The 55,064-nt window shown below is 65.6% G+C and carries 58 protein-coding genes (1 of these 58 running past the window's edge); 28 read left to right on the plus strand and 30 right to left on the minus strand.

The features are described 5' to 3' along the window. The 8 genes from ASD68_RS17440 to ASD68_RS00040 form a co-directional block, all read left to right on the plus strand. A partial coding sequence (locus ASD68_RS17440; protein WP_343123430.1) for a methyl-accepting chemotaxis protein occupies window positions 1-2,375 on the plus strand: 2,375 nt, incomplete at its 5' end. A 103-nt stretch (window positions 2,376-2,478) separates the two neighbouring features. Further along, a complete protein-coding gene (locus tag ASD68_RS00010) occupies window positions 2,479-2,985 on the plus strand; it encodes a chemotaxis protein CheW (RefSeq protein WP_056077249.1) in 507 nt (168 codons plus the stop codon). A gap of 15 nt (window positions 2,986-3,000) precedes the next feature. Beyond that, complete coding sequence (locus tag ASD68_RS00015) at window positions 3,001-4,737, plus strand: methyl-accepting chemotaxis protein (RefSeq protein WP_056077252.1); 1,737 nt, start codon at window positions 3,001-3,003, stop codon at window positions 4,735-4,737. Further along, window positions 4,738-5,619 (plus strand): protein-glutamate O-methyltransferase, encoded by an 882-nt coding sequence (locus tag ASD68_RS00020; protein WP_235577458.1) that lies wholly within the window; start codon window positions 4,738-4,740, stop codon window positions 5,617-5,619. Then, window positions 5,616-6,263, plus strand: a complete 648-nt coding sequence (cheD, locus tag ASD68_RS00025) for a chemoreceptor glutamine deamidase CheD (protein WP_056077254.1) — start codon at window positions 5,616-5,618, stop codon at window positions 6,261-6,263. The genes ASD68_RS00020 and cheD overlap by 4 nt, the downstream gene beginning before the upstream one ends. A 79-nt stretch (window positions 6,264-6,342) precedes the next feature. After that, complete coding sequence (locus tag ASD68_RS00030) at window positions 6,343-7,434, plus strand: chemotaxis response regulator protein-glutamate methylesterase (RefSeq protein ID WP_082520147.1); 1,092 nt, start codon at window positions 6,343-6,345, stop codon at window positions 7,432-7,434. A 17-nt stretch (window positions 7,435-7,451) separates the two neighbouring features. Beyond that, window positions 7,452-8,630, plus strand: a complete 1,179-nt coding sequence (locus tag ASD68_RS00035; protein WP_056077263.1) for a methyl-accepting chemotaxis protein — start codon at window positions 7,452-7,454, stop codon at window positions 8,628-8,630. 10 nt (window positions 8,631-8,640) lie between these two features. Further along, the gene (locus ASD68_RS00040) at window positions 8,641-8,937 is read left to right on the plus strand and encodes an STAS domain-containing protein (RefSeq protein ID WP_056077265.1); all 297 of its coding nucleotides are present in this window, start codon (window positions 8,641-8,643) and stop codon (window positions 8,935-8,937) included. Between the two features lie 114 nt (window positions 8,938-9,051). Here the strand turns inward: ASD68_RS00040 and ASD68_RS00045 are convergent, their stop codons facing one another. The 6 genes from ASD68_RS00045 to cdd form a co-directional block, all read right to left on the minus strand. Then, a complete protein-coding gene (locus ASD68_RS00045) occupies window positions 9,052-9,414 on the minus strand; it encodes a hypothetical protein (protein ID WP_056077267.1) in 363 nt (120 codons plus the stop codon). A gap of 268 nt (window positions 9,415-9,682) precedes the next feature. Next, on the minus strand, window positions 9,683-10,045 hold the full coding sequence (locus ASD68_RS00050) for a hypothetical protein (protein ID WP_056077270.1): 363 nt from the start codon (window positions 10,043-10,045) through the stop codon (window positions 9,683-9,685). Between the two features lie 72 nt (window positions 10,046-10,117). Continuing rightward, window positions 10,118-10,705 carry an NUDIX hydrolase gene (locus ASD68_RS00055; protein ID WP_056602369.1) on the minus strand — a complete coding sequence of 196 codons (588 nt, stop codon included), beginning with the start codon at window positions 10,703-10,705 and terminating at the stop codon, window positions 10,118-10,120. Between the two features lie 65 nt (window positions 10,706-10,770). Beyond that, window positions 10,771-11,658 (minus strand): 5'-3' exonuclease H3TH domain-containing protein, encoded by an 888-nt coding sequence (locus ASD68_RS00060; protein ID WP_235577459.1) that lies wholly within the window; start codon window positions 11,656-11,658, stop codon window positions 10,771-10,773. Continuing rightward, window positions 11,658-12,227, minus strand: coding sequence for a nitroreductase (locus tag ASD68_RS00065; protein ID WP_056602371.1), 570 nt, complete (start codon window positions 12,225-12,227; stop codon window positions 11,658-11,660). Before ASD68_RS00065 ends, ASD68_RS00060 begins: the two co-directional genes overlap by 1 nt. Before the next feature lie 60 nt (window positions 12,228-12,287). Beyond that, window positions 12,288-12,698 carry a cytidine deaminase gene (gene cdd, locus ASD68_RS00070; RefSeq protein WP_056077283.1) on the minus strand — a complete coding sequence of 137 codons (411 nt, stop codon included), beginning with the start codon at window positions 12,696-12,698 and terminating at the stop codon, window positions 12,288-12,290. A 114-nt stretch (window positions 12,699-12,812) separates the two neighbouring features. Between cdd and ASD68_RS00075 the strand changes: the two genes are divergently transcribed. Then, a complete protein-coding gene (locus ASD68_RS00075; RefSeq protein WP_056602373.1) occupies window positions 12,813-13,913 on the plus strand; it encodes an NAD(P) transhydrogenase subunit alpha in 1,101 nt (366 codons plus the stop codon). A 67-nt stretch (window positions 13,914-13,980) separates the two neighbouring features. Here ASD68_RS00075 and ASD68_RS00080 read toward each other — a convergent pair whose 3' ends face one another. The 3 genes from ASD68_RS00080 to ASD68_RS00090 are packed head-to-tail and all read right to left on the minus strand — an operon-like array spanning window position 13,981 to window position 15,524. Then, a complete protein-coding gene (locus ASD68_RS00080; protein WP_056602374.1) occupies window positions 13,981-14,508 on the minus strand; it encodes a DUF3106 domain-containing protein in 528 nt (175 codons plus the stop codon). A gap of 3 nt (window positions 14,509-14,511) precedes the next feature. Continuing rightward, window positions 14,512-14,946, minus strand: a complete 435-nt coding sequence (locus ASD68_RS00085; RefSeq protein WP_200945306.1) for a hypothetical protein — start codon at window positions 14,944-14,946, stop codon at window positions 14,512-14,514. Beyond that, window positions 14,943-15,524, minus strand: a complete 582-nt coding sequence (locus ASD68_RS00090; protein ID WP_056080677.1) for an RNA polymerase sigma factor — start codon at window positions 15,522-15,524, stop codon at window positions 14,943-14,945. Before ASD68_RS00090 ends, ASD68_RS00085 begins: the two co-directional genes overlap by 4 nt. Window positions 15,525-15,660: 136 nt before the next feature. On the opposite strand from ASD68_RS00090, the gene ASD68_RS00095 reads away from it, so the two are divergent. Both ASD68_RS00095 and ASD68_RS00100 read left to right on the plus strand, forming a co-directional pair. Then, window positions 15,661-15,969, plus strand: coding sequence for an NAD(P) transhydrogenase subunit alpha (locus tag ASD68_RS00095; RefSeq protein ID WP_056077291.1), 309 nt, complete (start codon window positions 15,661-15,663; stop codon window positions 15,967-15,969). Then, on the plus strand, window positions 15,966-17,423 hold the full coding sequence (locus tag ASD68_RS00100; RefSeq protein WP_056602376.1) for an NAD(P)(+) transhydrogenase (Re/Si-specific) subunit beta: 1,458 nt from the start codon (window positions 15,966-15,968) through the stop codon (window positions 17,421-17,423). The genes ASD68_RS00095 and ASD68_RS00100 overlap by 4 nt, the downstream gene beginning before the upstream one ends. A 61-nt stretch (window positions 17,424-17,484) precedes the next feature. Here ASD68_RS00100 and ASD68_RS00105 read toward each other — a convergent pair whose 3' ends face one another. After that, window positions 17,485-17,913, minus strand: a complete 429-nt coding sequence (locus ASD68_RS00105) for a hypothetical protein (RefSeq protein ID WP_056602378.1) — start codon at window positions 17,911-17,913, stop codon at window positions 17,485-17,487. Between the two features lie 206 nt (window positions 17,914-18,119). Between ASD68_RS00105 and sufT the strand changes: the two genes are divergently transcribed. After that, window positions 18,120-18,677, plus strand: a complete 558-nt coding sequence (gene sufT, locus ASD68_RS00110) for a putative Fe-S cluster assembly protein SufT (RefSeq protein ID WP_056077299.1) — start codon at window positions 18,120-18,122, stop codon at window positions 18,675-18,677. A 231-nt stretch (window positions 18,678-18,908) separates the two neighbouring features. On the opposite strand, the gene ASD68_RS00115 is transcribed toward sufT, so the two are convergent. The 3 genes from ASD68_RS00115 to ASD68_RS00125 all read right to left on the minus strand — a co-directional run bounded on the left by ASD68_RS00115 (window position 18,909) and on the right by ASD68_RS00125 (window position 21,766). Further along, window positions 18,909-19,229 (minus strand): H-NS histone family protein, encoded by a 321-nt coding sequence (locus ASD68_RS00115; RefSeq protein WP_056077304.1) that lies wholly within the window; start codon window positions 19,227-19,229, stop codon window positions 18,909-18,911. A 280-nt stretch (window positions 19,230-19,509) separates the two neighbouring features. Then, entirely contained in the window at window positions 19,510-21,207 is a 1,698-nt protein-coding gene (locus ASD68_RS00120; protein ID WP_056602380.1) for a proline--tRNA ligase, read from the minus strand. A 130-nt stretch (window positions 21,208-21,337) separates the two neighbouring features. After that, window positions 21,338-21,766: a DUF4124 domain-containing protein gene (locus ASD68_RS00125; protein ID WP_056602382.1), complete on the minus strand. Its 429-nt coding sequence runs from the start codon at window positions 21,764-21,766 to the stop codon at window positions 21,338-21,340. A 104-nt stretch (window positions 21,767-21,870) separates the two neighbouring features. Here ASD68_RS00125 and ASD68_RS00130 point away from each other — a divergent pair, with 104 nt between their 5' ends. The 3 genes from ASD68_RS00130 to rimI are packed head-to-tail and all read left to right on the plus strand — an operon-like array spanning window position 21,871 to window position 23,637. After that, window positions 21,871-22,653 carry a phosphatidylcholine/phosphatidylserine synthase gene (locus tag ASD68_RS00130; RefSeq protein ID WP_056077313.1) on the plus strand — a complete coding sequence of 261 codons (783 nt, stop codon included), beginning with the start codon at window positions 21,871-21,873 and terminating at the stop codon, window positions 22,651-22,653. Next, a complete protein-coding gene (locus tag ASD68_RS00135) occupies window positions 22,650-23,150 on the plus strand; it encodes a hypothetical protein (RefSeq protein ID WP_056602384.1) in 501 nt (166 codons plus the stop codon). The genes ASD68_RS00130 and ASD68_RS00135 overlap by 4 nt, the downstream gene beginning before the upstream one ends. A 34-nt stretch (window positions 23,151-23,184) precedes the next feature. Further along, window positions 23,185-23,637 carry a ribosomal protein S18-alanine N-acetyltransferase gene (gene rimI, locus ASD68_RS00140; RefSeq protein ID WP_200945334.1) on the plus strand — a complete coding sequence of 151 codons (453 nt, stop codon included), beginning with the start codon at window positions 23,185-23,187 and terminating at the stop codon, window positions 23,635-23,637. A gap of 87 nt (window positions 23,638-23,724) precedes the next feature. Here the strand turns inward: rimI and ASD68_RS00145 are convergent, their stop codons facing one another. The 6 genes from ASD68_RS00145 to ASD68_RS00170 all read right to left on the minus strand — a co-directional run bounded on the left by ASD68_RS00145 (window position 23,725) and on the right by ASD68_RS00170 (window position 30,161). Next, window positions 23,725-26,559 (minus strand): valine--tRNA ligase, encoded by a 2,835-nt coding sequence (locus ASD68_RS00145; RefSeq protein WP_056602386.1) that lies wholly within the window; start codon window positions 26,557-26,559, stop codon window positions 23,725-23,727. Window positions 26,560-26,734: 175 nt separating this feature from the next. Further along, on the minus strand, window positions 26,735-27,085 hold the full coding sequence (locus ASD68_RS00150; protein WP_056077320.1) for a DUF3147 family protein: 351 nt from the start codon (window positions 27,083-27,085) through the stop codon (window positions 26,735-26,737). 21 nt (window positions 27,086-27,106) lie between these two features. Further along, entirely contained in the window at window positions 27,107-28,174 is a 1,068-nt protein-coding gene (gene hemE, locus ASD68_RS00155; protein WP_056602388.1) for a uroporphyrinogen decarboxylase, read from the minus strand. A 1-nt stretch (window position 28,175) separates the two neighbouring features. Continuing rightward, window positions 28,176-28,436 (minus strand): WGR domain-containing protein, encoded by a 261-nt coding sequence (locus tag ASD68_RS00160; protein WP_056602390.1) that lies wholly within the window; start codon window positions 28,434-28,436, stop codon window positions 28,176-28,178. Window positions 28,437-28,509: 73 nt separating this feature from the next. Then, entirely contained in the window at window positions 28,510-29,610 is a 1,101-nt protein-coding gene (aroB, locus tag ASD68_RS00165; RefSeq protein WP_056602392.1) for a 3-dehydroquinate synthase, read from the minus strand. After that, the gene (locus ASD68_RS00170; RefSeq protein WP_056602394.1) at window positions 29,607-30,161 is read right to left on the minus strand and encodes a shikimate kinase; all 555 of its coding nucleotides are present in this window, start codon (window positions 30,159-30,161) and stop codon (window positions 29,607-29,609) included. The genes aroB and ASD68_RS00170 overlap by 4 nt, the downstream gene beginning before the upstream one ends. A gap of 27 nt (window positions 30,162-30,188) precedes the next feature. Between ASD68_RS00170 and ASD68_RS00175 the strand changes: the two genes are divergently transcribed. The 3 genes from ASD68_RS00175 to ASD68_RS00185 all read left to right on the plus strand — a co-directional run bounded on the left by ASD68_RS00175 (window position 30,189) and on the right by ASD68_RS00185 (window position 31,700). Then, window positions 30,189-31,022, plus strand: coding sequence for an SDR family oxidoreductase (locus tag ASD68_RS00175; protein WP_056602397.1), 834 nt, complete (start codon window positions 30,189-30,191; stop codon window positions 31,020-31,022). A gap of 19 nt (window positions 31,023-31,041) precedes the next feature. After that, window positions 31,042-31,386, plus strand: a complete 345-nt coding sequence (locus ASD68_RS00180) for a YbjQ family protein (protein ID WP_056602399.1) — start codon at window positions 31,042-31,044, stop codon at window positions 31,384-31,386. Window positions 31,387-31,496: 110 nt separating this feature from the next. Then, complete coding sequence (locus tag ASD68_RS00185) at window positions 31,497-31,700, plus strand: dodecin family protein (protein WP_007080015.1); 204 nt, start codon at window positions 31,497-31,499, stop codon at window positions 31,698-31,700. 58 nt (window positions 31,701-31,758) lie between these two features. On the opposite strand, the gene ASD68_RS00190 is transcribed toward ASD68_RS00185, so the two are convergent. After that, the gene (locus tag ASD68_RS00190) at window positions 31,759-32,589 is read right to left on the minus strand and encodes a hypothetical protein (RefSeq protein WP_056077340.1); all 831 of its coding nucleotides are present in this window, start codon (window positions 32,587-32,589) and stop codon (window positions 31,759-31,761) included. A gap of 157 nt (window positions 32,590-32,746) precedes the next feature. On the opposite strand from ASD68_RS00190, the gene pdxH reads away from it, so the two are divergent. From pdxH to ASD68_RS00205, 3 genes are read left to right on the plus strand one after another with little or no spacing between them, the layout of a single operon-like run. Continuing rightward, window positions 32,747-33,334 carry a pyridoxamine 5'-phosphate oxidase gene (pdxH, locus tag ASD68_RS00195; protein ID WP_056602400.1) on the plus strand — a complete coding sequence of 196 codons (588 nt, stop codon included), beginning with the start codon at window positions 32,747-32,749 and terminating at the stop codon, window positions 33,332-33,334. Continuing rightward, on the plus strand, window positions 33,331-33,774 hold the full coding sequence (locus ASD68_RS00200) for a secondary thiamine-phosphate synthase enzyme YjbQ (protein ID WP_056602402.1): 444 nt from the start codon (window positions 33,331-33,333) through the stop codon (window positions 33,772-33,774). Before pdxH ends, ASD68_RS00200 begins: the two co-directional genes overlap by 4 nt. A gap of 44 nt (window positions 33,775-33,818) precedes the next feature. Then, on the plus strand, window positions 33,819-34,616 hold the full coding sequence (locus ASD68_RS00205; RefSeq protein ID WP_056604926.1) for a helical backbone metal receptor: 798 nt from the start codon (window positions 33,819-33,821) through the stop codon (window positions 34,614-34,616). Window positions 34,617-34,651: 35 nt separating this feature from the next. On the opposite strand, the gene ASD68_RS00210 is transcribed toward ASD68_RS00205, so the two are convergent. Together ASD68_RS00210 and proC are read right to left on the minus strand one after the other, a co-directional pair. Continuing rightward, on the minus strand, window positions 34,652-35,227 hold the full coding sequence (locus tag ASD68_RS00210) for a YggT family protein (RefSeq protein WP_056602404.1): 576 nt from the start codon (window positions 35,225-35,227) through the stop codon (window positions 34,652-34,654). Beyond that, window positions 35,224-36,045, minus strand: coding sequence for a pyrroline-5-carboxylate reductase (gene proC / locus ASD68_RS00215; protein WP_056602406.1), 822 nt, complete (start codon window positions 36,043-36,045; stop codon window positions 35,224-35,226). The genes ASD68_RS00210 and proC overlap by 4 nt, the downstream gene beginning before the upstream one ends. Before the next feature lie 459 nt (window positions 36,046-36,504). Between proC and ASD68_RS00220 the strand changes: the two genes are divergently transcribed. Continuing rightward, the gene (locus tag ASD68_RS00220) at window positions 36,505-37,542 is read left to right on the plus strand and encodes a type IV pilus twitching motility protein PilT (RefSeq protein ID WP_056077357.1); all 1,038 of its coding nucleotides are present in this window, start codon (window positions 36,505-36,507) and stop codon (window positions 37,540-37,542) included. A 154-nt stretch (window positions 37,543-37,696) separates the two neighbouring features. Beyond that, window positions 37,697-38,869 (plus strand): PilT/PilU family type 4a pilus ATPase, encoded by a 1,173-nt coding sequence (locus ASD68_RS00225; protein WP_056602408.1) that lies wholly within the window; start codon window positions 37,697-37,699, stop codon window positions 38,867-38,869. Between the two features lie 96 nt (window positions 38,870-38,965). Here the strand turns inward: ASD68_RS00225 and ASD68_RS00230 are convergent, their stop codons facing one another. From ASD68_RS00230 to gshB, 8 genes are all read right to left on the minus strand, one after another. After that, a complete protein-coding gene (locus ASD68_RS00230; protein ID WP_056077362.1) occupies window positions 38,966-39,340 on the minus strand; it encodes a BON domain-containing protein in 375 nt (124 codons plus the stop codon). Between the two features lie 182 nt (window positions 39,341-39,522). Further along, on the minus strand, window positions 39,523-40,278 hold the full coding sequence (locus tag ASD68_RS00235; protein ID WP_056077366.1) for a Bax inhibitor-1/YccA family protein: 756 nt from the start codon (window positions 40,276-40,278) through the stop codon (window positions 39,523-39,525). Between the two features lie 104 nt (window positions 40,279-40,382). Next, window positions 40,383-42,170, minus strand: coding sequence for a hypothetical protein (locus tag ASD68_RS00240; protein WP_056602410.1), 1,788 nt, complete (start codon window positions 42,168-42,170; stop codon window positions 40,383-40,385). Window positions 42,171-42,284: 114 nt separating this feature from the next. Beyond that, window positions 42,285-43,211, minus strand: a complete 927-nt coding sequence (locus ASD68_RS00245) for an aspartate carbamoyltransferase catalytic subunit (protein ID WP_056602412.1) — start codon at window positions 43,209-43,211, stop codon at window positions 42,285-42,287. Window positions 43,212-43,237: 26 nt separating this feature from the next. Next, window positions 43,238-43,684 (minus strand): Holliday junction resolvase RuvX, encoded by a 447-nt coding sequence (gene ruvX, locus ASD68_RS00250; protein ID WP_056077378.1) that lies wholly within the window; start codon window positions 43,682-43,684, stop codon window positions 43,238-43,240. Next, window positions 43,681-44,250 (minus strand): YqgE/AlgH family protein, encoded by a 570-nt coding sequence (locus tag ASD68_RS00255; RefSeq protein ID WP_056077382.1) that lies wholly within the window; start codon window positions 44,248-44,250, stop codon window positions 43,681-43,683. Before ASD68_RS00255 ends, ruvX begins: the two co-directional genes overlap by 4 nt. Window positions 44,251-44,313: 63 nt before the next feature. After that, window positions 44,314-45,129: an energy transducer TonB gene (locus ASD68_RS00260; RefSeq protein ID WP_056080686.1), complete on the minus strand. Its 816-nt coding sequence runs from the start codon at window positions 45,127-45,129 to the stop codon at window positions 44,314-44,316. 44 nt (window positions 45,130-45,173) lie between these two features. Further along, the gene (gshB, locus tag ASD68_RS00265) at window positions 45,174-46,151 is read right to left on the minus strand and encodes a glutathione synthase (protein WP_056602414.1); all 978 of its coding nucleotides are present in this window, start codon (window positions 46,149-46,151) and stop codon (window positions 45,174-45,176) included. Between the two features lie 365 nt (window positions 46,152-46,516). Between gshB and ASD68_RS00270 the strand changes: the two genes are divergently transcribed. The 5 genes from ASD68_RS00270 to ASD68_RS00290 all read left to right on the plus strand — a co-directional run. Then, entirely contained in the window at window positions 46,517-46,930 is a 414-nt protein-coding gene (locus ASD68_RS00270) for a response regulator (RefSeq protein ID WP_040669960.1), read from the plus strand. Between the two features lie 22 nt (window positions 46,931-46,952). Next, window positions 46,953-47,324, plus strand: coding sequence for a response regulator (locus ASD68_RS00275; RefSeq protein WP_007079997.1), 372 nt, complete (start codon window positions 46,953-46,955; stop codon window positions 47,322-47,324). Next, a complete protein-coding gene (locus ASD68_RS00280; protein WP_056077388.1) occupies window positions 47,321-47,860 on the plus strand; it encodes a chemotaxis protein CheW in 540 nt (179 codons plus the stop codon). The genes ASD68_RS00275 and ASD68_RS00280 overlap by 4 nt, the downstream gene beginning before the upstream one ends. 117 nt (window positions 47,861-47,977) lie before the next feature. Next, window positions 47,978-50,008: a methyl-accepting chemotaxis protein gene (locus ASD68_RS00285; protein WP_056602416.1), complete on the plus strand. Its 2,031-nt coding sequence runs from the start codon at window positions 47,978-47,980 to the stop codon at window positions 50,006-50,008. A gap of 72 nt (window positions 50,009-50,080) precedes the next feature. After that, on the plus strand, window positions 50,081-55,064 hold the 5' portion of the coding sequence (locus tag ASD68_RS00290) for an Hpt domain-containing protein (protein WP_056602417.1). Its footprint extends 1,094 nt past the window's final position; 4,984 of the gene's 6,078 nt are visible here — the first part of the coding sequence; its start codon is at window positions 50,081-50,083; its stop codon lies off the right edge, out of view.

A 55,064-nucleotide genomic window follows, 5' to 3' on the forward strand; every position in this document is an offset into this window, starting at 1 on the left:
TGAACCTGGCCAAGGCGGGCCTGGTGGCCTTGCTGGTGATCCTGCTGGTGTGGCTGTCGATGCGCAGCATCCGGCAGAGCATCGGTGGCGAGCCGGATTTCGCGGTGAAGATGGCCTCGCGCATCGCCGATGGCGACCTGGTCATCGACGATGAAARGACCTTCGCCAGCGGCAGCCTGCTCGACGCGCTGGCGCGGATGCGGCTGMGGCTGACCACCATCGTGGGTGAAGTGCAGCACGGTTCGCAGGCAGTCAGCACGGCGGCGCACCAGATTGCCAAGGGCAAYGACGACCTCAGCCAGCGCACGCAGGAGCAGGCGTCCAGCCTGGAAGAAACCGCCGCCTCGATGGAGGAAATGACCTCCACCGTGAAGCAGAACGCCGAGAACGCCAGCCACGCCAACCAGCTGGCGCGCGGCGCGCGCGAGCAGGCCGAACACGGCGGTGAGGTGGCGGCGCGGGCGGTCGAGGCCATGGGCGAGATCAACGCCTCCAGCCGCAAGATCGCCGACATCGTGGGCCTGATCGAYGAGATCGCGTTCCAGACCAACCTGCTGTCMTTGAATGCCGCCGTGGAAGCGGCGCGCGCCGGCGAGCAGGGCCGMGGCTTCGCCGTGGTCGCCAGCGAGGTGCGCAAYCTGTCGCAGCGCAGTGCCGCGGCGGCGAAGGAGATCAAGGGCCTGATCAGCGAAAGCGTRCGCCGGGTGGAAGCGGGCAGTGCGCTGGTCGACGAGTCCGGYGCGGCGCTGACCGGCATCGTGGACAGCGTCAAGAAAGTCACCGACATCGTGGCCGAGATCGCCGCTGCCAGCCAGGAGCAATCCAGCGGCATCGACCAGGTCAACCGCGCGGTGATGCAGATGGACGAAGTCACCCAGCAGAACGCGGCCCTGGTGGAGGAAGCCTCCGCCGCCGCCCGCGCGATGCAGGAGCAGGCCAACGAATTGCGCCAGCAGATGACGTTCTTCCGGGTGGACAAAACCGAGCGGACGACACTGAGGCAGCTCCGCCCAAGCGTGTGGCGGAAACACCCAGCAGAACGCGGCCCTGGTGGAGGAAGCCTCCGCCGCCGCCCGCGCGATGCAGGAGCAGGCCAACGAATTGCGCCAGCAGATGACGTTCTTCCACTTGACCCCGGACGAGGCGGCACCTGCCGCCCCGGCGCCCGTATCCGCTCGCCCTGCGCGGGCGCAGCCGCGTCGCGTGACCAAGACCATGCCGGTGCGCACCGCAGCATTGGTGGCCCCGGGCGACTGGACCGAGTTCTAGGGCCTCGTCCCCGCAGCTATCCCCGGGAGCGGCACGCTGCCGCTCCCTTCTCCTTTTCCACGGAAATAACCATGAATTCTGTTTGGATGTCGGCCCGGCACGCGATGCCGGTGCTTGCGCTCGGTAGCGCATTCGCGCTGGCCACCCCAGCCGCCAGCGCCGGCGATTTCAGCTTCGGCGGCAAGGTGTTTGCCGATATCAGTCAGCTGCAGAAACAGGACCACGCGGCGGGTACCGACACCCGTGCGTGGGACGTCGATCTGAAGCGCCTGTACCTGGATGCGGATTACGCGTTCGACCCCGCGTGGTCGGTCCATGTCACCACCGACGTGAACTGGCTGCGCGGCGAGCGCGACCCGGACGTATGGCTGAAGCACGCCTATGTGCAGCGGCAGTGGGACGGCGGCACCCGCCTGCGCGTGGGCGTGGACGACATGCCCGCGCTGGCGCTGACCAGCAAGTGGTACGGCTACCGCTACATCGACCCCATCGGCACCTCGATCCAGAAGATCGACAGCGCCGCCGATTGGGGCGTGCACCTGACAGGCGTGCTGGCGCCGAAGGTGGATTACGCCGTGTCCGTGGTGACGGGCGGCGGCTACAAACACCCCACCCACGGCCGCCGCGCCGACGTCGAGGCGATGGTGACGTGGCATACCAGCGAACACACGATGCTGGCGCTGGGCGGCTTCGATGGCCAGCTTGCCGCCAGCGCGGATGCGCGGCCGCTTTACCACACCGCGCGCCGGCTCGACCTGCTGGCAGCCTATGCCAGTGAAGTCTGGCGCCTGGGCATGCGCTACAGCTACGCCAGCAACTGGACCACGCTGTACAGCGTGAACAGCGAGCGCAACGGCAGCTGGTCGGCCTGGGGCAGCGTGCAGGTGGCGCCGCAATGGAGCGTGTTCGCCCGTTACGACCGGGCCCAGCCCACGCGCCTGAACGACCCCTCGCGCCGCGCGATGTACGCCAACGCCGGCGTGCAGTGGCAGCCGGTGAAGCGTCTGCGGCTGGCGCTGGCGTTCAAGCGCAACGCACTGCGTCGCGACAACGGCGAGATCCGGCGCAGCAATGAGGCCGGTATCTGGAGCGAATACTCGTTTTGAACCGGAGCGGCGCCATTCCGGCCCCGCTCAAGTTTCCCCTTCAGGCGCCGACAAAGTCAGGGCAGCAGGACGTCTGCAGGCGTCCGTCAACAGGTAGCAGGCCATGCACGAAAACAACCAGGACGCGGCAACAACGTTGCAGCAGCTCACTTTCACTCTCGCCGGCGAGGAATACGGCGTGGACATTCTGGCCGTACGCGAGATCCGCGGCTGGTCACGGGTGACGCGCATTCCGCAAACCCCGGAACATCTGCTGGGCGTGCTCAACCTGCGCGGCGCGATCGTGCCGATCATGGATCTGCGCCTGCGTTTCGGGCTGGAACGCGAGAGCTTCGGCGACAACACCGTGGTGATCATCGTGGCGGTGGAAGAGCGTCTGTTCGGCATCGTCGTTGACGCGGTGTCCGACGTGGTCGACATCGACCCTGCCGCGATCAAACCCGTGCCCGACATGGGCGTGGTGGTGGACACCCGCTATCTGAAAGGCCTGGCCACCCATGTGGAACGCATGGTGATGCTGCTGGATGTGGAAAAACTGATGCGTCCTGAAGACGTCGAAACGCTGGACGCCGCCATGCCGGACGTCCGTGACGTCGAAGTTGCCGCCTGACCCCGGGGATAAAAAATGAAGCTAAAAACATTCATGGCACGCTTTACCAAGATGCCAACGCTGAGCGTCAGGACCCGCCTCATCGGCGTGCTCGGCATGCTTGGCGCGATGTTGATTGGCGGCGCGATCATCGGCCTCGGCGCCATGCAGATGCAGAACAACGGCACGCGCGAGATCTATCACGACCAGATGGTGCCGGCGAACCTGGTGGCCACCATCACGCAGCGCTCGCTGATGTCGTACATCGCGCTGGGCGAGGCGGCGTCGCTGATGAGCCAGCCCGACCAGATGAAGCAGAAGATCGACGACTTCACCAAGTCGCAGGCCGAGATCGCCGAGCTGAAGAAGAAGCTCGCCGCGCTGCCCAAGAGCCCGGAAATCGAGAAGCTGTACAAGGATTGGACCTCGACCGACGCCGACCTGGAGTCGAACAGCAAGGATCTGCTGGACGCGTTCGCCGAGAAGGACGAGGCCTCGCCCGACCTGCTCAACATGCAGGTGCGCCCGCTGATGCTGATGCGCCAGGCCACGCTGGCCAAGATCATGCAGGCGCAGCAGGCCACGGCGCTGAGCATCTACGACGGACAGGTGAGCCGCTACCAGACGGTGCGGGCCTTTACGCTGGCCGCGCTTGGCGGTGGCTTGCTGGTGGCGTTGATCGTCGGGGTGCTGCTGATCCGCTCGATCACCGGCACGCTGCGGCGCGCCGTGGAAGTGGCGCATGCCATCGCCGACGGCAACCTCGGTCACGATATCGAGGTGGGTCGCAACGACGAACTGGGCAAGCTGTTGAATGCGTTCCGCACCATGGACGATCGCCTCAGTGCGATCGTGGGTGAGGTGCGCCAGGGCTCCGAGGCGGTCAATACCGCCGCGCAGGAAATCGCCCGCGGCAACGACGACCTCAGCCAGCGTACCCAGGAGCAGGCATCCAGCCTGGAAGAAACCGCCTCGTCGATGGAGGAAATGACCTCCACCGTGAAGCAGAACGCCGAGAACGCCAGCCATGCCAACCAGTTGGCCCGCGGTGCTCGCGAGCAGGCCGAGCGCGGTGGCGAAGTGGCCAGTCGCGCGATCCTGGCAATGGGCGAAATCAATGCCTCCAGCAACAAGATCGCCGACATCGTTGGCCTGATCCAGGAGATCGCCTTCCAGACCAACCTGCTGGCGTTGAACGCCGCGGTGGAAGCGGCGCGCGCTGGTGAGCAGGGTCGCGGCTTCGCTGTGGTCGCCACCGAGGTGCGCAGCCTGGCGCAGCGCAGCGCCGGCGCCGCCAAGGAGATCAAGGGGCTGATCGCCGACAGTGCCGAGAAGGTGCGCAGCGGCTCCGAGCTGGTCGACCAATCCGGCAAGGCGCTGGCCGAGATCGTGGACAGCGTGAAGAAGGTCACCGACATCGTGGCCGAGATTGCCGCGGCCAGCCAGGAGCAGTCGGCCGGCATCGACCAGGTCAACAACGCCGTCATGCAGATGGACGAGATGACCCAGCAGAACGCCGCGCTGGTGGAAGAGGCCTCGGCCGCCGCCCGTGCGATGCAGGAGCAGGCCGGCGAACTGAGCCGCCAGGTCGGCTTCTTTCACCTGAGCGAGGACGGCGACGACGTGGACGCCGCCGCGGCACAGGCGCGCACGCAGAAAGTGGCGGTGGCCACCGAGGCCGTGTTCGCCGCCATGCGCAATGCGCCCGCATCGAAAACGTCGCCGGCAACCGCCGACGCCGGCAATGCGAGCGGTGCCTGGAAGGAGTTCTGAGTGAGCGTGTTGTCCGCCCCGGCTAAGAATGATCCGGCTGCGGCGGGCAGCAATGGCCCCGTGCTGCAAACCGCGGAGTTCGAGTTTCTGCGCCGTTTCGTGCTGGAGCATTGCGGCATCTCGCTGGGCGACCACAAGCATCAGCTGGTGCAAGGTCGTTTGCAGCGACGGCTTCGCGCCCTTCGCCTGAAGGGCTTTGCCGAATATTGCGACGTGTTGCGGCATGACCCGCAGAGCGAACTGGGCGAACTGGCCAGCGCCATCAGCACCAATGTCACCAGTTTTTTTCGCGAAGTGCATCACTACGAACTGCTGGAGAACGAGCTGCTGCCCGCGTGGCTGGCACACAAGCAGCGTGCCGGTGACCGCTTGCGCATCTGGTCGGCCGGGTGTTCCAGCGGCGAGGAGCCGTACGCGCTGGCGATGGTGCTGGCCGAGGCGCTCGCGCGCAACAACAGCACGCTGGACGCGAAGATCCTGGCCACCGACCTGTCGCCGCAGGCACTGGCCACCGCCCGCAGGGGCGTCTATCCGCTGGACCGCCTCGGCGGCATCAGCGCGGAGCGCTGCCGTCGCTGGTTGCTGCGCGGCACTGGCGAGTACGAAGGCCTCGCCAGCGTGCATCCGCAGCTGCGCGAGCTGGTGACGATCCAGCCGCTGAACCTGCTGCATGACTGGCCCATGAGTGGGCCGTTCGATGCCATTTTTTGCCGCAACGTGGTGATCTATTTCGATCAGCCCACCAAGCAGCGCCTGTTCCGCCGCTACGCGCAGTTATTGCCGGTGGGTGGTTACCTTTTTCTCGGTCATTCCGAATCGCTGCATGGCATCAACGACGATTTCGAACTGATTGGCCGCACGGTCTACCGGAAACGCGGATGAATATTTCGACCTTCGCGAAACCCACGGCGCCGCCGCCGCGTGCGCTTCCCGGTTTCGAACATCTGCGTCGCTACTGGGACCCGGTCAGCGCGTGCATGACGGTGAAGGTCCTGCCCGGCGAGCTGTATGTCAGCACCCAGGAAGAGCTCGTCACCACGGTGCTGGGTTCGTGCGTATCAGCCTGCATCCACGACGCGCGCCGGGGTATCGGCGGCATGAACCATTTCATGCTGCCCGAGCCGCTGGGCGAACGCGATGGCTGGTCGTCCACCATCAGCCGCGCGGCGCGCTACGGCAGCGACGCGATGGAGCAGCTGATCAACGGTGTCCTCAATGCCGGCGGCCAGCGCGCCGACCTGCAGGTGAAGATTTTCGGCGGCGGCCGTGTGCTGGCCCAGCTCAGCGATGTGGGGCAGCGCAACATCGAGTTCGTGCAGCGCTACATCGAAGTCGAAAAGCTCAATCTGTGCGCCTCCGACCTGGGCGACATCTACCCCCGCCAGGTGCAGTTTTTTCCGCAGAGTGGCCGCGTGCGGGTACGCCAGTTGCGCCGCCGCGACGATGTGGCGCTGGTGGCCGACGAGCGCGGTTACCTCAAGCGTTTGGCAAATGATCCGATAAAGGGTGAGGTCGAGTTGTTCTAGCGACCGCGGCGGCAGGCACGCGGATTGACAGTGCTGTCGCATGCGACAGGGTTTGGATTACGGCAGGGTGATGGACAACATGGAAAGAGTGCGTGTTCTGGTGGTCGATGACTCCGCATTGGTGCGCAAGCTGATGTCGACCATGCTTGCCTGCGATCCGGCGATCGAGGTGGTCGGCACCGCTGCCGATCCGTTGATCGCGCGCGAGAAGATCAAGCAGCTGAACCCGCACGTGCTCACCCTGGACGTCGAGATGCCGCGCATGGACGGCCTCACCTTCCTGGAGAACCTGATGCGGCTGCGACCGATGCCGGTGGTGATGGTGTCGTCGCTGACCGTCGAGGGCGCGGACGTGACCTTGCGTGCGCTGGAACTGGGCGCGGTGGATTTCTTCGCCAAGCCCGACAGCGACCTGGCCAGCCGCTTCGGCGAAAGCGCGCAGGAGATCTGCCACAAGGTGAAGATGGCCGCCACCACGCGGCCGCGTGCACGCACCGCGGTGCGCAAGCTGGATGTGCCGCCACGCCTTTCGGCCGACGCCGTGCTGCCACGCGCACAGACCGCGGGCACCCGTGGCGGCAGTCCGCTGATCGCGGTGGGCGCGTCCACCGGCGGCACCGAAGCGGTGCGCGTGCTGCTGGAAGCGATGCCGCCGGATGCGCCACCGATCCTGGTGACCCAGCACATCCCGGCGGCGTTCAGCGGCCCGTTCGCGGCACGCATGGACCGTTGCTCGGCCATGCGCGTATGCGAGGCTCGCGACGGCCAGCCCATCCAGAGCGGCCATGTCTACATCGCGCCGGGCAGCCACCACCTGCTGGTGATGTGGGACGGCGCGCGCTACGTGTGCCGTTTGCACGACGGCCCGGCGGTGAACCGGCACAAGCCCAGCGTGGACGTGCTGTTCCGTTCGCTGGCGGCCAGCGCCGGGGCGGCCACGGTCGCGGTGCTGCTTACCGGCATGGGCGACGATGGCGCGCGCGGCCTGCTGGAATTGCATCAGGCTGGCGCCACCACCCTGGTGCAGGATGAAGAAAGCTCGGTCGTCTGGGGCATGCCCGGTTCGGCCTGGAAGCTCGGTGCGGCTAGCGAAATGCAGCCGCTGGACCATATTGCCGCGCGCCTGCTTGCGCTGACGCGCCAAACTCACGTAAGCGCCACGAGCGCCTGACCTGCGGATCGTCACTCATGCTTTTCACTGCCCCCAGCGCCACCAAATATCCCGTCTACGGCGGGCTTGCCAGTGCGGTTGCCTTGCTGCTTGCCCTGTTCGTGCGCGAAGCTTGGCTGGCGCCGTTGCTGATCGTGCTTCTCACCATCGTGTGGATCATCGAAAGCCGGACACGCAACACTGAGCAGGTACCCGCGGCGGCGCCCGGCAACATCGAGCCCGTGCGCGAAGCGCTGGATGACATGCGCGGCGCGGTGGTGGACGAGTTGGGCCACGCCACCCGCGAGCTGCACCAGGGACTGGACCTGCTGCGCGATGCCGTGCTCGAACTCGGCGGCGGCTTCGACGGCTTGTCCAACAAGACCGCGCTGCAGCAGTCGCTGCTGAAACAGATCATCGGCGGGCAGGAGGGTGGTGTCTCGGTGCAGGATTTCGCGGCGCGCACTGCCGACCTGCTGCAGCATTTCGTGGGCATGATCGTGCAGATGTCGCGCGAGAGCCTGCGCATCGTCTACCGCATCGACGGCATGGCCAAGGAAATGGACGCCGTGTTCGGCCTCCTGCGCAACGTCAACACCATTGCCGAGGAAACCAACCTGCTGGCGCTGAACGCGGCGATCGAGGCGGCGCGCGCGGGCGAATCCGGTCGCGGCTTCGCCGTGGTCGCCGGTGAGATCCGCAACCTGGCCAGCAACTCCAACCAGTTCAACGAGCAGATCGGCAGCCACGTGGAGCGTGCGCGCGCCGCGATGGAGCAGCTGCGCGGGCTGGTGGGCACCATGGCTTCGCAGGATCTGAACGTGGCGCTGTCGGCCAAGGGCGGCATCGACGCGATGATGGCGCACGTCACCGAGAGCGACGCGCGTACCAGCGCCGTGGCCGACCAGGTCGTCGAAATCAGCCGTGGCCTGGGCAGCGACGTGTCCACCACCATCCGCTCGCTGCAGTTCGAGGACATCCTCAGCCAGCTGATCAACCAGACCCGCACGCGCCTGATGGAGCTGCAGGAAGTCACCGCCGAGTGCACCCGCGACATCGAAGAGCTGGCCTGCGGGCCGGACGACGCCGAAGTGCTGCAGGCCCACGCGCAGCGCCTGCGCAGCCGCCTGGCCATCCAGCGCGAGAAAGCCCGGCTGCGTTCGCGCGGCCCGGCCTTGCAAAGCTCGATGGACGCCGGCGAGATCGAGCTATTCTGAGGAACCCACCATGATCGTCCACCACGACAGCGACAACGATTGCCTCACCCTGCAACTGGGCGAGCGCTTCGACTTCAGTATCCACCGTGAATTCCACGACGCCTGCCTGCGCGACGGTGTCGCCCGCAGCTATGTCATCGACTTCAGCGAAGTGAGCAGCATGGACAGCTCCGCCCTGGGCATGCTGCTTCTGCTGCGCGAGCATGCCGGCGCGGACAAGGCCGACATCCGCATCGTCAACGCCGGTACCGAACTGCGCGGCACCTTGCGCGTGGCCGGCTTCGACAAGCTGTTCGTACTGCATTGAGCGGGCGCCCGCGTGGCGGGCCGCGCATCCATCCGTCAGTGGGTCATGGGATGGCGGGCATAAAAAAGGCTCCTTTCGGAGCCTTTTTCGTTTCCATCGGTGCGCTTTGAAGACTTACCAGATGCGCACGTCCGTGATCGTGGCGGTGAACGCGCTCATGCCGTCCTTGTAGCGGAACAGGCGGCCCACGTCGAAGCTGACCTTGTCGCCCGGGCCGATATTGCCGGTGCCGGCGGGCCATACGTCCTTGCTCTGCAGGACGTTGCCCTTGTCGTCCTTGATGTCGATGCGGATCTGCCCCGCGGCTGCTTCGGCGCAATGGTTGACCAGGTCGCCGCGCAGGGTGATGCGCGTGGACGAACCCACGCTGGTCATGGCCGGCGAGAAGTTGGCGATAGCGAAATCCTTGACGGCGCAGGCCGCATGCGCGCCCATCGGCAGCAGAAACAAGGCAGTGGCGGCAAATAGTATTTTCATAGGTGAGTGTCCATCCGTACAAAGCCAGAACAAGTCGATATACCCATGATCGGCCACGTTGCCGGATTCTTTAGCCGCACCCACGACGATGCACGCCGCACGCCGGCACCGCCCGTTTTCAGCGGTGGCCGGGCGCAGCAAGGCGGCTCGGCGTCATCGCCGGCGGTGTTCTTTTCTACGGAGGGATGGCGTTTACGCCGGTGCGATTGTCGCCGTTCGTATCACCGGGGGAGGCCGCCGCATGCGCGGCGGCGGCCCCGGCTGGTGCTTACCAGGTGCGCACGTTGATGATGCTGACGGTGTAGGTGTCCATGTCCGACTGGTAGCGGAACAAGCGGCCGAGGTCGAACTTGGCCGTTTCGCCCGGGGCAATGTTGGACGTGCCGGCCGGCCAGCCTTCCTTGCTCTGCAGCACCTTGCCGCTGGCGTCCTTCGCTTCGATCCGGATCTGGGCTGCCGAGGCGGTGGCGCAGTGGTTGGCCAGCTCGCCGGCGAGGCGCAGGCGCATGGAGGAGCCGGAACCGGGAACCTGCGGCTTGAACTCGGTGATCGTGAAATCGGTGGGCGAGCAGGCGGCATGGGCAGCCAGCGGCGACAGCAACAGCAGAGCGGAGGCAAGCAGAATTTTCATGGGGACGGATCCATCTGTGAGGGGGCGCCGATGTGGGTCGGCATACTCATGGCGGCAATCCGTCGAAAATCTTTAGCTCTTTTTGTTCGCCGCTTCGGTGGCCGGGGCGCCGTGCTCGATGAACCACAGGCCGGCGAACAGCTTGGGGTCGATCGAATAACCTTCGGCGGCGCGCGCGAACAGCCAGGCACCGGCGTCGCGCCGCGGTACTTCGTGGACGACGATGTTTTCCGTTTCGTCGCCACCGCCAGGGCCGACTTTTTCCAGCTCCCACGCCCGCACGAACGCGATCATCTCGGTACTCATGCCCGAGGACGACGGACCGGTGTGGATAAACTCCACGTGCTGGCAGCGGTAGCCGGTTTCCTCTTCCAGCTCGCGCTGGGCGGCCAGCAGCGCGCCTTCATCGGCCTGGTCCGGCAGGTCGCCGACCAGACCTGCCGGCATCTCGATGGTGTTCTGCAGGATCGACACCCGGTACTGCTCGACGAACAGCACCTTGTCCTCCGGCGTCACCGCCAGGATGATCACTGCGCCGCCGGGGTTGTTGCGCTCGGCGTACTCCCAGCGGCCACGCTTGCGCAGGCTGAGCCAACGGCCTTCGCACAGGGTTTCCACGGGAGCATGCGCGTCGGCCGGCACGTTTTCAGCTGGGGTCATCGTTGTCGCCTGTCAAAGAGATACCGCCATGGTGATACCGCGCGGCGCGGGCAACAACCGTGGCATCAGCGCAGCAGGGCGCGCAGGCGGCTGCGGGTGAAGGCGCCGAACCGCAACTGCTCGCACAGCGCTTCCAGCACGGCGGGATCGGCCGGTTGCCGTCGCAGCGCTTCCGTCGTGGTCATGCCCGGTGCGTCCAGCGCGATCCGCGTCAGCCGCCGGTAAGTACGCGCGTTCTCCGCGTGTTCGCGCAGCTTGACGGCGCAGCTGGCCGCGCCACGCAAGCGCAGGAAGGCCACCTCGTCGATGCGGTCGAGCAGGTTGTCGAGGCTGCCGAAATGGGTGAGCAGCGCCGCGGCGGTTTTCGCACCCACGCCCGGCACGCCGGGGATGTTGTCGATCGCGTCGCCGCACAACGCCAGGTAGTCGGCGACCTGATGCGGATGCACGCCCAGCTTTTCATGCACACCGCCCGGACCCCAGCGCAGGTTGCGCGCGTAGTCCCACTGTTCGTCGTGTTCGCCCAGCAACTGGCCGAAATCCTTGTCGGCCGACACGATGACGCTGCGCCAGCCCTGCATGCGCAGGTTCCAGGCGGTGCTGCCGATCAGGTCGTCGGCTTCGTAGGCGTGGTCGATCATCATGCAGATGCCGAGCGCCTCGGTCACCGCGCGGCATTGCACGAACTGGCGCTCCAGCGACGGCGGCGGCAGCTCGCGGTTGGCCTTGTAGGCGGGGTAGATCGTGTTGCGGAACGAACTGGTCAGCGAAGCGTCGAACGCCACCGCGATGTGGTCCGGCTGCGCTCGTTCCAGCAGTTCGCACAGGAAGCGGGTGAACCCGTGCACGGCGTTGATCGATTGCCCGTCGGCATCGAAAAACTCGTCCGGCATGGAATGCCAGGCGCGAAAGACATAGAGGCTGCCGTCCACCAGGTGGACGGTGGACGGCATCACGCTGTCCATGTGCTGAGCAGGTCGTCCAACGCGGGCCGGTCGCGATCGGCGATGTCCGCCTGCGGCGTGCCGATATGGACGAAACCGATCACCTGTTCGTTGTCGGCCAGGCCCAGGATGGCGGCGGCATCGCGGTCGTAGGCGGCCCAGCCAGTGAGCCACTGCGCGCCGAAACCCAGCGCATGGGTGCCCAGCAGCAGGTTGTGCGCCACGCAGCCGGCGGACAGCTGCTGCTCGATGACGGGCACCTTGGCGTGGGTGTCGATACTCGCCACCACCACGATCACCAGCGGCGCAAAAATGTAGCGCCGTCGATCCTTGTCGAGCTTGGCGTCGGAGATGTCCGGATGCTTGGCGAGCGACAGCGCCACCAGCTTTTCGCCGAATTGCAGCTTCGCCTCACCCTGCAACCGGATCAGGCGAAACGGCACCAGCTTGCCGTGGTCGGGCACCCGCACCGCTGCCTCAAGCAGCGTGCGCAAGGTGGCTTCATCGGGAGCGGGCGCGCCCAGTTGCGGCGCGGGGACGGAGTGGCGTTGTTGCAACAGTGTCAGTCCGGAAAGCATGGGGAACTCGATGATGCGGGAACGCCCATGCTAGGAGTGGATGCGCTGGAAGCCAAGCAATTACCGGGACAACGTGAACGCGCCCGGCAGCAGTGCATCCACCGTGGTTTCCGACATGTCGCCGCGCAGATTGGCCAGCAGCACCGGCATCCGCGCATCGCACAGTTCGGCCATCACCTGGCGGCAGGCACCGCAGGGGCTGGCCACACCATCGGTATCGGTAACCACGGCCAACGCGGCGAAGTCGCCGGGCTGGCAGCCGGCCGCCACGGCGTTGAAAAGGGCGGTGCGCTCGGCGCAGTTGCACAGGCCGTAGGCGGCGTTTTCCACGTTGCAACCCTGGAATGGACGGCCATCACGGGTAAGCAGCGACGCACCTACCTTGAACTTCGAATACGGCGCGTAGGCCCGGTCACGCGCCTCGCGTGCCAGGGTCAGCAGGTCTTCGGACGTTTCGCGGGGTAGCGACACCGGCTATATCCATGCAGACAGCGGGAGCGTCGACGGCGGCAGGGACATCACACGCCAGGCAACTGCGCCCATGGGCACGCTAAGATAACCCAACTCTCCAGCAGGGAACGTCCGATGTCGATGACCGTAGCCGCCTTGAGTGAAACCGCCGCAGGGGAACGACGCGTGGCGATCACGCCGGAGATGGCCAAGAAATGGCGGGCCCGCGGTGTACGTATCCTGCTGCAGCATGATGCAGGACGCGCCGCCGGTTTTCCCGATGCGGCCTATGCGGACGTGGAATTCGCCGACGCGGCCGCGGTGCTGGCGCAAGCGGATCTGCTGGCCTGCGTGCTGCCGCCTGACGATGCGGCGCTGGCGCAGTTGCGGCCGGGCAGTGTAGTGGTGGGTCAGTTGCGCCCGCACGGCGCATCCGCGCGCATCGCGCAACTCGTCGATGCCAAGCTGACCGCCTTTTCGCTGGAACTGCTGCCGCGAACCACGCGGGCGCAGGCGATGGACGTGCTCAGTTCGCAGGCGGCGGTGGCGGGCTACCGGGCCATGCTTATCGCAGCCGAGGCCTCGCCGAAATTCTTCCCGATGCTGACCACCGCCGCCGGCACCATCCGGCCGTCCAAAGTGCTGGTGATCGGTGCCGGCGTGGCGGGGTTGCAGGCGATCGCCACCGCACGCCGGCTGGGTGCGCAAACGGAAGGCTACGACGTGCGCCCGGAAACCCGCGAACAGGTGGAATCGCTGGGCGCGAAGTTCCTGGAGCTGGGCGTCAGCGCCGCCGGCAGCGGCGGTTACGCGCGCGAGTTGTCGGCCGAGGAACGCGCCGCGCAGCAGCAGGCCCTGGCCGAGCACCTGAAATCCATCGACGTGATCGTGACCACCGCCGCGGTGCCGGGCCGACCGGCGCCGAAGATCCTCAGCGCGGCGATGGTCGAGGGCATGAAGCCGGGCGCGCTGATCGTGGATCTCGCCGCCGAAGGCGGTGGCAACTGCGAACTCACCCAGCCGGGCGAGCGGGTGGAGCACGCTGGCGTGGTGATCCTGGGGCCGCTCAACCTGCCGGCCGGTGCGCCTTTGCACGCCTCGGAAATGTACGCGCGCAACGTCTTCAACTTTGGCGAGCTGCTGCTGCGTGACGGCGCACTGGCACCGGATTTCGAGGATGAGCTGGTGGCCAAGAGCTGCGTGAGCCACGCCGGCGAGGCCCGTTTCACGGCGTGAGTGTCGTGCGGTAGGCCCGGTGATTCGCCGCGACGATGAGGTCGCGGCTTCCGGTTCGGTCAGGCCATCACTGCGGATGTGATGGTGGCGACGGTTGGTCCGATGAAGGCGGTTGCGCCGCCGGCGCCGCCGGTTCGCGCCATTCCAGCCGTTGTTTTGGCGTCAGCGCGCGCCACTCGCGTATGAGGCGCTCGCGCTGCGGCGGCGGCAGGCTCTGGAAATGCTCGAACGTGGCGTGCAGCTGTTCGCGCTGTTCGCGCGGCATCTTGTGGAACTCGCGCATATTGGCGCGAGCCTGCCGGCGCTGCTCGGGCGTCATCTGCTGCCAGCGGGCGATGCGCTCGCGGATCTCCGCACGCTTTTCCGGTGGCAGCGTGGCCCAGTGTTCGGCGCGACGGAGCATGTGCGCCCGTTTGCGTGGCGACAAGCTGTCCCACTCCTGCTGCAGCGGTGCCAGCACGTCGCGTTGGGCGGCGGAAAGGCTGCTCCAGGATGGCGGCGGCGTACCTGCGTCGTCCTGCGGTGGGGCGGCAAAGGCATTGCCAAGCGCGCCGGCCAGCAGCAGGGAGAGTGCGATGCGGAGTAGTGGTTTCATGACTCAGCGCGTCGTCGGGTGGTGGTCGGCAGCAGCCAGCCAGGTGTAGAAATCGAGGTTCTGGTAGAGCACCGGATCGGTCTTGTCGGCATCCGGCGGCAACTCATTGTCGAGGTCGGTGGCTGCCTCGACGGTGGTGGCTGGCCGGTTGCTGCCTTGCGGCAACGGTTGCCACAGCATCAGCGACGCCAGGGCGATCACCGCCACGGCGCCGGACGGAATCAGCCAGCGGCTGACCTGGTGCGATGGCTTGCCTGCCGTCTCCAGCGCCTGCCGGCGGGCCGCGCGCAAGCGCCCGGCGGTTGCCGGGTCGACGCGTCGGCCAGCTTCGCGGTAAAGCTCGCGGGCGCGCTGTTGCAGCCGCTGGTCGGACAGGTCGCCCGCCAGGCTGCCGGATCGATCACCAGGCCGGGTGGACTCGGTGTCGGGCATGTTCATCGCCAGTTCTCCAGTTGGTCGCGCAAGGTGTGCATGGCGCGCGACAGATGGGTTTTCACGCTGCCTTCGCTGCAGCCCATGGCTTGCGCCGTTTCCTTGCCGTCGAGGCCTTCCAGCATGCGCAGCATGAAAGCTTCGCGCTGGCGCCTCGGCAAGGTGTTCACCGCGGCGGCCATGTCTGCATAGGACTGCACGTCGTGCAGCCGGTCGAGCGGGCCTGGGTTCTGGTCAGCGGGCTCCCATACCGGGAGTTCGTCGCCATCCTTGTCGTGGCCGCCGCCGAGCCAGCCCACCACGATCGAGCGCACCTTGCGCCGCCGCTGCAGGTCGACCACGCGCCGCCGCAGGATGCCCCAGAACAGCGGCGCCCATTCCGCGGCGGGCTTGTCCCGGTAGTGCTTCACCAGCCGCAGCATTGCGTCCTGCACCGCGTCCATGGCGTCTTCGCGGTGACGCAACTGCATCTCGGCCATGCGGAACGCGCGGCGCTCGACCTGCGCCAGGAACGCGTCCAGCGTGGCCGGTGTCGCCTCATCGAGCACCATGTCCGCGCCAAGCGCGTCGACCGCCGTATTCATGGCTGGCGCGCCCGTGTCGTCGCGTGCTGCATTTTCGGGCTCCATCGTTCGACTCCATAGCTTGAACGCGCCACGCTCGCGCCGGTTGACGGACAACCGTATGATGCGTGAACCAAGTTCCTGACAGGGTGGGGTCATGATCGACGGTTTCCTGGCACTTTACATCTTCATGCTGGCCGCGTTCTGCGGCTACGAAATCATCGCGCGGGTGCCGGTGATCCTGCATACGCCGTTGATGTCCGGCTCCAACTTCATCCACGGCATCGTGCTGGTGGGCGCGATGATCGCGCTTGGTCATGCACAGACCCCGTTCGAGATAACCATCGGCTTCGTGGGCGTGCTGCTCGGCGCCGGCAATGCCGCGGGTGGCTACGTGGTGACCGAGCGCATGCTGGAGATGTTCAAGTCGAGCAAGCCGGGCGCCGGCAAGGGAGATCAGGGATGAGCCTGCTGCCGACCTTGATCAAGGCGTGTTATTTCCTCGCCGCGCTGCTGTTCATCCTGGGGCTGAAACGCATGAGCTCGCCGCGCACGGCGCGCGGCGGCATCGTGTGGGCCGGCGTGGGCATGCTGCTGGCGGTGTTGGCGACGTTCTTCCTGCCGGACATGCACAACCGCAGCCTGATTGTTGCCGCCGTGCTTATTGGCGTCAGCGCCGCGTGGTGGACCGGTCGGCGCGTGGCGATGACGGCGATGCCGCAGATGGTGGCGCTGTACAACGGCATGGGCGGTGGCGCGGCGGCGGCCATCGGCGCGGTCGAGCTGATCGGCTACGCGCGTGCGTTGGGCCTGCTGCACGTGGTGCCGAATACCGCGCCGCTGCAGCCGGAGAGCTGGGCTATCAACGGTCTGCCGCCGATGCTGTCGCCGGTGGAGCTGTCGCTGGGCGTGCTGGGTGCCTTGATCGGCACGGTGAGTTTTTCCGGTTCGCTGGTCGCTTTCGCCAAGCTGCAAGGGTGGATGGACAAGCGCTTCGTGTTCCCCGGCCAGCGCGTGGTGAACATGCTGCTGCTGGCCGCCGCGGTTGTGGTGGGCGTGTTACTGGCGTCTGGCCATGTCAGTGGGCCTCTGATCGCACTTTTCTTCGTGCTGGCGTTGTTGTTCGGCCTGCTGATGACGTTGCCGATCGGCGGCGCCGATATGCCGGTGGTGATCTCGCTGTACAACGCGTTCACCGGCCTGGCCGTGTCGTTCGAGGGTTTTGTGCTGGGCAACGAGGCGATGATCATCGCCGGCATGGTGGTCGGCGCGGCCGGCACCTTGCTGACCCAGTTGATGGCCAAGGCGATGAACCGTTCGATCGGCAATGTGCTGTTCGGCAGTTTCGGTGCGGCCGGTGGCGAGGCGCAGGCGATCGAGGGCGCGCAAAAGCCGGTCGAGGCCAGCGATGCGGCGGTGATGATGGCCTACGCCGAGCGCGTGGTGATCGTGCCCGGCTACGGCCTGGCGGTGGCGCAGGCGCAGCACAAGGTATGGGAGTTCGCCCAGTTGCTGATCAAGCGCGGGGTGAAGGTGAAATTCGCCATTCACCCGGTGGCCGGCCGCATGCCCGGGCACATGAACGTGCTGCTGGCCGAGGCGGGCGTGCCCTACGACCTGATTGCCGACATGGACGAGATCAACCCGGAATTCCCCGCCACCGACGTGGCGCTGGTGATCGGCGCGAACGACGTGGTGAACCCGCTGGCCAAGACCGACCCGGCCTCGCCGATCTACGGCATGCCGATCCTCGACGTCAGCGCCGCGAAACACGTGATCGTGATCAAGCGTGGCAAGGGCACCGGCTTTGCCGGCATCGAGAATGCGCTGTTCTACGCTGACAACACCCGCATGCTGTACGGCGATGGCCAGGCTGCCGCGGGCCAGCTGGTGAACGAGCTGAAATCGCTGGACGACTGAGTGCGCGTGATGTGATCGAGGAAAACCACGGGAAGTGGCTTTCCTCGCCAGTGCCGATGCGTCAGTTGCTCCGCCGGGGCCGGCTTGCGAGTACCGCAGCCAGCCCGGCGGCGACCAGGTACCAGCCGGCATCAGCCGCCGAGAAGCCCATCCGCGCCAGTTGCAGCAGCATGCCGGCGCCCGCCGTGCGCAACGCATCGACGATACCCATGCCCATATTGGCGGCAACCAGCGCACCAGCCATCAGCACATTGACGTACAGCGCCGCCAGCAGCGCGGCGAGCGCGGCAAGTAACGCCGCAAAGCGGCCCGGCGACTGCACCCAGTGCCGTATGGTCCATGCCAGCACCACGGCAAACGGCAACGCCAGCCAGGACGTGGCGTGGCCCGCGTAGAGAGCGGCCACCATCCACACGGCGCCGGCCGCGAGTCCCAGCATGGCAGCGCAGACGAGGGCGAACACCGCGCGGAAAACGGAATGCACACTCATGAATGCGACGGGCGCGAAAGAATGGCGGTCACATTGATTCCCCGGATAAAGCCCCGATCATAACGCGAGCGCGAAGAGCCACGCCCGTCGCGGGCGGCTGACTGGCTCTCGCTTGATCTGGAACAAGCAGCCCGGGGCGACGGGCGGCATAATAGAGCGCCGGCGCGGTGTCTTGTCGCGCCCATTGATTCGGGTTGGACAGTGGTATGAGTGGTTTCAGTTTGAGCAGCGAACCTTTCACCCTGTTGCGTGATTGCAACGCGGTGATGGTGCCGCAGGGTGAGGTGATCACCTTGCCGGCCGGCCAGATCGGCTACATCACGCAGGCGCTGGGCGGCAGTTTCACGGTCTATGTTGACGGCAACCTGTTCCGTATTGCGGGCGACGATGCCGATGCACTGGGCAAGCCGCCACCGGAGGCGATCGAAGTGGCCGCCGACGCCACCAACGAGGACGTTGAGAAACTGGCCTGGGACCAGTTGCGCACCGTGTTCGATCCGGAGATCCCGGTAAACGTGGTCGACCTTGGGCTGGTTTACGACCTCAGCCTGGAGCAGACCGCCGAAGGCGATCGCAAGGTCTACGTGAAACTCACCCTGACCGCACCCGGCTGCGGCATGGGCGACATCCTGGTGGATGACGCGCGCACCAAGCTGGAGATGATCCCCACCATTATCGAGGCGGACGTGGATCTGGTATTCGATCCGCCGTGGAGTCACTCGATGATGTCGGACGCGGCGAAACTCGAAACCGGCATGCTCTGACCCAAGCGTGCAACCCCGGCCGGCGACCTGGCCAAGCCTCAGCGCTCAACAAACACCGTAATACCTCTCCCCCAAGGGAGAGGTAGCTTTTTTGGCTGGCCGGAGTGCTCAGCTCCACATATCGCGCCCAAAGAAAAAGCCCGCAGGCGTCCAGGACACCTACGGGCTTGATACTTTTCAATCGGTGCGGCATGGATCACTGCACGCCCGTTGCAACACGCAAGCGCTAAATCAGATCGCCAGATCCTTTTCCTTCTTGCCCGCCTTCAAGGCATCGTTGTACCAGCGCGGGCGCTTGCCGCGGCCGGACCAGGTCTGGGCCGGGTCGGCGGGGTTGCGGTATTTCGGTGCCACCGGACCGGTGCGACGGGACTTGCCGCGGCTCTGGCCGAAAATGTCCTCGAAGCTGTAACCCTCGGCCTTGATCAGCGCGTGGACTTTCTCGCGCAGCTTGACCACCTTTTCCTTGCGCAGCTCCGTCTGGCGCGTTTGTGCCTTGCTGATCAGTTCGTTGAGCTGGTTATGGTTGAGGTTCTTGATATCGACGGCCATGGGGAACTCCGGGAGTGGTTATCAGTAATGTGGAATTGGCTGCAACGGGGTGGAACAAACGAAGTGCCACTGCATGATTCTCCACGAAAAGAAAATTGAATGCAAAGCAGGCGCCCATTAGCTGCACGCGTCCCCCGTGACGATTAACTCGATCACATCGGTTTCACGTGGTCCGGGCGCGCCGTAATGCATTGCCGTGTAGTTAATTTGCGGCCGCCGCCCGATAACGGGGCGGCATTCATGTGCTGTCGTGACAGGTACTTTGTACCCGCTGCGCGAATCAGCCAAGCAGGTCGAATAGCTGTTCCTGGGTAATGGCCCGGCTCTCGGTTTCGGTACGCCCGCGATATTCAAGCGTGCCCGCGGTGAGGCCGCGGTCGCTGATCACCACCCGGTGCGGAATGCCGATCAATTCCATGTCGGCGAACATGCCGCCGGGACGCAGGCCGCGGTCATCCAGCACGGTTTCGATGCCGCGTGCATTGAGTGCTTCATAGAGCGCCTGCGCCGCTTCGCTTACCGCCGGCAGGTGCTTCGGGTTGATTACGCAAACCGCGACACGCCATGGCGCCATCGCTTCGGGCCACACGATGCCGGCGTCGTCGTGGCGCTGCTCGATGGCCGCTGCCACGATGCGGCTCACGCCAATGCCGTAGCAGCCCATGGTCATTACCTGCGTCTTGCCCTGGTCATTCAGCACCACGGCGTCGAGTGCTTCAGCGTATTTCGTGCCGAGCTGGAATACGTGGCCTACTTCGATACCCCGCGCAATATGCAGGATGCCTTCGCCATCGGGTGAACGATCGCCCTCGACCACATTGCGGATGTCGGCAATGCGGGTGATGCGCGCGTCACGCTCCCAGTTGGCGCCCGTGTAATGGGTGCCGTCGGCATTGCCGCCGCAAACGAAATCGGCGAGCACGGCGGCGTCGCGATCGACAATGACCGGAATCGAATCGGGCAGTTTCACCGGCCCGATGAAGCCCGGGCGGGTTCCGACGGCGGCGAGAATTTCTTCCTCGCTCGCCAGTATCGATTCGCCACCCAGCTCGTCGAGCTTCGCCGCCTTGACCTCGTTGACCTGGTGGTCGCCACGCAGGCACAGCGCGACGAGCCCGTCGCGTCCGCGCAGCAGCAGGGCTTTCACGCAACGGTCGGGTGAGACGCCGAGGAACGCGGCGACGTCCTCGATGGTTTTCTGGGTGGGCGTAGCCACTTGCTGCAACGCCATCGTGGCGGCCGGGCGCTCACTGGTGGGCGCCAGCGCTTCTGCTTTCTCGATGTTGGCCGCGTAATCGGAACCGTCGGAAAACGCGATGGCGTCCTCGCCCGAATCGGCCAGCACCTGGAACTCGTGGCTGGCATTGCCGCCAATCGCACCGGTATCCGCCTGCACCGCGCGGAAACTCAGCCCGAGCCTGGTGAAAATGCGGGTGTATGCCTGATACATCACCGCATAGGTGGCGGCCAGCGATTCCTGCGTGAGGTGGAAGGAATAAGCGTCCTTCATCAGGAATTCGCGCGCGCGCATTACACCGAAGCGTGGGCGGATCTCGTCGCGGAACTTCGTCTGGATCTGGTAGAAATTGACCGGCAGCTGCTTGTAGCTTTTCAGCTCGTTGCGGGCAAAGTCGGTAATGACTTCCTCATGCGTGGGGCCGTAGCAGAACTCCTGCTGCTTGCGATCCTTGATTTTCAGCAGCTGTCCGCCGAATTTCTCCCAGCGGCCGGTTTCTTCCCAGAGTTCACGCGGCTGCACCGACGGCATCAGCAGTTCGATCGCGCCGGCGCGGTTCATTTCCTCGCGCACCACGTTTTCGACCTTGCGCAACACGCGCAGCCCCAGCGGCGACCAGGTGTACAGGCCGGAGGCCAGCCGCCGGATCATGCCGGCGCGAAGCATCAGCTTGTGGCTGGCGATTTCGGCGTCGGCAGGGATTTCCTTGACGGTGGCCAGGTGGAATTGGCTGAGGCGCATGCGAGTGGATCCGGCGGAGGGGAAAGGCGCCGATTATAGCCGTCAGACCGCGCTGGAAGCCGCTATGCAACGTGAATGCGGGTTTTTCGCCGGCGCGTTTGAAAGGCGCGCCGATGGGGGTGAACGTAAATCAGTTGGCTTGGCAATATTGCTGATATTGCGCTTCGTCCGCCGCGATCTGCTGCTTGCGCTGGGTATCGTCCAGCGCCGTCGATTTTTCGGCCTGCTGCATCACCACCGGGCCGGTGCCCTTGAGCATCTTCAGATTGTTCTGCAGGGAGTCGCAAAGCGTCTTGCGGTTGGCGGGTGTGTCCGCGATCGGCTGGCTGGACGCCGGGGCGGGCTGTGCTTCGGTGGTAGCTGCCGGCGTTTGCGCCTGCGGGTCTTGCGCGGGCGCCGCGGCGGATTCGACCGTCTTTATCCTTTTGAAATCGACACCGGAGGCCGGTGCGGTCTGCGAGTAATGCACGGTGCCTTGGCTGTCGGTCCATTTGTAGACCTGCGCCACGGCCAGCGGCGTCAGCAGCATCAGCGCCACGGCGATCAACGAACGTTGCATGGAGTGTCCCCTGGATGAGATACGCAGCCCGTCCTTGTTATCACTCCGGCGATCGGGACTCAAGCGATGGTTTACACTTCGCGCATCCTGTCACGGTTTGATTCATGAGCGAGCAAATGCCAGTCCGCGCGCCGCGGCACCGGGGTATCTACCTGTTGCCCAACCTGTTCACCACCGGGGCAATGTTCGCCGGGTTCTACGCGATCATCGCCAGCATCAGCGGGTTCTATTCCGATGCGGCAGTGGCGGTGTTCTTCGCCGCTGTGCTCGATGGCATGGATGGCCGGGTGGCGAGAATGACCGGCACCCAGAGCGAATTCGGCGTGCAGTACGACTCGCTGTCCGACTTGATCAGCTTCGGCCTGGCGCCTTCGCTGGTGCTGTACACGTGGTCGTTGTCCGCGCTGAAGGATTTCGGCCCGCTGTGGGGCAAGCTGGGCTGGGCCGCTGCCTTCATCTACGCCGCCTGCGCCGCCTTGCGGTTGGCGCGGTTCAATACCCAGGTCAGCGTGATCGACAAGCGCTATTTCCAGGGGCTGGCCAGCCCCGCTGCGGCCGGTGTCTGCATGTCATTCGTGTGGAGCATGGAGAAATTCGACGTGCCGGGTGCCGAGCTGTGCTTCGTGGTGCCGTTCATCGCCGTGATTACCGGTTTGTTGATGGTGAGCCGGTTTCGCTATTACAGCTTCAAGTCGCTGCCGACCGGCGATCGCCAGCGGGTACCGTTCGGCTGGATGGTCGGTGCGGTGCTGTTGCTGGCGCTGCTGATTCTGGACACACCGCGGGTATTGCTGGCGGGGTTCACGATCTACCTGTTGTCCGGCCCGGTAATGACGCTGTGGGGTTTGGCCGAGCACCGGCGGCGGGGACGCCGCGGCAACGCATGAACGCGGCCGCGAGCCATGTCGACGCCGTCCATCGTGCGCGGGTGTTGCGCGCGCTGGGCATGGTGCCGTGGGTACGCCGCGCCGCGCCCACGCCGCTGGCTACGCAAGAAGACATCACGGCTGCGCCGCCGGTGCAGGGCGACGATGCGCCAGGCGCCTGCGTGGTGGTCTTGCCGGGCGGCTGCGCCACGCGCGAGCTCGACCTGCTGGGACGCACGTTCGGTGCCTGTGGCGCCTGGCTGGCGCGTGCCGCGCGGGTCAGCGTGAATGCAGCAGGCGAACTGGCGGAGGCACCGCCAGCGGCGCGTGCGTATCTGGTGTTCGGTGAAACCCAGGCCCACGCGTTGGGTCGGAGCCTGCCGGCCGAGGTGATGCAGCGCGCGCAGATCGTGCTGGTCGACGAGCCGTCGCATGTGCTGTCACAAGCGGCCTCCAAGCGGCGCTTGTGGACCGCAGTGCGCACGCTGCACCGTGCGCTGGCTGGCGTCACGGGCTGACGTCGTGGTCGCGCTCGCTCATCCCTCGGCCCGGATGCGCACGATGACGGCGGACGATCTTGTCGCCGTTGGCGAGATCGAGCTGGCCTCGTATGAATTCCCCTGGTCGCCGGGCGTCTTTGCCGATTGCCTCAAAGCCGGCTATCCGTGCTGGGTGCTGGTCGTGGATGACGTCACCGCGGGCTACGGCATTCTTTCGATGGGCGCGGGCGAGGCACATGTGCTGAACATCTGCATAAGCCCGCAACGGCGCGGCCAGGGCCTGGGCCGTTACCTGTTGCGCAGGCTGCTGGACAGCGCGCGCTGGAACGGCGCCGAGCGCGTGTTTCTGGAAGTGCGGCCGTCGAATGCCGATGCCCGGGCACTGTACGCGTCGATCGGGTTTCGCGAGATCGGTCGGCGGCCGCGTTACTACCCGGCACGTAACGGGCGCGAAGAGGCAATCGTGATGGCGCTCGATATGGCTGCAGGCCATATCGAGAAATAGGCGAGGGCGCTTCCGCTCCTGCTGCCTGGCGCGAAAAGCCCCTCTCCCCCAGCCCCTCCCCCGCAAGCGGGGGAGGGGAGCGGAAGCTCAGCCGCCCAGCTTCTGCGCCTGCTCGCGCAGCGCGCCCAGTGTGGTGTTCCAGTCGGTGATGCGCTGGCGCTCCTGGGCGACGACTTCGGCCGGGGCGTTGGCCACGAAGTTGGCATTGCCAAGCTTGCCCTCGCACTTCCTGATTTCGACTTCGATGCGGCTGATTTCCTTGGCCAGGCGCACCTTCTCCGCTTTCAGATCGATCAGCCCGGCCAGCGGAATCATCACCCGCAGCGCGCCCACCACAGCGGCAGCCGAAGCCGGTTCGTCGGCGCCGGCTTCGATCCATTGCGGCGTTTCGGTACGGGCGAGGAAGCTGATCTGCGCCGCGAACTTGGTCACCCGCGCGTGGTCGCTGGCGTCACCGTCGGCGAACAGCAGCGGGATGGTCTTGGCCGGCGAGATGTTCATTTCCGAACGGATCTTGCGGATGCCGGACAACACGTTCTTGAACCACTCGATCTCGCCCGTCGCCGCGTGATCCGCCGCGATGTCGTCGGCCTTCGGCCACGGCCGGTGGATCAGGCTTTCCTCGGTCAGGCCGAGCTTTGGTCCCACATCCTTCCAGATTTCTTCAGTGATGAACGGGATCACCGGATGCAGCGCGCGCAACACCGATTCCAGCACCACCAGCAAGGTGTGGCGGGTGGAAGCGGCGGCAGCGGCATCATCGCCATTCAACGCAGGCTTGGACAGCTCCAGGAACCAGTCGCAGTACTCGTTCCACACAAACTCGTACAACGCCTGCGCCAGGTGGTCGAAACGGTAGCTGACGAAGTGCTGCTCGACTTCCGCCAGGGTCTGCTTGAGGCGAGTAAGAATCCACCGCTCGGCCTCGGTCACCGGTTTTTCCGAAGCCTCAATCCCGAATCCCGAATCCCCGCCGTTCATCAACACGAACCGCGCCGCATTCCACAACTTGTTGCAGAACGCCTTGTAGCCTTCGGCGCGCTTGATATCGAAGTTGATCGTGCGGCTGTAGCTGGCCAGCGCGGCGAAGGTGAAGCGCAGCGCGTCGGTGCCGATCGCGGGGATGCCGTCGGGGTAGTCCTTGCGGATGCGCTTCTCGACCTTGGCGCGCACCTGCGGGATCAACAGCGATTTGGTGGATTTGGCCACCAACGGCTCCAGCGCGATACCGTCGATCAGGTCCAGCGGATCCAGCGTGTTGCCCTTGGACTTGGACATCTTCTGGCCTTCCGCATCACGCACGATGGCGTTGATGTAGACCTCGCGGAACGGAATCTGCCCAGTGAAATACTTGGTCGCCATCACCATGCGGGCGACCCAGAAGAAGATGATGTCGAAGCCGGTGACCAGCACCGCGCTGGGCAGGAAGATCTTGTCCTGTTCCCAGTTGGCGACGATTTCGCCGCGCTCGTTCTTCACCGGACCGTCGGCCGGCCAGCCCAGGGTGGAGAACGGCCACAGCGCCGAGGAGAACCAGGTGTCCAGCACGTCCTCGTCCTGGCGCAGCGCACCCACCGGTGCGGTCGTGGCGCTGGCACGTGCATCGGCTTCGTCCTCGCCCACGAAGATGTTGCCGGCCTCGTCGTACCACGCCGGGATGCGGTGGCCCCACCACAGCTGGCGGCTGATGCACCAGTCTTGGATGTTGTCCAGCCATTGCGTGTAGGTGGTGCTCCAGTTCTCGGGCACGAACTTGATTTCGCCCGAGCGCACGGCATCCAGCGCAGGTTCGGTGATCGCCTTGCGGCCGCCTGGACGTCCATCGGCCAGCGTCTCCGAGGTGAGATCGACGAACCACTGGTCGGTCAGCATCGGCTCGATCACCGCGTCGGAACGCTGGCTCACCGGCACCTGCAGCTTGTGCGGCTTGGTCTCGACCAACAGGTCGGCGGCTTCGAGATCGGCCAGCACCGCCTTGCGTGCGTCGTAGCGATCGAGCCCGCGGTATTTCGCCGGCACGTTGTCGTTGACCTTCGCGTCCAGCGTGAAAATCTCGATCGGCGCCAGTTTGTGTCGCTGGCCCACCGCGTAATCGTTGAAGTCGTGCGCGGGCGTGATCTTCACGCAGCCGGTGCCGAATTCGCGATCAACGTAGTCGTCGGCGATCACCGGAATCTGCCGGCCGGTCAGGGGCAGGTGCAGTTGTTGGCCGATCAGGTGGGCGTAGCGCTCGTCCTCCGGATGCACGGCCACGGCGACGTCGCCCAACATCGTTTCCGGACGCGTGGTGGCCACCACCAGCGAGGCGGCGCCATCGGCGGTCATGTAGCGGATCGACCACATGTGGCCGTCGCGTTCGACGTTGTTCACTTCAAGATCGGACACTGCCGTGCCCAGTACCGGGTCCCAGTTCACCAACCGGTTACCGCGATAGATCAGGCCGGCGCGATACCAGTCGATGAACACCTTGCGCACCGCGGCCGAGAGGCCTTCATCCATGGTGAAGCGCTCGCGCGACCAGTCGGCGGCGGCACCGATGCGGCGCATCTGGTTGGTGATGGTGGAGCCGGACTCCTCCTTCCATTTCCACACCCGCTCGATAAAGGCCTCGCGGCCCAGGTCGTGCCGGGTCTTTTCCTCGACGGCGAGCTGGTTCTCCACGATCTTCTGGGTGGCGATGCCGGCGTGATCGGTGCCCACCTGCCACAGCGTGTTCATGCCGCGCATGCGCTGGTAGCGCACCAGCATGTCCATCACCGTCTGCTGGAACGCGTGGCCCATGTGCAGCGTGCCGGTGACATTCGGCGGCGGCAGCAGGATGCAGTACGGCTCGCCCTGGCCCGACGGCTTGAACGCGCCGCTGGCTTCCCAGCGGGCATACCAGGTGGACTCGATCTGGGCGGGCTCGAAACTCTTTTCCATCAGGTTGGGCTCGGTGGCGCGGGCAGAGCCGGCGCTTGGATCAGTGGGGAAAACGATGATTGTACGGGGCGGGAGCGAGGCTGCCAAAAGGCGACTCACTCAAAGCCGCCTTACACGCGCCGGGCGTGGTGAGCGGCGAGCCTGCGATGGGTTATCCCACGATGCCAGTCAGGTCTTAAAGCAGTTCGATGCCGAACCGCCGCACCAGCAGCGCAAACAGCCAGAAGCACACCAGCGTGATCACCACGCACGACAGCAGCGTTGGCCAGAAACCGAGCCGTGGCAACAACACTGGAAACGCCAGGAACATCGGCAACGTCGGCACCACGTACCAGAAGGTGTACCAGGCGTGGTTCGCGATTTTCACCTGCGGCTGGCGCTCGACCTGCAACCAGATCAGCGCCAGCACGGTGACCAGTGGCAGCGCGGCGATCAGGCCGCCGAGGCGGTCGCTGCGTTTGGCGACTTCGGAGACGAGCACCACGACGGCGGCGGTGATCAGGTATTTGGTGACCAGCCACACCATGGTGTGCTCCCTGGAAGATGTTCAGCGGCGCAGCGTGCGTCCGTAAGCGTGCACTTCATCGACCAGTACTTTGACGTGCTCGGGCTCGACCTCGGGCGTGATGCCGTGGCCCAGGTTGAACACATGGCCGGGGTGGTTGCCGTAGCTGTCCATCACGGCGCGTACCTCGCGGCGGATCACCTCGGGGCTGGCGCGCATCACGGCCGGATCGAGGTTGCCCTGCAGCGCGACCTTGCCGGCTACGGCACGGCGTGCGTCGGCCAGGTCCATCGTCCAGTCGACGCCCAGTGCGGCGCAGCCGCTGTCGGCCATTTCCGCGAGATGCTGGCCGGCGCCCTTGGAAAACAGCGTCACGGGCAAGTCGCGCGAAGCCGGGTCGGCTTTCAATGCGGCCACGATCGAGGCCATGTAGCGCAGCGAGAATTCGCGGAACGGGGCCGGGCCGAGCAGGCCGCCCCAGGTGTCGAAAATCATCAGCGCCTGCGCGCCCGCGTGAGCCTGCGCGATCAGGTAGGCGGCAACGGAGCGGGCCAGGGTGTCGAGCAGTTGGTGGGCGAGTTTCGGTTCGTTCCAGCACAGGCTCTTGAGCGTGGCGAAATCCTTCGAGCCACGGCCTTCGACCATGTAGCAGGCCAGCGTCCACGGGCTGCCGGAGAAGCCGATCAGCGGCACGCGGCCATGCAGTTCCTGGCGAATCAGGCGCACCGCGTCCATCACGTAGCGCAGCTCGCCGTCCATGTCGGGCACCGCGAGTTTCGCGATATCGGCCGCCGTGCGCACGGGATGCGCGAACTGCGGGCCTTCGCCTTGCGCAAACGACAGGCCCAGGCCCATCGCGTCGGGAATGGTGAGGATGTCGGAGAACAGGATCGCCGCATCGAGCTCGAACCGCTCCAGCGGCTGCAGTGTCACCTCGCAGGCGAATTCGGGGTTCTGCGCCAGGCCCATGAAGCTGCCGGCGCGTTCGCGGGTGGCGCGGTACTCGGGCAGGTAGCGGCCGGCCTGGCGCATCACCCAGATGGGCGTGGTGTCGGTGGCTTCGCGGCGCAGTGCGCGCAGGAAGCGGTCGTTTTTCAACGCGTCGGTCATTTCAACGTCCGTAGGGGCCTTCCTGGCCTTGGCTGAACATCAGGCGGAAGCCGCGCTTGAGTTGCGCGTCGCGGGTTTTCTCGAAGGCGGCAATGGCCTCGTCGCGCTCCAGGTATTGCTCGCGCTTGAGCGTGGCGCGGCCACCCTGCGTGCCGGATTCGCGGTACAGCGTCCAGCCGCCGAGCAGGTCCTGCTCCAGCGTGATCTGGACATAGCGTGGCGCGTCGGCGTTGACGGGCACGGTTTGCAGGTAGATGCGCATGGTTTCCAGAATGGAGCAAGGCGCGTTGCCGGACCGCGGAGTTTATCGCACTGCCGACCTGCCCGACGCCGCGCTAGGCCGGCATGGCCGCCTGCAGCACGGCCAGTACCTCGGTTTCATCCACGCCACCGACGATTTCGGCCTTGCCGATGCCGCGCCACAGGATCAGGCGCAGCTGGCCGTTGGCGTTCTTCTTGTCCAGCCGCATCAGCTCCAGCAGGTGCTGCGGGTCCATGCCGGCGGGCACCGTCGTGGGCAACCCCAGTCGCTGCAGCAGGCGCTGCAGCCGTTCGCGGTCGACCGCCTCGCTCATGCCCAGCCGCTCGGACATCTTGGCGGCCAGCACCATGCCCACCGCCACGCCTTCGCCGTGCAGCAGGGTGGTGTAGTGGCCGGCGGTTTCCAGCGCATGGCCGAAGGTGTGGCCCCAGTTGAGCAAGGCGCGCTCGCCCTGTTCGGTTTCGTCGCGGGACACCACGCCGGCCTTGTAGCGCACCTTGCGGGCGATGGCTTCGATCACCAGCGCGGTGTCGTGGGCCATCAAGGCGTCGGCGTGTTCTTCCAGCCATTCGAAGAAAGGTACATCACCGATCGCGGCGCCTTTCACCACTTCGGCCAGGCCGGCACTGTATTCGCGCTCGGGCAGGCTGGCCAGGGTGTCGATGTCGGCTACCACGGCGCGCGGCTGATGGAAGGCGCCGACCAGGTTCTTGCCCGCGGGCAGGTTGACGCCGGTCTTCCCGCCCACCGAGGAATCCACCATCGCCAGCAGCGTGGTCGGCATCTGGATGAAGTCGATGCCGCGCATCCAGCACGCGGCGCTGAAGCCGGCCAGGTCACCCACCACGCCGCCGCCCAGCGCGATCACGCAGGCGTCGCGGGTGGCGCCCAGGTCGGCCAGCGCCTGCAGTGCGCGCTCCACGTTGGAAAACGATTTGTGCGACTCGCCGTCGTCCAGCAGGAACGATGACCACTGCAACCCCTCCAGCCCCTGCGTCACGCGCTGCAGGTACAACGGCGCGACGGTGGTGTTGCTGATCACCAACGCATGCCGGCCGCGCAGCATGGCGCGCCAGCGGTCGCGGTCGGCGAGCAGGTTGTGCCCGATCCATACCGGGTAGCGGCGCTCGCCGAGGGCAACGTCAATCGTGGTGGTGGGGTGCGAATCGTTCATGCGGTTTGCGATGGCCTGATGGGTTGGCGCTGCCAGTGGTGGTTGATCAGATCGATGCAGCGGTCGCCCGCCGTGGCGACGGTGGTGCTGCCGCCGGGGATGGCGAGGTCGGCCATCTGGCGATACAGCGGCTCGCGGATTTCCGCCATTGACTGCAGCCGTGCGCGGCGATCCGTGCCGGCCAGCAGGGGGCGATGGGTGTCGCGCTCCAGCCGTTCCAGTTGTTGCCCGATGCTGGCCTGCAGCCACACCACAAAGCCACGCGTGGCCAGCCTGTCGGCGTTTGCCGGGTCCAGCACGGCACCGGCGCCGGTGGCCAGCAAGATGTCGCTGCGGGCGGTGATGGCATCCAGCAGCAGGCTCTCGCGCTGGCGGAAACCCGCCTCGCCCTCGATCTCGAAGATGGTGGGGATGTCCACGCCGGTCTGTCGCTCGATCTCCTGATCCAGGTCGATGAACGAGAGGCCATAATGACTGGCCAGCCGCCGCCCGACGGAGGTTTTTCCCGCGCCGGTGGGGCCGATGAGAAAGAGGCTGGACGACGGATTCATCCGTGAACTTTAGCAGCAGAAGCTGATATGACCGAACGCGTTTTACTGGCTGGTTGTGGCGATCTGGGCTTGCGCGTGGCGCGGCAACTGCTGGGCCGTGGCGACCGTGTCTGGGCGCTGCGGCGGACGCCGCCGGTCGGTGACACCAGCGGCATCCATTGGCTGCGCGCCGACTTGCGCCAAGCCGAAACGCTGCGCGACCTGCCGCCCGGAATCACCCGGCTGGTCTACCTGCCCACGCCCGACCGGCGCGACGAGGCGGCCTATCGCGCCACCTTCGTCGACGGCTTGCGGCATCTGCTGCAGGCGCTGGACGCCGACGCGCTGCGGCGGGTGCTGTTTGTTTCGTCCACGGCGGTTTATGGCGCGCACGGCGGCGAGTGGGTGGATGAAACCACCGCGCCGGCGCCGCCGGGTTTCAATGGCAAGGCCTTGATGGCCGCCGAGCATTGGCTCGCGGCGCAGCCCGTTTCGTCGGTAACGCTGCGGTTGGCTGGTTTGTACGGGCCGGGTCGGCTGCAACTGGTCGAACGGCTGCGCGCCGGGCAGGTGCAGGTACCGCGTGAGCATCCGCACTGGGCCAACCGCATCCACGTCGACGATGCCGCCGCCGCGATCACGCATCTGCTGACGCTCCCCGCGGCGCAGTCGCTGTACCTGGGCGTGGACGACACACCGTTGCCGCTGGCTGTGCTTTACGATCATCTGGCCCGCCTGGCCGGCGCACCATTGCCGGCCGAGGGGCTGGCGCCGGCCGGTGTCGGCAGCAAGCGGCTCGGCAATGCCCGCTTGCGCGCCAGCGGCTGGGTGCCGCAATGGCCGGATTCGCGTGCCGGCTACGCTGCGTTGCTCGACAAGTGACCCACTACGGAGAACCGTCATGGCCAGCACCGTTCCGCATCATCAGATCAGTACCACCAACGACATTCCCGGCTACCGCATCGTGCGTTCGCTGGGCATCGTGCGCGGCATCACGGTGCGTTCGCGCAGCGTGGTCGGCAATATCGGTGCGGCATTGCAGACCATCGTGGGCGGCAATATCTCGATCTATACCGAGCTGTGCGAGAAGGCACGCGAGGAAGCGTACGAGCTGATGCTGCAGCACGCCGCGGCGATGGGTGCCAACGGCGTGGTGGGGATGCGCTATGACGCCAACGACGTGGGCCAGGGTGTTACCGAAGTGCTTGCCTACGGCACCGCCGTGCAGGTTGAAGCGTCAACGTAAGGTGATTTTGCAATGCGGCTTGTCACCCGCACGGAGCGCGGGCCAGACTCGGGCTTCAGGATGGGGGAGCGCATCGTGCCGCTTGCACGATTCAATCGGAGATTGACGCCATGTCGGTAGCCAAGGTCATTGAAATCAACGCTTCGTCCAGCAAGGGCGTGGAAGACGCTGTGCAGCACGGTTTGAAGAAGGCGGCGGAGTCGGTCAAGAACATCAAGGGCGCCTGGGTCAACGAGATCAAGGTGGTTACCAGGGACGACGGCACGGTGACCGAGTGGCGCGTCAACATGAAGGTCAACTTCGTCGTCGACTGATTCGGCGGGATGTTCGGGGCGGGGCAGGCAACCCTGTCCCGAACCCGAAAGCGCGGGCTCAATCGTGGCTGAGGCCGGTGACGTGGCGCTCGTCGTCGTACTCCACGCAACTGTCGGCCAGCGCAGGCAGGGTGGCCAGGGCGTGGCGGCTCAGTCGTTCGAAGTGCGACAGGAAGCGATCCATGGCGTCCGCATCCATCGCCAGCGGCGCATGGCGGGCCATCAAATCCTCCTCCTGCTGGCCGCGCCAGCGGCGCACGATGTTCCAGTCCGGTGCCTGCAGCACGATCAGCGCGTCGAACTTGCGCCATAGCGGCTGGTAACTGCGCAATTGCTTGTTCACCCAGCGGCGCCAGCTTCCGTCGGCGTCTTCACGGCGCTCCAGGTCGTTGATCGGGGGGAGCAGCGCCGATTGCGCCTGCGGCCGGATGCCCAGCGCCCAGCCTTCCACGATCACCAACTTCGGCGCGCGCTTGATGCGCGGCCAGCGCGACGGTGGAAAACGGGTGTCGCGGCCCTTGTCGAAACGCGGATGGGTTACCGGCAGCTTGTCCGACGCATGCGGCAGCGCCGCCAGCACCGACATCAGCAACTCGATCTCGTGGGTGCCCGGCACGCCGCGCGTGCGGAGCAGCGGATGCACCTGTTGGGACAGCGCCTCGCGTTCGCTGCGGGCGTAGTAGAAATCGTCCAGCGAAAGCACTTCGGTGGCCCAGCCGCGCGCCTCGGCCTGTGCCTTCATCACCCGCGCCAGGGTGCTCTTGCCGCTGCCCTGCAGGCCGGAAAGCGCGAGCACGTACGGCCGCCGCGAACGGGCGATGCGGCCGGCGTAGTGATCCAGCAAATGGCCGGCAAGTGCCTCGTTCTGGGTGTCCGCGAGGGCCTTCATTCGTACCGCGCCGTGACGTGCGGCTGCACCGTGCAGCGGGCGGCGGATCCCCGCCGTGTGGCGCGGGCTGGGGGGGGGATTGAGCTAATATGTGAGGTATCCATCTGCCCCATGATGGCGCGCGCGGGCCACGATTCAAGGAAAAGTTTCAAAAGCCATGCTTAATTCCGAGATGTTGCACATTTTCCAGCAGTTGCTGGAGGAGGCCAGGGCCAGCGGCGACCCCGAGCCGACCGCGATGAACCTGGCCACGGTGGATGCTTCCGGCCGCGTGGCTTCACGCATCGTGCTGCTCAAGGGCGTGGATGAGCGCGGGTTCCGCTTCTTCACCAATTACGCGAGCGACAAGGGCTCCCAACTGGAAGCGCACCCGCAGGTGGCGTTGTGCTTTCACTGGAAGCAGATCCGCCACGGTGTGCAGGTGCGCGTGGAAGGCCATGCCCGCAAATTGCAGGACGAAGAATCCGACGCCTATTTCGCCATCCGCGCGCGCGGCAGCCAGATCGGTGCCTGGGCGTCGCTGCAATCGCAAACGCTGCCTGATCGACAGACTTTCGAGCAGCGGGTGGAACGCTACGAACAGGAATTCGCCGGCCGCGACGTCAGCCGCCCGCCGCACTGGGGCGGCTTCGTGGTCGAGCCCGACACGCTGGAGTTCTGGTACGGCGCGGAATTCCGCCTGCACGAGCGCGTGCGCTGGAACCGCCACGGCCAGACCTGGACCCATCGCCTGTTGTACCCATGAACGGCGGCGCCCAACCTGGTCGGCTGGTCGACCAGAACGGCTTCACGGTCGCCACCCGTGGCCGCGGTTTCAGCGAGGTCACCCGCGACGTAGCCGACCTGGTGGCCGCCAGCGGCGTGCAGACGGGTATCGCGCAGGTGTTCACGGCGCACACCAGTTGCTCGTTGTTGATCTGCGAAAACGCCGATCCCTCGGTACGCGGCGACCTGGAGCGCTGGATGGCGCGCGTCGTACCCGATGGTGATCCGATGTTCCGCCACGACGCGGAGGGCCCGGACGACATGCCCGCGCATATCCGTTCGATCCTCAGCGGGGTAAGCCTCACTGTGCCCGTCGGTGGCGGTCGCCTGCGGTTGGGCACCTGGCAGGGCATTTACCTGTGGGAGCATCGGACGCACCCGCATCAGCGCAAGGTCGTCGTGACGGTCCTGGGATGCTGACGACCCGGGCCATGCCGCTGCACGCCATGTGTCTGACGCCATACATGCCCGACGCCTACCCCCAACGCATCGTCTGCCTTACCGAGGAACCTACCGAGGTGCTCTACGCGTTGGGCGAGGCGCACCGCATCGTCGGCATCTCCGGTTTCACCGTGCGTCCGCCGCAGGCGCGGCGGGAAAAGCCCAAGGTTTCGGCTTTCACCAGCGCGAAAATCGGTGAGATCCTGAAGCTGGAGCCCGACCTGGTGATCGGCTTTTCCGACATCCAGGCCGACATCGCGCGCGAGCTGATCAAGGCGGGCGTCGAGGTGTGGATCAGCAACCATCGCAGCGTGGACGGCATCCTCGCCTATATCCGCCGGCTGGGCGCGATGGTGGGTGCGGCCGCCAAAGCCGAGGCGTATGCACAGCAGGCGGAGCAGCACCTGGCCGATATCCGCGCTGCCGTCGCCAGCTTGCCGCGGCGGCCGAAAGTGTATTTCGAGGAATGGGACGAGCCCATCATCACCGGCATCCGTTGGGTCGCCGAGATCATCGGCATCGCCGGCGGTGACGACTGTTTCCCCGAACTGGCCCGCGAGCCGCTGGCCAAACAGCGCATCCTGCCCAACGGCGACGAGGTGGTGCGGCGCGCGCCGGACATCATCCTCGGCTCATGGTGCGGCAAGCGTTTCCGGCCGCAGAAAGTCGCGGCACGAACGGGCTGGGACGCGATTCCCGCGGTGCAGACCGGCGACCTGTACGAGATCAAGTCGCCGATCATCCTGCAGCCGGGGCCGGCCGCGTTGTTCGATGGGCTGGATGAAATCCATCGCATCATCGCCGCATGGGCGCTTCGCTGAACCGGCTTCAATCAGGCGCCGGCATCAGGTAAAGCTCAACGCGCCAATGCCAGCCGCATGCCCAGATCCAGCAGCGGCGCGGCGATCAGCATGCGCGCCAGCAGCAGAGCGATCATCACCGCCATCGGCGCGAAATCGATCATGCCCACGACCAGCCGCCCGCGCAGCGGTCGCATCAACGGCGCCACGATGGTATCCAGCAACCGCAGCACCGGATGGCGCTGGTCGACCGCGAACATGCTCAGCAACGACCACGCGAAAACCAGGATCAGGTAGAACATCAGCGCGAAATCGAGCAGCTCGGCCAGCGACAAAACCAGCAACCCGGCCACTCCGGGCATCATGCCCGTCACCGCGAACAACACCCAGCGTTTCAGCAGCATCGCCAGCCATGCCAGCAGCAGGGCGGCCAGGTTGATCCGCCGCCAGTTGGGGATCACCCGCCGCACTGGCGCCAGTACCGGGTTGGTGTAGCGATAGACGAACTGGCTCAGCGGATTGTGGAAATCCGCCCGGCAGGCTTCGGCCAGCACTCGTAGCAGGAGCAGGGTGACGGCGGCATTGAAGGCCAGTTCGATCAGCAGGCCCAGGGCATTCAGCAGGTAGCTCACGTTGGCTCATCCAGGCTGGCGGCAAGTTCGACGCCGCGCTTCCTGGCCGCGCCCATGGCATTGGCCACGATGAGGGGCAGACCGTCGGCGGCAAAGCTCTCCAGCGCGGCCTGCGTGGTGCCGTTGGGTGAGGTGACGCGCTGGCGCAAGGTGGCCGCGTCTTCGCCGCCTTCCGTCAGCATGCGGCCGGCGCCCAGGCAGGTCTGTGCGGCCAGCGCGCGCGCTGCGTCGCGCGGCAGGCCCTGCGCCACGGCCGCAGCTTCCATCGCCTCGACCATGGCAAAGAAATACGCGGGGCCCGAGCCGGACAATGCCGTGACCGTATCCATCAGGGCCTCATCATCGATCCAGCGGGTGACGCCGGCGGTACCCAGAACTTCCTGCGCCTTGGCCTTTTGCGCCGCGCTGACCGCCGCATTGGCGCACAGCCCGGTGGCGCCCGCGCCGATCAACGCGGGCGTATTGGGCATGCAGCGCACGATCGGCAAGGCGCCAAACCAGCGTTCAAGCTGGTCGATGCGCACGCCGGCGGCGATCGAGATGAGCAAGGGCGATTTGGCCTGCAGGATGTCGCGCAGGTCGCCCTGGATGGCCGGCATGACCTGGGGCTTTACTGCCAGCACGACCACATCGGCGCCGGCTGCGGCGGCCTTGTTGTCACCATGGCAGGTCACGCCCAGGTCGCTCGTCAACGCCTCGCGGGCCGCGGCCATGGGCTCGGCAACGTTGATGTCGCTAGGGGCAGCGCCATGCTTCAACAATCCGCCGATCAGGCTGCGCGCCATGTTGCCGCCGCCGATGAAAGCAATCTGTGTCATGAAAATCCTCGTTGATGGGCCTTGCCGCGATGCCTGCCGCAGGCGCCTGTTTTGCCTTGTTGCCGATGACCGCTCCCGGCGGTGCGTCGCGCCGAAAGTGAGATCTGTGCATCTATACCGAAACGCTTGAAGTGGCGGCTGCCCGGTTTTGCACGCCGGGCTGCCTAGCCTAACCGAGCCGGCCATGGCGGGGAAAACGGCCGGCATGCCGGCGTCGTCGGACGGCTACCCTGGCGCGACGTGCAAACTGCGTCGAAAGTTTGCAATGTCCGCCCGGGAAACAGTGGCCGCGCAGCGGCTTGCGCGAGTAGTATCGAAGCGGTCGCAAGGGGAAGGGGTACCCGGTTGTCGGATCGCGCCGGCGTCTGCGCTGGCGAGGGTCGCCCCGGTGAACTTCGCCCCCGCTTCATGCGGCACCAATCCATGCATCCAGACGATCGGTTTTGAGGGGAACGATAGATGGACATTGCCGAACTGCTTGCGTTCTCGGTGAAAAACAAGGCTTCGGATTTGCACCTTTCCGCGGGCCTGCCGCCGATGATTCGCGTCGACGGCGACGTCCGCCGCATCAACATCCCGGCACTGGAACACAAGGAAGTGCACTCGCTGATCTACGACATCATGTCGGACAAGCAGCGGCGCGATTACGAGGAGTTCTACGAGACCGACTTCTCGTTCGAGATTCCCGGCCTGGCGCGTTTCCGCGTCAACGCGTTCACCCAGAACCGCGGCGCCGGCGCCGTGTTCCGCACCATTCCGTCCGAAGTGCTGACGCTGGAGGACCTGGGCTGCCCGCGCATCTTCAAGGAGCTGATCGAGCAGCCCCAAGGCCTGATCCTGGTGACCGGGCCGACCGGCTCGGGCAAGTCCACCACGCTGGCGGCGATGGTCGACCACATCAACAAGACCGAATACGGCCACATGCTGACGGTCGAGGACCCGATCGAGTTCGTGCATACCTCGCAGAAGTGCCTGGTCAACCAGCGCGAGGTGCATCGCGACACGCACGGTTTCAACGAGGCGCTGCGCTCGGCGCTGCGCGAGGATCCCGACTACATCCTGGTCGGCGAGTTGCGCGACCTGGAAACCATCCGGCTGGCGCTGACCGCGGCGGAAACCGGTCACTTGGTATTCGCCACGGTGCATACCAGCTCGGCCGCCAAGACCATCGACCGCATCATCGACGTGTTCCCCGCGGGCGAAAAACCCATGGTGCGCTCGATGCTGTCCGAGAGTCTGCGCGCGGTGATCTCGCAGTCGCTGCTGAAGAAGGTGGGTGGCGGCCGCATCGCGGCGCACGAGATCATGGTGGGCATCCCGGCCATCCGCAACCTGATCCGCGAGGACAAGGTGGCGCAGATGTATTCGTCGATCCAGACCGGTCAGCAGTTCGGCATGCAGACCCTCGACCAGTGCCTGCTCGACCTGGTCAAGCGCGGCGTGGTGTCACGCCAGCAGGCGCAGGGGTATGCGAAGAACAAGGACAGTTTCAAGTGAGGCCGGGAATCGGGCATCGGGAATCGGGAATCGTTGAAAAGCACCGTGCTTCACGCACTTGTGGCTTGAACGTTCCTGCCCCCGGATACCGATTTGCGGCGGATGCCGGTTTTCCGATTCCCCACTCCCGATTCCCGATTCCCGGGGTACAGCCATGAGCGATTTCGATTTCACCTCGTTCCTGAAACTGATGGTGCACAAGAAGGCATCGGACCTTTTCATCACCGCCGGTGTGGCGCCGTCGATGAAGGTGCAGGGGCGCATCGTGCCGATCACGCAGAGCCCGCTGTCGGTGCAGCAGGCGCGCGACATGGTGTTGAACGTGATGACGCCGGGGCAGCGCGAGGAGTTCGAGAAAACCCACGAATGCCAGTTCGCGATTTCCGCGCAGGGCGTGGGCCGCTTCCGTGTCTCGTGTTTCTACCAGCGCAATTGCGTGGGCATGGTGTTGCGTCGGATCGAGTCGAAGATCCCCACGCCGGAGGAATTGAACCTGCCACCGGTGATCAAGCAGCTGGCGATGACCAAGCGCGGCATCATCGTTTTCGTGGGCGCCACCGGCTCGGGCAAATCGACCTCGCTGGCCTCGATGATCGGCTACCGCAACGCCAACTCGACCGGCCATATCATCACCATCGAGGACCCGATCGAATACGTGCACAAGCACGAGGGCTGCATCATCACCCAGCGCGAAGTCGGCATCGATACCGACAGCTGGGACAACGCGCTGAAGAACACGCTGCGCCAGGCGCCGGACGTGATCATGATCGGCGAAATCCGCACGCGCGAAGGCATGGATCACGCGATCGCGTTTGCCGAAACCGGCCATCTGGTGCTGTGCACCCTGCACGCCAACAACGCCAACCAGGCGATGGATCGCATCCTGCATTTTTTCTCGGAAGACCGCCGCCAGCAGTTGCTGATGGATCTTTCGCTCAACCTGAAAGGCATCGTGGCGCAGATGCTGATTCCCACGCCCGACGGCAAGTCGCGGCGGGTGGCGGTGGAGATACTGCTGGGTACGCCGCTGGTGCAGGACTACATCCGCCAGGGCGACATCCACAAGCTGAAGGAGGTGATGAAGGAATCCACCTTGCTCGGCATGAAGACCTTCGACCAGAGCCTGATCGAGCTTTATCAAGCCGGCGAGATTTCCTACGAGGACGCATTGCGCTATGCCGACAGTGCCAACGAGGTGCGTTTGCGCATCAAGCTGGCGCAAGGTGGCGATGCGCACACCCTCGCGCAGGGGCTCGATGGCGTGGCGCTGGAGGAGGACCGCGACCCGAACAACCTCGGCTCGGGCAGCAACCTGCTGAATCGCTGAACTTCGCAGACTGTTTGCCAAAAAAAGGGAGCCGCGAGGGCTCCCTTTTTTTTTTGCCGCATCACCGCGGCACCACAGCTGACGACAGCTGTTGTTTTACTGGCCAGCCGACGCATTCACCGTTATGCCGCTGGCATCCACGCTCTTGACGCCCTTGACGGACTTGGCCACGCGAACCGCATCCAGCTTTTCCTGCGCCGAACCGACGGTGCCGCTGAGGGAGACCGTGCCATCAACGGTGGTGACCGATATGTCGGTCGCCTTCACGGTCTTGCTGGTGCCGAACTCGGATTTGACCTTGGTGGTGATCCAGGCATCGGCCGCCTTGTCCGGCACGGTCTGGTTGCTGTGCTGCATTGAGTCGTTGGCGCTGGCATCCTGTGCCGCGACCTGGCTGAGCGGAATCAGCGCAAATGCGGCGGTCAGGCCAGCGGCCAACACGGTGCGACGAATCATGGACTGGTTACGCATGGGCTCTCTCCTGCGGTGGGGGGATCTGTCGATATGACAGCCGGTCGCCAACATCCCGGCGTCCGTGAGCACATGGCAACAGCCGCGCCGTGAACCTCGCGTGGGGACGAAAAGCTCCGGTTCAGCCCGCGATCACCGACGCGAAGAGAGAGTTACGTGCATGTTTTCCTGCCGTTACGGGATCAATTGCGCGACTGCAGTTTCGACAGCAGGCGCAGCAATTCCAGATACAGCCAGACCAGCGTCACCACCAGCGCGAACGCGCCGTACCACTCCATGTACTTCGGCGCGCCCGACCGGGCGCCGGTTTCGATCAGGTCGAAATCAAGCACCAGGTTCAGTGCGGCGATGATCACCACCACGATACTGAAGCCGATGCCCAGGGTGCTGTTGCCGCTGATGAAATCCATCGAGTGGCCGAAGAAGCCCATCACGAAATTGGCGAGATAGAGAAGAAGCACGCCGCCGGTGGCCGCGACCACGCCCAGCTTGAATTTCTCGGTGGCGCGGATCAGCCCGCTGCGGTACGCCAGCAGCAGCGCCGCCATGGTGCCGAAGGTGAGGCCGACGGCCTGCATCACGATGCCGGGAAAACGCACTTCGAAAATGGCCGACAGCGCGCCGATGAAGACGCCTTCCACCAACGCGTACAGCGGTGCGGTGAACGGCGCCCAGGTTTTCTTGAAGGTGGTGACCAGGGCCAGGATCAGGCCGCCGATCGCGCCGCCGAGAATCAGCGGATAGAGCGCGGGCGCACTCTCCGGGCCGCTGAAACGGCTCCAGCTGTACATCGCCCCGACCAGCACCAGGATCAGCAGCAGCCCGGTCTTGTTGACCGTGCCGTTGATCGTCATGGTGCTGTCGTCATGGGCAACCAGAGCGCCGCTGGCCGCGTCCAGGAAGGTGTTCTTGTTGATGGCCGGATTGCCGCTTTGCATGATGAGCTCCTGAAGAAGTAGTGCTCATCTTAGAGCCTGCGGCGCGGAAGTCGACCGGTCCGGCCGCACTGGCGCCAAAGGCGGCGCCGGGCGGCGGAAAGCGGCTATTTCAGGACGGTCTGGCTGGTGATCACCATGCCATCGTCGTCGACGTGCATTTCCGCGTCGATACTGTCGACGCGCTCGGCCTGGGCCTTCATGACGGCGAACTGGGCTTTGGAACGAGCCGCGTTGGCGGCGGCCTCGGTTGCCGCGTCATCGTTGTCGGCACCCAGCGAGGAGTCGTCGCCGCGACTGATGGTCGCAGTTGCGGCGGCCAGGCTGTCGGCCTTGTCCTCCATCAGTTGCAGCCAGCTCAGGTACATCGCGCCGTTCAGGTGCATGCGCAGCATGCGCCCGGCGTCGCCCACCGGCGTGTTCAGGGTTTCGGCGAGCTTGGCGTCTTCGCCGGCACCGATGCTGATGGCCAGTGCATGCGGATTCATGGCCAGCCATGCCGGCTGACCCACCATGTTCGCCAGATCCTGCGGCAGCGGTACCGGCTTGCCGTCCGCGGCAAGTTTCAGCCGCGCCAGCGACGGCACCATCATCTGGCCGGTGGCGAGCAGGCCGGCGGGGTTGGAGGTGGCCAGCACAAAGCGTCCGCTGAAGGTCGGCAGCGAGGTGTTTTTCGCGGCCACCATGGTGTCCAGCGCCACCCGCAAACCGAGCATGTCGCCGAACGGCGGAATGGCTGCCTGCTGCATGGCGGCGCCGAGCTTGGCGAACTCGTCGTTGAGATCGGTCAGCTTGGGGCAGGTGAACGGCTTGGCGGCCACCGCATCGGCCTGTGCCGACCAGAATGTGCGCAAGGACATGACCGGCAGCGCGATGCTGAGGTCGAACGGCGCGGTGCCGGCCGTGCCCAGACCTGGCAGATCCACCTTGAGCTTGGCAAAGGCCTCGCTGATGTCGGACGCCAACGCGATGTCGAAGCGGGCATCCTGGTGTTTCGGGTCGAGCCGCGTGTAGCCAAAGCTCATCGCAGGCACGCGGGCGGCGATGCGCGCCGCGTCGATGGCGCAGCTGGGCGGCGTCTGCAACTGGTTGGCCACCGGTTCACCGGTCTTGGCCGACTCGGCCTGGGCCCGGGCCTTCTCGATGGCGCCGAACAACGGGTCGTTGCCACTGGCCAGCAGCGGCAGGGCGCGGGTCAGATCCAGCTGGCCGACCAGCCAGTCCTTGTAGCCCTTGGCCTTGGCCAAGGTCTTCAGGCGGCCATCATCCTGCAGGCTCTTTTTCGGCCGATCCATGCCCAGCGCCTGACGCAGCAAGCTCGGTGTCGCCGTGTCGGGCAGCAGGGCGATGACGGCCTGCTTGCCGACGATGGCCAGGATCACCTCGGTGCCCGACGCGGTGGAAACGTGGCGACGATAAGCCTGCTTGTCTTCCTGCGCGGTATCGAGTTTCTTGCCGTAGGCGGTTTCGAGCCGGGTGACGAACCCCTCGAACATCGCCGGGTCGCTGAGGTCGAACCGCAGCACCGGTGCCAGGCCCAGGCCGTAAAACGCGGCCCGGCCCTTCACGTCGATGCCGGCGTGTGCGGCAAAGGTTTCGATGGTCTGGCCTTTCAGCTCGGTGCCGAACGCGCGCAGCAGGCGCGCGGTATCCGGATCCTTGGCGGCCATGTCGTCAGCCATGGCATTGAGCTGGGCCAGTTGGGCCGGCAGCTGCGCGTCGGCCTGGGTCAGCAGGGCGGTGCGGGTGTCATCGTCCAGCGTTGCCAGGTTGGCCACCGCATACGGCGTGTCGGCAGGTACGAAAGCCAGCGGTGCGTTCTTGTCCTTGTGCGAGCAGGCCACCAGCATGAAGCCGGCCAAACCCAGCGCGATGAAGCGCATCGTCGATCGCATGATGAAACCCCTGATGGATAGGTGGAAAGCGCGGCTATTATGCCCGTTTCCACCCGTGCCGCATCGCAACACCGAAGCGGCGGCGCGCGCCATCACGTACCGCCGGATGCTTTCTCAGCGGGCCAGCACTTCGCACAACACGGCCATGCGCACGAACACGCCGTTGCCCACTTGTTCGAGGATGCGCGACTGCGCCCCATCGGCCACTTCCGACGCGATCTCGATGCCCCGGTTGAGTGGCCCGGGATGCATCACCAGGCAGCCCCTGGCGGCACGCGCCAGACGGCGTGTGTCCAACCCGTAGTGGTTGAAATACGCGGCCTCATCGGGCAAATCCACGCTGGCCATGCGCTCTTTCTGCAGGCGCAGCATGATCGACACATCGGCGCCCTCGATCGCGGCGTCGAAGTCGTTGTAATAGCGGCAGTGGGGGAATTCGTCTGCCGCCGGCATCAGGCCGGCGGGGCCGCACAGGCGGATTTCCTTCACCCCCAGCACGGTCAGCGCGTGGATGTCCGAGCGCGCGACGCGCGAGTGCTTGATGTCGCCGCAGATCACCACTACCAGGTTCTCGAAATCCGGCCGGTGCTGGCGGATCGTGAGTACATCGAGCAGGCCCTGGGTGGGGTGGGCGCGGTTGCCGTCGCCGGCGTTGACCACCGAGACACCGCTCATCGCATGACGCACCAGCGCGTCGGGCGTGCCGGCTTCCTTGTGCCGCACGATGATCGCATCCAGGTGCATGGCTTCCAGCGTATGTAGCGTGTCGTACAACTCCTCGCCCTTGCTGGTGGACGAAAAGCTCAGGTCGAAATTGATGACGTCCGCTCCCAGCCGGCGGGCGGCCAGTTCGAACGACGTGCGGGTGCGGGTGGAGGGTTCGAAGAACAGGTTGAGCACGGTGCGTCCGGCCAGCACGTCCAGCTTTCGGGTGCCGTGTGCGCAGGCGTCGCGCAGGGCTTCAGCCCGATCGAGCAGGCGCTCGATGCTGATGCGGGGAAGGTGTTCCAGGGTGGTGAGGTGGCGCAGGCGAGGGCTCATGGAATCGGGTCGACAGGTGGGCGGGATCAGCGCGGTTCGGCGGTGGCCGGAACCGGCGGTTCGAGGAGCCAGTGCTCCAGAATGACGGCGGCGGCCTCGGCGTCGATGTCGTCGGCGTGCCGGCGACGTTTCAGGCCGACGGAGCGGGCATGCGCGAAGCGGCGCGCCGCTTCCTGCGAACTGTGTCGCTCGTCGACAAGGACCACGGGCACGCCGTAGCGCTCATGCAATTGCGTGGCGAACCGGCGCGCACCGCGGCTGGCCGGTTGTTCGGCGCCATCGAGCGTCAAGGGCAGGCCGACCACGAAGGTGTCCGGCAGCCAGGTCTTTTGCAGCGTGTCGATGACATGCCATTCGATGTTGCCGTCGCGCACTTGCGCGGTGGCCACGGCGCGGGCGCTGCTGGTGATCGTGTTGCCGACGGCGACGCCGATGATGCGGCTGCCGACGTCGAAACCCAGCGCGCAACTCATGCGTGGCCTGCGTACATGGAAAGCTGACGCGGGTCCACGCCAACCAGAGCGGCGGCCGCGGTCCAGCGGTCTTCCAGTGGCGTCTCGAACAGGATGTGGCTGCTGGCTTCGGCGGTGAGCCAGGCGTTGTCCAGCAGCTCCTGCTCCAACTGCCCGGCTTCCCAGCCGGCATAGCCCAGCGCCATCACCGCCTGCCGCGGACCTTCGCCGGCGGCGATCGCCACCAGGATGTCGCGCGAGGTGGTGATCGACCACTCGGTGCTGACGCGGTAGCTCGACTCCCAGTTGCCGGTTTCGCGATGCAGCACGAAACCGCGCTCCTGTTGCACGGGGCCTCCGATCAATACCGGTGAATCGGCCATTTCGATATCGACGCAGTCGAGCTTCATTTGCGCCAGCACGTCGCCCAACCGGTACTCGGACAGGCGGTTCACCAGCAGGCCGACCGCGCCGTTCTCGTCGTGCTGGCACAGCAGGGCCACGCCGCGCGAAAACGGCGGATCGGCCAGGTTCGGCATGGCGATCAGGAAATGGCCGGTGAGAATGTCGGCGGCAGGCGTGCTCATGTGCTCATTGTAAGCCCGGCGCGCCGAATAACGTGCGAACGGGAAGTGACCGCCATGCCGGTTCTAGTGATTGCGCAGCACGTCGCCCGGCAGGAACTGCCAGGTGCGCGTGATGTACAGCTCGTCCACGGCGGCGTCCCTGGGCAGGGCCGGGAAAGGCGCCGCCAGCCGCACGATGCGTTCGGCCGAGGCATCCAGCAGCGGATGCCCCGAACTCTTGATCACCTCGATCGTCTTGATGCTGCCGTCGCGGCGCAGGCCCACGGTGAGCACCAGGTCGCCGTACAGCTTGCGCTCGCGCGCCTGCTCCGGGTAGTTGAGGTTGCCCACGCGCTGCACCCGGTCGGACCATCCGCGCATGTAGCTGGCGTAGACGTACTCGCGGGTGCTGGCGGAGATGAATTTCTTCTTCGGCCGCTTCGCCAGCGCCTCGGTCTGCTCGCGCAGCTCGGCGGCCAGCTGCGCCATCGTCTGCTGGCGTTGCAGGTCAGCGGCGGTCTGTGTCTGCGGTTGCGGCGCCACCTTGGTTTGCGCCGAATCGCTGGTCACCGCGAACGCGCTGGTGCCGGTGGTGGTGACCATGTGCGTGGGCGTGGCGTCGCGCGGAGCGGGTGTGGTCGCCTCCGTCGCCTTGGCCGCCGTGCCGGGGTCGGGCTTGGATAGTGCGCCGGAGTGCCGCTGCGACGGCCGTGCGGCCCGATCGCTCACGCCGCCGCCGCTGTTGTTGGCCTGGGCCAGGAAGTCCGCCTGGTCCGGCGCCCGCTGGTTGGCCACGTTGACCAGCGTCACATCCAGCGTCGGCAGCGCGGGCGTGGGTTTGGTGAAGTGGAACGTGATGCCCAGCAACAGCACGCCGTGCAGCAACAGCGAAAACAGCATGGTGGCGCCGATCGCGTTCGGCGTCTCGTTGACGGTGACGGCATTCACGCGGCGCGCGTTCCGGCAACGCGCTGCTCGATGACATCGAACAACTGGCCGGCGATATTGAGGCCGAACTGGTGATCAAGCTCCCGCACGCAGGTGGGCGAGGTCACGTTGATTTCGGTGAGGTAGTCGCCGATCACGTCCAGGCCGACGAACAGTAGCCCGCGCCGGCGAAGCTCGGGCGCCACCTGCGCCACGATCCAGCGATCGCGCTCGGACAGCGGCACACCTTCGCCACGCCCGCCGGCGGCGAGATTGCCGCGGAACTCGTTGCCTTGCGGTATGCGCGCCAGCGCATACGGCACGGGTTCGCCGTCGACCACCAGGATGCGTTTGTCGCCGGCAGTGATTTCCGGAATGTATTTCTGCGCGATGGTGAGCTGTCGGCCGGCACCGTGGGCATCGCCGCCGAGCAGGGTTTCCAGCATCGAGTTGAGGTTGCTGTCGCCCGCCTTGACCCGAAAGATGCCCCGGCCTCCCATGCCGTCGAGCGGCTTCAACACCACCTCGCCGTGTTCGGCGGCAAAGCGGCGTAGTTCGTCGGCGTCGCGCGCCACCAGGGTCGGCACGATGCACTGGGGGAAATCCATCGCGAACAGTTTCTCGTTGCAGTCGCGCAGCGCCTGCGGCTTGTTCACTACGGTGACGCCGGCGCGCTGGGCAACTTCGAGCACCAGGGTGTCGTTGATGAACTGAGCATCCACCGGCGGGTCCTTGCGCATCAGTACGACATCGATGTCGCGCAGGTCGCGCCATTGCGGCTCGCCCAGCGTGCACCAGTCGCGCGGATCGTCGCGTACCTGCAAGGCAGCCAGTCGCGCCCACGGCACGCCGTCGCGCAGGGCCAGGCTGGCCTGCTCGAAGTAGAGCAGCGAGTGCCCGCGACGCTGCGCCTCGAGCAGCATCGCGAAGCTGGTGTCCTTGGCGACCTTGATGGTGCTGATGGGATCCATCAGCACCGCGACCGAAAGCGTCATCGTATTTCTCCGTGGCGGGTATGGCGGACCGAATGGCCCGCGGTCGCCATGTCATCCGTGAATGGTCGCCGAGACCACGCCATCGCCACAAGCGATTCCGGCCCTGCCGTGCGCGTTGCCTGCCGCTCACCGCCACATGCTGCCGATTTGCGTCACACTCGACATCGCCGAGCGGAGCGCTCTGTCATCATTGCTTGACAGTCTCGGCGAGCAGGCGGTAAACAGCAATGCGCGAGAGGCATTGCCCGAAAGCCTGTTTTCGAGCGGCCTTATCTTTGCTGAATTTGTGCATGTACCCCAGCGGCATAGTAGTTGCTTGCCATCAAGGTCCATGCTGAGCTCGGTGCGCCACAGGGGGAGCTTGAGTGAATTTGAACGTGAGCGTTAACGGCCTCGCTGGACTGAAGGTCATGGTGATCGATGACTCCAAGACCATCCGCCGCACCGCGGAAACCTTGCTCAAGAAGGAAGGTTGCGAAGTGTTGACCGCGGTGGACGGATTCGAGGCATTGGCCAAGATCTCCGATCAGAAACCCGCGATCATCTTCGTCGACATCATGATGCCGCGGCTGGATGGTTATCAGACCTGTGCATTGATCAAGAACAATCCGCAATTCCGCAGCACCCCGGTCATCATGCTGAGCTCGAAGGATGGTCTGTTCGACAAGGCTCGCGGCCGCATCGTGGGCGCGGAACAGTATTTGACCAAGCCGTTCACGCGCGACGAACTGCTGGGTGCCATCCATAGCCACGTCGGCTCAGCGCATACCGCCGGCTGACTGCAGAGATCCAGGGGGTTCTGTGGCAACTATTCTCATCATCGACGATTCGCCGACCGACGTGCGTGTCTTCACCACGTTGCTCGAGCGCGCCGGTTATACCGTCATCGCGGTCAGCACCGCCGAAGACGGCATTGAACGCGTAAGGGCCGAGCTGCCCGACCTGGTCATCATGGACGTGATCATGCCCGGCATGAACGGCTTCCAGGCCACCCGCATCCTCACCCGCGACCCGGCCACGGCCGGCGTCCCGATCGTGATGATCACCACCAAGTCGATGGAAACCGATCGCGTGTGGGGGCTGCGCCAGGGTGCGCGGGCCTTCATCACCAAGCCGGTGAATGAAAAAGAGCTGCTGGCCAGCATCAGCGGGTTGCTGCCGGGGGCGGCATGAACCAGGCGGTCAACCTCACGCCTTTCGAGATACTTGCCCATTTCGAGCGGAAGTCGCTGGCGCACGCCTCGGCTTCGCCCGACACGCTGGAGGCGCCGGGGCTTTGGCGCGGCATCGGCTTCCGGGTGGGCTCGCGTCTGCTGGTCAGTGGCATCGACGAGATCAGCGAACTGCTGGCGGTGCCACTGCTTACGCCGGTGCCGGGCACGCAGCCATGGCTGCTCGGCGTCGCCAACGTGCGCGGCAACCTGGTACCCGTCATTGACTTCGCCCGCTTCCTGTTCGGCGAACGCACGCTGCATACCGACCGTACGCGCCTGCTGATCGTGCGCCAGAACGGCGGCAACGTGGCGCTGCTGGTGGACGAGGTGTTTGGCCAGCGTACGGTCGACCAGGAACAACGGACTCAGGCGATGAACGAGGACGATCCGCGCCTTGTTCGTTTCGTCGATGGTCGCGTGGGGGAGCAGCAGCTGGCGGTTTTCAGCATGAACCGGCTGGTGCGCGCACCGGATTTTCGACAGGCCGCGGCCTGACGCGTCACATCGAATACAAGAAGGACCGGGATCGGTTGGGACCGGAATCAGGGGCAACTGCTCCGCTGAGCGCCGCCACGAGCGGCGCTGCCAGAAGCGCAGACGGGTGAGGTGAACATGAGCACTACAGGGGGCGTTAGCAGGGAACGGGGTTACACCCTCCTTATCGTCATGCTGCTGGCGGCGATCGGTTTTGCGGCGGTGGACTTTTTCCTGCTCAACCAGCGCAACGGCGAGGATCGGCAAGCGATCGCGCTGACCACGCAGATCCAGGTGCTGTCGCAGCAGACTGCGAAATTCGCGCTTGAGTCCGCCGACGGCAACGTCGATTCGTTCAAGGAACTGGAAAGCACGCGCAACGCCATCGATTCGGCGGTGCAACGGTTGAGCAAAGGCGATACCGCCGGTGGCATGCGTGCCTACGGCAACAACGACACCACGCCGTCCGGTCGCGCGGTAACCGCGTTGAGCCATTCCTGGAGCCAGCTCGACGCCGATATCGGCAAGATCCTGTCCAACAAGTCCGTGGTGCTCGATTCGGCCCAGCGCGCCGCCACGCTGTCGCGCGAGATACCGCTGCTCAACTCCAGCATGGAGCAGGTGGTCAACATCCTGCAGCAGCGCAACGGCAGCTCTGAGCAGATGCTGGGCACTTCGCGCCAGATGCTCTCTGCTGACCGCATCATCCGCCGTGTGCAGGAAGTGTTGCAGGGCGGTTCCACCGCCCAATCCGCGGCCGACGGGCTCGCCCGTGACGCCCAGCTCTACGGCACCGTGTTGAAGGGGTTGCTCGAGGGCAACAGCGGCAGCGGCGTAAAACCGGTCAGCGACGCCAATGCGCGCAAGATCCTTTCCGACATGGATCCCAGCTGGGAAAAGCTGGCCGATCCGCTGTCACGGCTGGTCGCTGCCGCCAGCAACATCGCGGACGTGAAGCACGCCGGCAACCAGGCATCGCTGGATTCGCAGACCGTGCTGTTGCGCGCCAACGACCTCTCCGAGCAGATCGGCAAATTGCCGTTGCGCAGGCTGTTCCCGAACGTGTGGTGGGGCCTGCTGGCAGCGATTGGCGCGGTGGCCTTCGCGCTGTTGCTGGTGGTCAGCCTGGTGCGCGACCAGCGCCGCCGCTTCGCCGAGAGTACCGAGCTGAACCAGCGCAACCAGGAGGCGATCATGCGCCTGCTGGATGAGATGGGATCGCTCGCCGAGGGTGACCTCACCGTCAAGACCACCGTGTCCGAGGACATCACCGGTGCCATCGCCGACTCGGTGAACTACGCCATCGACGAGCTGCGATCCCTGGTGACCACGATCAACGAGACCTCCGAGCAGGTGTCGTCCTCGGCGCAGGAAACGCAGACCACCGCCCGCCAGCTGGCGAACGCGGCCGAGCAGCAGGCACAGCAGATCAGCACCGCGACCTCCGCGATCAACCAGATCGTGAGTTCGATGGACAACGTGTCGCGCGATTCGGCCGAGTCGGCCGACGTGGCCGAGCGCTCGGTGAAAATCGCCTCGCACGGTGCCGAGGTGGTACGCGAAACGATCTCCGGCATGGACTCCATCCGCGACCAGATCCAGGAGACCTCCAAGCGCATCAAGCGGCTGGGCGAATCCTCGCAGGAGATCGGCTCGATCGTGGAACTGATCAACGACATTGCCGAACAGACCAACATCCTGGCATTGAACGCAGCCATCCAGGCCGCCTCAGCCGGTGAGGCCGGTCGCGGTTTCGCGGTGGTGGCGGACGAAGTGCAGCGACTGGCCGAACGCTCCACCAGCGCCACCAAGCGTATCGAGACGCTGGTGCAGACGATTCAGTCCGATACCAACGAAGCGGTGAACTCGATGGAGCAGACCACCGCCGAGGTGGTCGCCGGTGCGCGACTGGCGGAGGACGCAGGCAGCGCGCTGGGTGACATCGAGCGCGTTTCGCACGATCTGTCCGCACTGATTCAGAGCATTTCCACGGCGGCAAGGGAGCAGTCGGCGGCGGCCACCGATATTTCGGTATCGATGAATGCGATCCAGGAAATCACCTCGCAGACATCGCAAGGCGCCAGCCAGACAGCGGATTCCATCGGTACGTTGGCGCAGTTGGCGAGCGATCTTCGCCGCTCGGTGGCGCATTTCAAGTTGCCGGATTGACATGAGCACTTTGAAGGGGGGCATTCTCGCTGGTGGCGTAATGCATCGCTGCGCAACCGCTGAGAGAGGCGCATGAGACTTCAAGACCACATCGATTTCACCACGCTGCAGTGGGTCAAGCCCCAGCTGGACGAAGCACTGTCCAGCGCCCGTGACGCGTTGGCGACCCATGTCGAAAATCCCGCCGATCGCAGCGTCATGCGTTCGTGCGTGGACCAGTTGCATCAGGTGCGTGGCACCTTGCAAATGGTGGAGCTGCATGGCGCCGCCATGGCGGCGGCCGAGATGGAAGAGGTTTCCCGCGCGCTGCTTGACGACCAGGTCGCCAATCGCGAAGACGCCTACGCCGTATTGATGCGTGGCCTGATGCAGTTGCCGGACTATCTCGAGCGCCTGTCCGGCGGACATCGTGACGTGCCGGTGGTGTTGCTGCCGCTGCTCAACGACCTGCGCGCGGCCATCGGGAAACCGCCGCTGTCCGAGTCGGCCCTGTTCCATCCCAATCTCGACGCCTTCCTGCCGGAGCAGGCGCCCGCCGCCATGAGCGAGTCGCATGCCGAGGCGCGTCGTGGTGAATTGACCGCGCTGCGGCTTCGCTTCCAGCGACAGCTGCTGGGCTGGTTCCGTGGCGAGGATCCGACGCGCCAATTGGCCGGCATGCGCACCACGCTGCTGGAAATTGCCGCGCGCTGCTATCACGTGCACGGTCGCCGGTTGTGGTGGATCGCGGCGGGAGTACTGGAAGGCCTTGGGCAAGGCTTGTTCAAGAACCGTACGACCGAAATCCGCCAGCTGATCGGCAAGGTCGATCGCAATATCCGCGAGCTGGTCGAACACGGCGAGGACAGTTTGCGTGGTGGTGACGCCGACGAACTGGCGTGCCAGCTGCTCTATCTGGTGGCGCAATCGCCGCAGCGCAGCCCGCAGATGGAGCTGCTGCAATCCACGTACGCGCTCGATCGCCAGGTGCCTGACGCCAGCGAACTGGAGCACGCGCGCGGATCGATGGCCGGCCATAACCGCGCCTTGCTCGACTCCGTGTCGCGCGCGCTGAAAGACGATTTGTTGCGGGTGAAGGAAGCGCTGGATCTGTTCCTGCGCCAGGTGGATGGTGACCCGGCCCAATTGGCCGCACAGGGCGAAGTGCTGGAGCGTGTCGGCGACACCCTAGGCATGCTGGCTCTCGCGGTGCCGCGGCGGATGGTTGTCGAGCAGCGACAGGTTCTCGACGAGATCGCCAATCACATGCGCAGTGCCGACGAGGCCGCGTTGCTCGATGTTGCCGGCGCGCTGCTGTATGTCGAGGCATCGCTGGACGACCACATCGAAAGCCTTGGCGCCGAGGGTGTGACGGAAGGCGACGAAGGTGTGGTCGGCGTTCCCCGCAGCGAGGCCATGGGCATCGTCGTGGCGTTGATGCAGGAAGCGATCAGCAACACCGGCAAGGTGAAAGACGCGATCGTGGCGTTCAGCGAATCCGGTTGGCAGCACGAGCATCTTGCCGGCAGCCCGGCGTTGATGGATGAAGTGGCCGGTGCATTGCGCATGCTGTCCACGGCACGCCCCGCCGAGCTGGCCGAAGGCATCAGCCGCTTCATCGGCAATGAGCTGCTGCTCGATCGACGCGTGCCCGATGGCGCGCAGATGGATCATCTGGCCGATGCGCTGGCCGCGCTGGAGTATTACCTCGAGGCTGCCCGCGAACATCGCGGTGGCCTGGAACATATCCTTGATGTCGCCGAGCACAGTCTGGGTCTGCTGGGTTACTGGCCGCCGCCGGCTGCCCGCGAATTGCCCGAGACCCCGCCGCCGGTGGCCGCCGATGCATTGCCGACGAACGACGAACATGTCGAACTCTCCGAATCGGTGAGCGTGCATCCGGGCGACAGCATCGATGAGCTGATCATCGGCGAAGACAAATCCTCGCCGCGCTCCGCGCAGGATATCGATGGCCTGCGCCTGGCTGAAACCGAATCCCTGAAACCCGAGTCGGCCGAAAGCGCTTCCGACGAGGACTGGGTCGAAATCGAAGAGGAGATCGTCGAGCAGGTTCCGGTCACCGATCCGCTGGCGGCCACCGCCGGCTTCAATGCCAACGCCGAAGGCATCGATGACGATATCCGCGAAATCTTCCTGGAGGAGATGCAGGAGGAAATCGACAACCTCACCGAGGCAGAAAAGGTCTGGCTGGACGATCCATCGCAGTTGTCCTCACTGACGGCCATCCGCCGCTCGTTCCACACATTGAAAGGTTCGGGCCGGCTGGTTGGCGCCAGCGTGCTCGGCGAGTTCGCATGGAAGGTCGAAAGCACGCTCAACCGCGTGCTCGACAACAGCATCGAACCGCATGAAGGCGTGCAGGCGATGGTGCGCCGGGCCATCGATGCGCTGCCGCAGTTGCTGGCCGCGCTCAAGGGCGAAGGCGCGCTGAAGGCACCGCTCGGCGCCATCATGGATGTGGCCGAACGACTGGCCGCTGGCGAGGAGGGCGCGCGGGTCGAGGGCCATCCGTCGGTTGTTACCGAAACGGTTCGCCGGGTCGTACGCCGCCGCGTGCCGCGCATGGACGCGGATGCGGCAGCGATTCCGCAGGCCGGCATCACCGATGCCCACACGTTGGCAGGCGCGCCGGACGATGACGTCGAACCGGTTGAAGCGTTGCCGTTGCCGGTGATGCCGCCGGTGGACCCGGTTCTGCTGGAGATCCTGCGCAGCGAAGTGGCCCAGTATCTGCAGACGATACGTGGCGCCATCCAGCGCGCGGGCACCGAACTGCGGGTGGGGGAAGAACTGCTGCGCGCCGTGCATACCTTGCACGGGGCCATTGCCATGGTCGACATCGCCCTGCTGATGCAGGTGTTGTCGCCGCTGGAGGGTTTGCTCAAGCGCCTGCGCGCCGCCGATGTGCCGTTGTCCAGCGAAGGCATCCGCCTTCTGGGCGAGGCGGCGGACGTAGTCGATACCGTGATGGAGCAATTCGACGCGGCCGATCCGCAGTTGCCCGTCGTGGATGCGCTGGTCGACCAGATCGTGGCCATGCGCGACTTGTACTCCGAGTCGCAGGTTGCCCACGTGGTGTACGAGTCCCGTCCCGACGACCTGGAAGATGCCGCGGCATTGGGTGCGGAGCATGATCTGGACGCCTGGACGCCGTCGTACGAACTGGACGCGATGCCGGTCGACGACGACGAAGCACCGGCCATCGCCGACGAGACACCTGCCGACGAGACATTGGACGAGACATTGTCGGAGGCATCGCCGGCTGCCGCCTTTGTTGACGGCGCCGAGCCTGCCGCCGATGCCGACGATGCCGACGATGCGCACCACGAGACGTTTGCCAGCGAGTTGATGGCGGCGCTGGATGCGTTCGAACCAGGGGAAACCCGCGACAGCGATATCGAAGACGCTCCCGTCGACGATGCCGTACGGATGGACGACGAGAACGCCGCCATCGACGCGCAAGACGACCTGGACGACGCCGGGCTGGCCGAGGAGCTTGCCGCGGAGCTGGAGGCCGTCGAGCGTGAGGCTGCTGCACGCGAAGCCGCCGAGCGTGAAGCCGCAGAGCAGCGCGAGGCCGAAGCGCGTGCATCGGCTGAACGTGAAGCCGCCGAGCGCGAAGCGGCTGGACGCCGTGCGCGTGAGGCACGCGAACTCGCCGAGCGCGAGGCGTCGGAGGCTGCTGCATTGGCGCGGCAGACGACCCACGCCGTCGATGCCGGTGCGGTATCCACAACCGTGGAAGGCGGCGCCGATGAGACGTCCGCCGCCAATGCCCTCGATGACGACTTGCTCGAAGTGTTCCTCGATGAGGCACATGAAATCCTGGATCACGCCGATGACGTGCTGGCGCAGTGGCGCGCCGAGCCGACTGAACTTGGCTACGTCGGCGAGCTTCAGCGCGACCTGCATACGCTCAAGGGCGGCGCGCGCATCTCGGGCCTGGGGTCGATCGGCGATCTGGCCCACGCGATCGAGACACTGCTGGAGAAGCCGGTCGACGCGTCTGGCACCGCCTCGTTGATCGGCGCGCTGGAATCCAGCTTCGACCAGCTCAACGCGATGGTGCAGCAGGTGGCGCATCGCCAGACGATCGAATACCCGCAGGCGGCGATCGACCGGCTGCTGGCGCTCGCCGGTGAGGAAGGTTTCACCAACGACGACGTGCTGGCAGCCATTGCGATGCCCGAGGCGGCGGCGCCGGCGTCGCCGGTGGCGGCGTCCGGTGAGCGGACACCAGACGGCGATCTGCCGGGGCTGTTGCCCGAGGTGGAAGAAGAAGTCCGCTCGACGCAGGAACAGATCCGCGTTCGCGCCGACCTGCTGGACAACCTCGTCAATCATGCCGGCGAAGTGGCCATCTACCGTTCGCGGCTGGAGCAGCAGGTTGCCGGCTACCGCTTCAACCTGGTCGAGCTGGAACAGACCGTGGCCCGCTTGCGCAGCCAGTTGCGCATGCTGGAAATCGAGACCGAGGCGCAGATCATCGCGCGCTTCCAGCGCGAGCATCGCGAGGCGGGCCTCACCACCGTGTTCGATCCGCTCGAGCTCGATCGTTATTCCCAGCTGCAGCAGTATTCCCGCGCGCTGGCCGAGTCGGTGTCCGACTTGGTCTCCATCCAGAGCACGCTGGACGAACTGACACGCCAGGCCGAAACCCTGCTGATCCAGCAGTCGCGTGTCAGCACCGACCTGCAGGATGGTCTGCTGCGTACCCGCATGCTGCCGTTCGACACCATGGTTCCCAACCTGCGCCGCACCCTGCGCCAGGCCGCCCAGGAAGAAGGCAAGCACGCGCAGCTCTATGTGGACGGGGCGCACGGCGAAATGGATCGCAACCTGCTCGACCGCATCAAGGCGCCGTTCGAGCACATGCTTCGCAATGCCATCGCGCACGGCATCGAAACGCCGGACGAACGACGCAAGGTCGGCAAGCCGGCCGAAGGCGCGGTGCATATCCGGGTGGCACGCGAGGCGACCGAGGTGGTGGTGCGCGTCAGCGACGATGGCCGCGGCCTCGATCGCGAGGCGATCCGCGCCCGTGGCATCGAGCGCG

It is taken from the genome of Rhodanobacter sp. Root627, assembly GCF_001427835.1.
Taxonomy (GTDB): Bacteria; Pseudomonadota; Gammaproteobacteria; order Xanthomonadales; family Rhodanobacteraceae; genus Rhodanobacter; species Rhodanobacter ginsenosidimutans.

Bases quoted from the DNA above. Each gene is read 5' to 3' on its own strand.
- ASD68_RS00010 (WP_056077249.1), top strand. From the start codon at position 2,479: ATGCACGAAAACAACCAGGACGCGGCAACAACGTTGCAGCAGCTCACT.
- ASD68_RS00015 (WP_056077252.1), top strand. From the start codon at position 3,001: ATGAAGCTAAAAACATTCATGGCACGCTTTACCAAGATGCCAACGCTG.
- cheD (WP_056077254.1), top strand. From the start codon at position 5,616: ATGAATATTTCGACCTTCGCGAAACCCACGGCGCCGCCGCCGCGTGCG.
- ASD68_RS00030 (WP_082520147.1), top strand. From the start codon at position 6,343: ATGGAAAGAGTGCGTGTTCTGGTGGTCGATGACTCCGCATTGGTGCGC.
- ASD68_RS00035 (WP_056077263.1), top strand. From the start codon at position 7,452: ATGCTTTTCACTGCCCCCAGCGCCACCAAATATCCCGTCTACGGCGGG.
- ASD68_RS00040 (WP_056077265.1), top strand. From the start codon at position 8,641: ATGATCGTCCACCACGACAGCGACAACGATTGCCTCACCCTGCAACTG.
- ASD68_RS00045 (WP_056077267.1), bottom strand. From the start codon at position 9,414: ATGAAAATACTATTTGCCGCCACTGCCTTGTTTCTGCTGCCGATGGGC.
- ASD68_RS00050 (WP_056077270.1), bottom strand. From the start codon at position 10,045: ATGAAAATTCTGCTTGCCTCCGCTCTGCTGTTGCTGTCGCCGCTGGCT.
- ASD68_RS00055 (WP_056602369.1), bottom strand. From the start codon at position 10,705: ATGACCCCAGCTGAAAACGTGCCGGCCGACGCGCATGCTCCCGTGGAA.
- ASD68_RS00060 (WP_235577459.1), bottom strand. From the start codon at position 11,658: ATGCCGTCCACCGTCCACCTGGTGGACGGCAGCCTCTATGTCTTTCGC.
- ASD68_RS00065 (WP_056602371.1), bottom strand. From the start codon at position 12,227: ATGCTTTCCGGACTGACACTGTTGCAACAACGCCACTCCGTCCCCGCG.
- ASD68_RS00075 (WP_056602373.1), top strand. From the start codon at position 12,813: ATGTCGATGACCGTAGCCGCCTTGAGTGAAACCGCCGCAGGGGAACGA.
- ASD68_RS00080 (WP_056602374.1), bottom strand. From the start codon at position 14,508: ATGAAACCACTACTCCGCATCGCACTCTCCCTGCTGCTGGCCGGCGCG.
- ASD68_RS00085 (WP_200945306.1), bottom strand. From the start codon at position 14,946: ATGAACATGCCCGACACCGAGTCCACCCGGCCTGGTGATCGATCCGGC.
- ASD68_RS00090 (WP_056080677.1), bottom strand. From the start codon at position 15,524: ATGAATACGGCGGTCGACGCGCTTGGCGCGGACATGGTGCTCGATGAG.
- ASD68_RS00095 (WP_056077291.1), top strand. From the start codon at position 15,661: ATGATCGACGGTTTCCTGGCACTTTACATCTTCATGCTGGCCGCGTTC.
- ASD68_RS00100 (WP_056602376.1), top strand. From the start codon at position 15,966: ATGAGCCTGCTGCCGACCTTGATCAAGGCGTGTTATTTCCTCGCCGCG.
- ASD68_RS00105 (WP_056602378.1), bottom strand. From the start codon at position 17,913: ATGAGTGTGCATTCCGTTTTCCGCGCGGTGTTCGCCCTCGTCTGCGCT.
- sufT (WP_056077299.1), top strand. From the start codon at position 18,120: ATGAGTGGTTTCAGTTTGAGCAGCGAACCTTTCACCCTGTTGCGTGAT.
- ASD68_RS00115 (WP_056077304.1), bottom strand. From the start codon at position 19,229: ATGGCCGTCGATATCAAGAACCTCAACCATAACCAGCTCAACGAACTG.
- ASD68_RS00120 (WP_056602380.1), bottom strand. From the start codon at position 21,207: ATGCGCCTCAGCCAATTCCACCTGGCCACCGTCAAGGAAATCCCTGCC.
- ASD68_RS00125 (WP_056602382.1), bottom strand. From the start codon at position 21,766: ATGCAACGTTCGTTGATCGCCGTGGCGCTGATGCTGCTGACGCCGCTG.
- ASD68_RS00130 (WP_056077313.1), top strand. From the start codon at position 21,871: ATGAGCGAGCAAATGCCAGTCCGCGCGCCGCGGCACCGGGGTATCTAC.
- ASD68_RS00135 (WP_056602384.1), top strand. From the start codon at position 22,650: ATGAACGCGGCCGCGAGCCATGTCGACGCCGTCCATCGTGCGCGGGTG.
- rimI (WP_200945334.1), top strand. From the start codon at position 23,185: ATGCGCACGATGACGGCGGACGATCTTGTCGCCGTTGGCGAGATCGAG.
- ASD68_RS00145 (WP_056602386.1), bottom strand. From the start codon at position 26,559: ATGGAAAAGAGTTTCGAGCCCGCCCAGATCGAGTCCACCTGGTATGCC.
- ASD68_RS00150 (WP_056077320.1), bottom strand. From the start codon at position 27,085: ATGGTGTGGCTGGTCACCAAATACCTGATCACCGCCGCCGTCGTGGTG.
- hemE (WP_056602388.1), bottom strand. From the start codon at position 28,174: ATGACCGACGCGTTGAAAAACGACCGCTTCCTGCGCGCACTGCGCCGC.
- ASD68_RS00160 (WP_056602390.1), bottom strand. From the start codon at position 28,436: ATGCGCATCTACCTGCAAACCGTGCCCGTCAACGCCGACGCGCCACGC.
- aroB (WP_056602392.1), bottom strand. From the start codon at position 29,610: ATGAACGATTCGCACCCCACCACCACGATTGACGTTGCCCTCGGCGAG.
- ASD68_RS00170 (WP_056602394.1), bottom strand. From the start codon at position 30,161: ATGAATCCGTCGTCCAGCCTCTTTCTCATCGGCCCCACCGGCGCGGGA.
- ASD68_RS00175 (WP_056602397.1), top strand. From the start codon at position 30,189: ATGACCGAACGCGTTTTACTGGCTGGTTGTGGCGATCTGGGCTTGCGC.
- ASD68_RS00180 (WP_056602399.1), top strand. From the start codon at position 31,042: ATGGCCAGCACCGTTCCGCATCATCAGATCAGTACCACCAACGACATT.
- ASD68_RS00185 (WP_007080015.1), top strand. From the start codon at position 31,497: ATGTCGGTAGCCAAGGTCATTGAAATCAACGCTTCGTCCAGCAAGGGC.
- ASD68_RS00190 (WP_056077340.1), bottom strand. From the start codon at position 32,589: ATGAAGGCCCTCGCGGACACCCAGAACGAGGCACTTGCCGGCCATTTG.
- pdxH (WP_056602400.1), top strand. From the start codon at position 32,747: ATGCTTAATTCCGAGATGTTGCACATTTTCCAGCAGTTGCTGGAGGAG.
- ASD68_RS00200 (WP_056602402.1), top strand. From the start codon at position 33,331: ATGAACGGCGGCGCCCAACCTGGTCGGCTGGTCGACCAGAACGGCTTC.
- ASD68_RS00205 (WP_056604926.1), top strand. From the start codon at position 33,819: ATGCCCGACGCCTACCCCCAACGCATCGTCTGCCTTACCGAGGAACCT.
- proC (WP_056602406.1), bottom strand. From the start codon at position 36,045: ATGACACAGATTGCTTTCATCGGCGGCGGCAACATGGCGCGCAGCCTG.
- ASD68_RS00220 (WP_056077357.1), top strand. From the start codon at position 36,505: ATGGACATTGCCGAACTGCTTGCGTTCTCGGTGAAAAACAAGGCTTCG.
- ASD68_RS00225 (WP_056602408.1), top strand. From the start codon at position 37,697: ATGAGCGATTTCGATTTCACCTCGTTCCTGAAACTGATGGTGCACAAG.
- ASD68_RS00230 (WP_056077362.1), bottom strand. From the start codon at position 39,340: ATGCGTAACCAGTCCATGATTCGTCGCACCGTGTTGGCCGCTGGCCTG.
- ASD68_RS00235 (WP_056077366.1), bottom strand. From the start codon at position 40,278: ATGCAAAGCGGCAATCCGGCCATCAACAAGAACACCTTCCTGGACGCG.
- ASD68_RS00240 (WP_056602410.1), bottom strand. From the start codon at position 42,170: ATGCGATCGACGATGCGCTTCATCGCGCTGGGTTTGGCCGGCTTCATG.
- ASD68_RS00245 (WP_056602412.1), bottom strand. From the start codon at position 43,211: ATGAGCCCTCGCCTGCGCCACCTCACCACCCTGGAACACCTTCCCCGC.
- ruvX (WP_056077378.1), bottom strand. From the start codon at position 43,684: ATGAGTTGCGCGCTGGGTTTCGACGTCGGCAGCCGCATCATCGGCGTC.
- ASD68_RS00255 (WP_056077382.1), bottom strand. From the start codon at position 44,250: ATGAGCACGCCTGCCGCCGACATTCTCACCGGCCATTTCCTGATCGCC.
- ASD68_RS00260 (WP_056080686.1), bottom strand. From the start codon at position 45,129: ATGCTGTTTTCGCTGTTGCTGCACGGCGTGCTGTTGCTGGGCATCACG.
- gshB (WP_056602414.1), bottom strand. From the start codon at position 46,151: ATGACGCTTTCGGTCGCGGTGCTGATGGATCCCATCAGCACCATCAAG.
- ASD68_RS00280 (WP_056077388.1), top strand. From the start codon at position 47,321: ATGAACCAGGCGGTCAACCTCACGCCTTTCGAGATACTTGCCCATTTC.
- ASD68_RS00285 (WP_056602416.1), top strand. From the start codon at position 47,978: ATGAGCACTACAGGGGGCGTTAGCAGGGAACGGGGTTACACCCTCCTT.